The following is a 51,651-nucleotide window of genomic DNA, read 5'->3' on the forward strand; positions in this document are numbered from 1 at the left end:
CCACCTCTCGGGACATCATCCCGTCAAGGTTTAACGGCTGCCTGACATTCGACGTCTGAGCTGTAATTCATATGGATACTCAACTTGCCTCCCCAGCTACTTAGCTGCACGACTATGTGTTCGCCGGAGGCAAGATCGAATTTGGAGTCGACAAGGGACGTTCGCGTCGCCCCAGCCATGAATGTCGCAACTTTGGTAGTCGGGGCGCCATACTTCACTTGAAGATTCCCTACGATCGACGCGAACTCTTCAAACTCCCCGCTCGGGTGTTTTCCAATGGCCGCCACTCTGTTCTCACAGATGAAGAGACGAAGATCCGTCCCCTCGACCATCCATTCGTGCGGAAATGAGAGGGAGGAATGTTTCAGTTCCCAACCGTTTGCAGTCGCATTCCGCTGCGCCTCGACAAATGAACTTCCGAGCTGAAAATCGTGCAGACCATCCAATGTTTGGGCATGGGTTGAGCCAATGGCCAAACTCGCTCCAACCACGGCAAAAACAAAGCTTCGAAATAGGTGCAAGCTATGTGGCACGAGCAGCCGCTCCAATAGAAATCTCCTTCGCGCTCATTAGCAGAAGCTAAAGACCTTGTCCGCTTCGAGCCGAAGCGGACGTAGGCGGCATTTGCAGCGTCAACCTAACCAATCTCCGTCACAGGACCGGCCGGTAATCCTCGGCGCCCCAGTGATGGTTCTGCCGGCATTTAACCGGTGCCGGCGGCGCATAGTGGCGGGCGAGTGCGAGCAGCGCGGTGCGCAGCATGAGTTTGGCCGAGCGGGCCGGCCATTGGCGTTCGCGTTCCACGGCCTCAAGACCCTTCGCAAAGCAGCAGACATCCACCGCGACGCCGGAAAGTTCCGGCCCCATCGCTTCCACCGCCCTCGAGAAGCGGTTGCGGGCCGACATCGCGCTGTCGGCAATGTCGGCCTGGCCGCCGGCGGTGCCCTTGGCGCGGGTGGCGAGCCGCGGCTCCCAGGAAGCGGTGATGCGGGGCTGGAGCTGTCCGCGGGTGAAATCGGCGAGCAGCCGCTCGCCCGCATCCAGGGCTTCGGCCGGCAAAAAGGGCTTTCCGTCACGGTCCTTCATCCGCGCGATCACGCCGAGCGGAGATTCCGCAAGGTTTCGGCGCACCGGCTGGCGGGCGCCGTCGATCTCGACGGATGCCATGACGATCTCGCCATGCTGCTCGACGAACACGTCCTCGCCCGTCACCAGCGCACGGCGCAGGAAGCTGGACGCTGCCGCGCTTGCGGCAATCCTTCCGTCCGCAAGCTGCGCCAGTCCGAGCGAACGGGCCTGCACGATCACCGCTTCGGGATAGGTCCGCTCCTCCGCCCCGATGAGCCTGATCTCCCCCGCCTCACCCGCCCCGATCGCGCAGTCGCCGCGGGCGAGCTGGCGGATCAGCCGCAGGAGGTGCCGCCTGAGGGCCGGGTCCGCGGCCTTGTCCATCACGGGTTTCCGGATTGCCTCAGTCATGAGCCGTTACCTCCGACAGGCCGAAAACGGCGGTGACGATGCGCTCGACGGCGGAGACGAACTCGTCGAAGGCCAGGTCGTCGCGGCGATCCTCGACCACGTGGCAGGCGTGGCCGACGGTGGTGCGGTCCCGGCCGAAAGCCTCGCCGATGTCGCTCATCGAAATCTGGAGCGCCACATGGCAGACATACATGGCGATCTGGCGCACATGGCAGGAAAGCCGGCGCCGGTCGCGGCGCAGCATCACCCTATCGCCGAAAAGCTGGACCAGTTCGCAGACCATCTGGCGGACGATGCGGCAGGCGCTCTTCAGCGGCAAGCTGGCGGGAAGCTTCGGCGAACCGGCCGTATCCAGCAGCACAGTCGGGGAAAACGGCAAGGAGGAAGGCGGGGCGGAGGGCTCGAAATATCGCTCGAAAGGCATGACAACTCCTCAATTAATAGGAATTAATTCATACACCCTAGAGCAAAAGCGGGGACGCTGGAAACCGTCTCCGCGCAATTATCCGCTGATATTGTTGATAATTTCCGCAAGCTCCCGAAAGATAATGGGATTTTTTTCCTCTACACATCCCCGCGATGCCCGCCTAAAAAAGAAAAACCGGGCACTTGATCGGCCCGGTTCTTTATCCGCATCTCTACTTCGATGCCAAGACCAGCCAGCCGCCGCTCTCGCGATCGGTCCTCATCGGGCTGGTCTCAAATCCTCCCTGCCTTGGCGGCGTCGCCCGGATCAGGCCTTGCCGCGCTTGCGGCGCTGGCCGAGACCCATTTCCTTGGCGAGCCTGGAGCGGGCTTCCGCATAAGCGGGAGCCACCATCGGATAGTCGGCCGGCAGGCCCCACTTCTCGCGATACTCTTCCGGAGTCATGTTGTAGTGAGTCATCAGATGGCGTTTCAGCGACTTGAACTTCTGCCCGTCCTCCAGGCAGATGAGATAGTCGTCCTCGATCGATTTCTTGATCGGAACCGGGGGCTTCGGCTTTTCGATGGCCACGACAACGGGTGCAGGCGAAGAGGTGTTGCTCAACGCCGAATGCACGTCCGCGATCAAGTTCGAAAGATCGCTGACCGGCACCACATGGTTGCTCACATAGGCGGCCACAATATCTGCGGTCAGCTCTACCAGCAGATCCGGGCTTTTGCCCAATGCGACGTCTGTCATTTCCTGTCTCCTGTTTAAGTGACTGGCTGGCCCCGCGACCTCCGCGACACCTGCCCGTTCGTAGAGTCTTCCGGAGAAACCTATGCCGCCCCGCCGTCTTGCGACCGAAGCCTACCCCTAAGCTTCATGCGGAAAAGAAAACGGTTAACACCGGATATTGCGTTCGATTGTAACCTTCCCTTGCATGTGAACGGCGTTATCGTTCCTCATTCGAAGAACTTGTCGACTCACCAAAATGACGAGGGAACGCCTAATCTAGAACAACATCTGCACTCTACTTGGAATGAAGTACCACTGCTTCGCTTCTTCTCCAAGTGCGAATTTCGCCGGTTACCAGCCTTTCTGCCACCTATATCGCACCTACATCAGCTTTACTGATGAATAGATGGGCATTTGCTCAACGGCGACAGGGTTATAACTCTGTCCAGAACGGATTATATTCGCTTATCGTAATCCTTCATTTCATCCCGCACGGACTCAGCGCAAAGTGGATAGCCAACCTTGTGCGCTGCCATAGCGAGCAAATGCGCCGAAATCGGCGCCGTTAGCACGAAGAAGAAGAAACCTGCAAGCGCTCTTGCGAAAGTCGGCAGGTCGCCCGCATGGACGCCGACCGCAAGCAACAGGAGCCCGGAGCCGACCGTGCCAGCCTTGGACGCGGCGTGCATGCGGGTATAAAGGTCCGGCAGACGATTGAGGCCTATCGCCGCCACCAACGCGAATCCTGCGCCGCCGAGGATCAGAAGTGCGGTTATCGCGGCCAATAGAATGTCCATCATTTCTTCGCCTTCCTCCGGACGGCCGGCCCGGTGCCGGATGGGCGCCTTGCTACGGATTTGCGCCGCGGTTCGGGCACCGACGCCGTGAACGCCTTCATCCTGTCTTCTTTCGGCACCTCTCTGTTCCCGCGCGACAGGATGAACCGCGCAAAAGCGACGGTCGCGAGGAAGCCGACAAGGCCGAGCGAGATGGCGATATCGATATAGAGCGTGAAGCCGGTGCGGATGGCGATCAGCGCGATGAAGCCGATGACGATGCCGGTCAGCATGTCGAGCGCCACGACCCGGTCGGGGAGCGTCGGCCCCTTGATCACCCGCCAGACGGTGAGCAGGAAGGAGAAACAGAGCACCACGAGCGCCAGCCAGACCGCATAGGCGATGATCATTTCAGCCGTCGTCATCGGAACGCCTCCATGATCTTGCGCTCGAAGCCGCTGGCAATGTCCCGCTTCGTGGCTTCGATGTCGGAACAATCGATCGCGTGGACGAACAGCGTTTTGCGGTCCTCGGAGACGTCGACCGACAGCGTGCCGGGCGTCAACGTAATGAGGTTGGCAAGCAGGGTGATCTCGAAATCGCGGGTCACGGTCAGCGGAAAGGCGAAGATGCCGGGCTTCAGGTCCATGCGCGGGCTCATCACCAGCACCGCCACCTTCCAGGCCGACAGCGCCAGTTCCTTCAGGAACAGCGCCAGTAGCGACAGGATGCGGCCGAGCCGCCGCCAGTAACCGCGGGCGCCCATCTCGTCGCGGACGATCCAGAGCACGAGCGTCGACAGCGCAAAACCGAAGATCAGGTTGTGCAGCGTGGCGCTGCCGGTGACCGCGACCCAGACGACGGCAAAGACCAGTGACAGGATATAGGTGATCATCGCGCTGTCCCTCCCGGGAAGACCGACTGGATATAGGCCGCCGGCTCGCCGAGCCCCTCCGCCGCCCTCTGGGCCAGATCGAGCAGCGGTTCCGGCAGCAGGCCGAAAAGAACGACGAGCGCCGTCAGGCAGCCGAGCGGCAGGGCGACACGCCAGTCGACGGACGTGCCGGCCGGAGCGGCGGCCTCGGGAACAGGGTCGGGCCGCGGGCGCCAAAAGGCAAGCAGGAAGACCCGGGCGAGCGCCAGCGTGATCAGAAAGGCGGAAAGGAGGATCGCCGCGGCCAGCCACCAGGCGCCGATATCGAGCGAGGCTTTCAGGAGCGCCACCTTGGGCCACAGGCCGGAGAGCGGCGGCAGGCCGGACGCGGCGAGGAACAAGAGGAAGCTGGCGCCCGAGAACCACGGCGCCTTCCGGTAAAGCCCGCCGAGGCCGGAGAGCGCCCAGGTGCCGCCGAGCCGACCCGCTTCGCCCGCCACCAGATAAAGCGCGGTCATCGTCACCACCGAATGCAGCGCATAGAGGATCGCGCCGCTGACGGCCGCCGGCGTGCCTATCGCGACGCCCGCCATCATGTTGCCGATGCCGGCGATGACCACGTAACCGACGAGCCGGCGGATATCGTTCTGCGCGAGGGCGCCGAGCGCGCCGACCAGCATGGTGAGCGCCGCCGAGATGGCGACAATCAGGCTCAGCGCCTCGCGCTCGACGGGGAAGAGCATGACCGTGACGCGGATCAGCGAATAGATGCCGACCTTGGTGAGCAGCCCGCCGAACAGCGCCGACACGACCACGCGCGGCGTGTGATAGGAGGCCGGCAGCCAGAAATTCACCGGAAAGGCGGCGGCCTTTATCGCAAACGCCAGGATGAACAGCGCCGTCAGCGTCGTCAGCGGCGCGGCCTCGCGCAGGCCTGCCGCCTTGCGGGCGATATCGGCCATGTTGAGCGTGCCGAAGATCGCATAGAGGTAACCGACCGCGATCAGGAACAGCGTCGTGCCGATCAGGTTGAGGACCGCGTATTTCAGCGCGCCGTCGATCTGCTCCGGCTGCGAGCCGAGGATCAGGAGGCCGAAGGACGAGATCAGCAGCACCTCGAACCAGACATAGAGGTTGAAGATGTCGCCGGTCAGGAACGCGCCCGACACGCCGGCCATCAGCAGCATCAGGAACGGGTAAAAGCCGTAGCGCCGGCCGCTCGCGTCGATATCGGCGAGCGCGAATATGCCGGCGGCAAGTGCGATGATCGCCGCGGCGAGCGCCATGACCGCGCCGAAAAGGTCAGCGGTAAAAGCGATGCCGAAGGGCGGCAGCCAGCGGCCCATCACCATGGTGACCGGGCCATGGACCGAGACGCGCCACAGCAGCGCGGCATCCAGGAGGACGAGCAGCGTCAACCCGGCAATCGCGATGCCGCCATGCAGGCGGACGGACTTGCGCACCATCATCAGAACGGCACCGAGGCCGATCATCAGCGCGACGGGGAGAACGACCAGCCAGTCGGCAGGCGCCGGCGCGGCGAGGATCAGGGCTGCGGAGAGATCGACTGCTGGGGTGGCCATCAGTGGATGTCCCTCCTTGTCCTGCCGGCTCGCGCCTCTGGCCGATCTCCCCCCTTGAGGGGGAGATGCCCGGCAGGGCAGAGGGGGGTGCCGCGGCTTCCGATGCCGGTGGCGGGAAGGAGCGTAACGACCTGCAACACCATGCCCTCAATACCCCATGGGCGGAAGTTGCTCGTTCCGCGGTTCGGCGAGCCGCATCTCGTCGGTATCGTCGGTGCCGAGCTCCTGGTAGGCGCGGTAGGTCAGCACCAGGAGGAAGGCGAAAAAGGAAAACGAGATGACGATCGCCGTCAGGATCAGCGCCTGCGGCAGGGGATTGGCGGCGCCTGGCGACAGCACATCCATGCCGACCGGGATGATCGGCGGCACTTCGCGGGTGAGCCGGCCGGCGGTGAAGAGCAGCAGGTTGACCGCGTTGCCGAGCAGCGCCACGCCCAGGAGGATGCGCACGGTGGATTTCGACAGGATGAGGTAGATTGCGCCCGCAAAGAACAGGCCGATCAGGATCGAAAACAGCGCTTCCATCAGTCCTTCTCCTCCACGTCGGAGCCCGGCTCCTGCTCGAGCGCAAGCGCGATCGAGGTAATCGCCCCGACCACGACCAGATAGACGCCGATATCGAAGGACATCACCGTCGAGAGCGGCAGCTCGACGTCGAAAATTACCGGATAGACCCATAGCCCGGTCATGAACGGTACGCCGAACACGATCGAGAGCGCGCCGGAAAGGGTGGCTAGCAGCAGGCCGAAGCCGGCGATCGCCATCGGATGGAACCGGATCGCGCGGCGTACCGAAGGGACGCCGAAGGCGATGCCGTAGATCGCCAGCGCCGAGGCCGCGATCAGCCCGCCGATGAACCCGCCGCCGGGTTCGTTGTGGCCGCGCAGCAGGACAAAGACGGAAAACAGCAGCATCAACGCGGTAAGAGAGGGCGCGACGGTGCGCAGGATGAGGGTGTTCACGGGGACACCTCCATGGGGCGGCACGCAGGAGGGAAGCCCCCGCAGGACCGTCGAGCAAGGCGCCCCCCTCTGCCCTGCCGGGCATCTCCCCCACGGGTGGGGAGATCAGCTGGGCGCACGAGCATCGCTCTCACCGCAAGGTTTGAGGTGGCCGAAATCTCACCGCGATTCGATCTCCCCCCTTGAGGGGAAGATGCCCGGCAGGGCAGAGAGGGGAGCGCCACGATGACGGGTCTCATCGCCCCTCCCCCGAACCGGCACGACGCCCCGCCCGCACCCGGATCAGCGCCAGGACCGCGAGCCCCGTCACCATCACCACCGCGATCTCGCCCAGCGTATCGGTGCCGCGGAAGTCGACGATGATGACGTTGACGACGTTGGCGCTGTGGGCAACGGTCTTGGAATAGGTGTTGAAGAAATCGGTGAGCAGAGTGTCGAACGGCGCCTCGGTCGATTTCAGGAGCAGCAGCGTGAAGCCGAGGCCGCAGGCGACCGCGACCATCCCGTCGAAGAGAGACTGTCCCAAAGGCCGGTGATCCCGCGGAGTGAGCCGCAGCCGCGTCATCACCAGCGCCAGGATGACGACCGACAGCGTCTCGACCATGAACTGGGTGAAGGACAGGTCCGGCGCGCCGAACAGCAGGAAGATGACGGCGACGGCAAAACCCTGGATGCCGAGCGAAACGATCGCCGTCAGCCGGTCCTTTGCGCGCAGCACGGCGATGAGGCCGATCACCGCGATTGCGAAGAACGCCGCTTCCTGGACCAGCAGATCTTCCGGCCAGGCGGGCATTGCCGGGAGCTCCCCGAACAGGAAGGGGGGCACGAGCAGCGTCACCGCCAGCAGGATGAAGGTGGCGGTGATGTAGATTTCCAGCCGGCCCGGCTGGACGAGACGGGTGACGGCGCCCGAAAGCCGCACCAGGTCGGAAACGAAAAGATCGAAGCCGCGGTCCGGGCCGGGGCCGAGGCTTTCAAGCGCCCGCACCATGAAGGCCCGAAGGTCGGTCAGCCGCCAGAAGGCGAGCATACCGAGCAATACGGTGATCACCGACAGAAGCAGCGGCACGCCGAGATGCGGCACGCTCGAGATGTCGACGGCGATCTTCTGGTCGGTGATCGCGCTTGCCATCGGCGAGGAGATGTAACGATGCGCCACGCCGGAAAAGAGTGCGGCAGCCAAGCCGAGCACCGAGAGAACCACCGGGCCCAGCCAGAGCGTCACCGGGCCTTCGTGGGCATGTTTCGGCGTCTCGACATGGGGACCGAGGAAGGGTTTCAGCGCCACGGCAAAGGCAACCGCGAACATCAGCGCATTGCCTATGACGGCAAGGCCCGTGAAAAACACCGCGCGCGGATTGCCGGCGGCGAGTGCCGCATAGATCTCCTCCTTGGCGAGGAAACCGAAGAACAGCGGCAGGCCGCCCATCGAGAGCGCCGCCAGCAGCGCCGCGCCGAAGGTGATCGGCATCGCCGCGCGCAGGCCGCCGAGCTTCGTCACGTCACGGGTACCGGCCTCGTGATCCACCGTGCCGGCGACCATGAACAGCGCGCCCTTGAACAGCGAATGGGCAACGAGATAGAGCACCGCCGCCTCGACCGCATGGGCCGAGCCGAAGCCGGTCAGCATGACCAGGAGACCGAGCGAGGCCATGGTCGTATAGGCCAGCATCAGCTTCAGGTCCGTCTGGCGGACGGCGAGAAACGTGCCGGCAATGAGGGTTATGCCGCCGAAGAAGGGCAGCAGGATCACCCAGGCGGGCGTGTCCCCCATGACCGGGTTCAGCCGCATCAGCAGATAGACGCCGGCCTTCACCATGGTCGCCGAATGCAGGTACGCCGAAACCGGCGTCGGCGCTTCCATGGCGTTGGGCAGCCAGAAATGGAACGGAAACTGCGCCGACTTGGTGAAGGCGCCGGCAAGCACCAGCAGCAGGGTTGCGAGATAGAACGGGCTCTGGCGCAGCCCGTCGCCCAGGTGCACGAGCAGCGAAAGCTGGGTGACGCCGGTGATGTTCCAGAGGAAGACCAGGCCGGCGAGCAGGCAGAGCCCGCCGCCGCCGGTGACCACCAGCGCCTGAAGTGCGGCGCGCCGCGCCGCCTCCCGCTCGTGATCGAAGCCGATCAGCAGGAAGGAGGTGATCGAGGTCAGCTCCCAATAGACGAACAGCATCAGAAAGCTGTCGGAGACGACGAGGCCGAGCATGGCGCCCATGAAGGCGAGGATGAAGGCCATGAAGTGCCCCTGCCCCTCATGACCCTTCATGTAGCCGCCGGAATAAAGGACGATCAGGGTTCCGATGCCGGTGATGAGAAGCGCGAAGGTCAGCGACAGGCCGTCGAGGAACCAGGAGAAGGAGAGATTGAAGCTCGGCGCCCAGGCATAACCGCCGGTCACCACCTCGCCGGCGGCGATTTCTGGCAGGAAGGTGCAGAAATGCGCAAACGCGAGCGCCGGGGCCAGCGCCAGGACCAAGGCGGCCCTGTCGCCCATAAGGCGGGTGAGGAAGGGGGCCAGAACGGAAGCGACGAAGGGAAGGAAGAGTGCGAAGAACGTCAACGCCGGCGCATTGGCAGCCATGTCATCTCCACGCTTCAGAAGCCCCACACCGCCCGACCGTTCGGAGGCAGGTGTTTTCTATGGGAAACGGGGCCCCGCCTCAAGCAGAACCGGACGAAACACACAGAAACGCGACTTTCCGGGATTTGACGGCAAGGGCTGCCAACGCTTGGGGGCAGCTTCGCGCGATGAGCGGTCATTGCCGGCGTCGCAAACTGCTTATTCCGCGGCCGGTCGAGCTATGTCGGCTCGCGCTCCCGGCTGATGCTTGGCCTATGCTCAAGCAACGGTCCGGCATCATACCTCATGAAAAGGTTTCACGACGAAGCCGAGAACTTCACCGTCACGCCGCGCTGCCTAAAATAGGCCTGCATCAGCTTTCTGCCAGAACGGTTGTTCTGCACGAGCTTAGCCGGATCGAATACGGCCTCTTTCAAACCCGTTCGGGCCATCGCCGCCTTGAGAACCGCGATATGCGCGTCGATATCGGCGTTGTTCGCTTGGAGCGATTCATAAATGCGGCCTGTTGCCTCCGCTACGGTCGGTTCGCTCACGATTTCACTCCTGTTGTTTGAGGCAGGTGATTTCCTATGGGAAACGGGGCCCCGCCTCAAGCAGAACCGGACGAGACACACAGAAACGCGACTTTTCGGGAATTTGAAGGCAAGGGCGACGAACGCTTGGGGGCAGCTTCGGGCCAGAAGCAGGCCCGCCGCCTAAGTTCAAAAGGGGGCAGGTTGTCGCGAGCGTTGCAGCATGTCCACACGCTCCAAGTGTTTCGCGCCAAAATGGTGGAGCGAGTAGACCGCTTGATCCGGCTCTGTATTATCCCTGTCTTCTCAAGGTGACAGGGGTGGTTCATGAAATTTTTGATTGCGGCAGTCGCTGGTTTGTTGCTGTTGACGGGCTGTCAGACATCGGTGCCAGAAAGCGTCGCATCGTCGCAGACACCGCCGACGAATGCCGTGAAGCGGGAGGTGCTCAGAACTGCCCATCGCATGGGGTTCCGTGACAAAGACATCTATGGCGCACAGATTTCAAGCGTCGTCCTGCTCAAGCCGGAGAAGAATATCTACGCCTTCTGCGTTTCCGGCTTTGGACGGCAGTATAATTATCCCGCCCGTTATGGCGTATCCATGCGCGACGGTAAGATTCTGGGCTACACGCTCGACGATCTCCGTTGCCAGGACAGCCGCCTCAAATACTATCCGTTTCCAGAAATCGAGAACCTGGGGCACTAGTCGCCAGCCCGAACCCCGCGCCCCAGCTCGGCGGCCTTGCTGCGCTGACTTGCTTGGCAGCGTGCCGTTTGCGGGACTGGGCCGAAGCAGCCGGCCGGCGGCAAGAACGCCGGCGTAAGCTGAGTTGGCCTCTCAAATCAGTCCCGACCAAAACAGGGATTCTCCTATTCCGGTGAGTCGGGATGGTGAGGCGGGAGATCGGCCCAATCCCGGAGGCCGAAGTGAGCTGTGGGATCGTCGCCGGGCTCTTCGACCAGCAAACGCTCCGCCGCGCCCTTCAACCACTCTTTGACGTTGAGCCAGACGGCAGCGATCCTCGTGCGCGACCGCTTGTTGGCCGGCCGCGTGGAATGTCGGAATGCTCCAGCAAAAATCATCTCGGTTCCCCTCGTTCAGCGCCATCTTGGCTCGACGGGGGCAATGTGGATGAAGGAGGCGATTTGTGTCCCAAAACGGGGCCAAAATCCTCCAAATCGACCAGGGCTGTTCAAGCGCCGTCAGTGCGGCTTCAGTCCGGCAGGCCGGCCTTGCGTACGCCATCGATCATGATTTCGTATCGCTCCGCATAACGCGGACGGTGTCGTTCGAGGTCGTGGAGTCGCATCAGTGGCGCTTTGGCGCGGAGCTTTGCGATCGTCGCCTGCGCTTGCTCGACGCGACCGAGATGGGCGTAGGCCGCCGCCAGGGTCCAATACGACCCGAGCCACTCGTTGTTCACGGCGAGACTCCGCGAGGCCCATTCAACCGCCCGCTCGAATTCCCCTTTGAACAAATGTGCGATTCCGACGCCTACCATGATTTCGTAATTCTCCAGTGCGCCTGGAGCAATGTGCATTGCGCGCAGAAACGTCTCCCTGCCAGTCTCGATGTCCCCTGCCATCACATTGAGAAAGGCAAAGAGCGAGAGGACTGTTGGATTGTTGGGATTGGCGTTTCGGGCATCGCGCAGCATGGCGAGGCTGCGCTGGCGATCGTGGCCGACATTGGTGAACACCAGTGCACAGATGGCGACCACCTGCGGATCGTCATAGCCTGTTTCAAAGGCCGTTTCCGCAAGCTGCAGGCAGCGCTGCCGCTCGGCTTCGCTCAGGCCGGAGCCAAATGTCTCGTTACGCTCGTAGGCCCAGGCGGCGTGAGCAAGACCGGTGGCAAAGCCGGGGTCGAGCTGAACGGCCTGCTCCAGCAGTCGTATTGCTTCGGCGCGAACGGCAGTGGTGGCTCCCCGGAAGTGCGGCAGGGCGCGAAGATAGAGGTCATAAGCGTCGAGACTATCCGGATGCTTCCGTCGCGCCCGTTCGATTTCCGCCTTGCGGACTTCCGGCTCGACAAGCCCGACAACCGCATCCGTGATGCGGTCCTGGAAGTCGAAAAGACTCGACATGTCGCCATCGAACCGATCCACCCAAAGATGCGTATCGGTGTCCGCATCGACCAGTTGAACAGCGACCCGAAGCCGATCGCCATGGCGACGGACGCTGCCCTGGAGAATGTAGCGGACGCCAAGTGAGACTGCGATCTCGCGGATGGGCGCGTTCCGGTCCTTATAGGCGAAAGATGAGTTGCGGGCGACCACTGCAAAGGTTCTGAAGCGCGACAGAGCGACGATGATGTCCTCGACCATACCGTCGGCGAAATATTGGTATGCGCCATCGCTTGAGAGGTTCCCGAACGGCAGCACGGCCATGGTCGGGCGCACCGCCCGCGGCGGAGGCTCCGGTGAATGCGTGTGCGGCAGCCGATAGCCAATTCGAGGTACCGTCGCGATCCATTCGAGTCCGTTCGGTGCCTTGCCAAGCGCCTTGCGCAAGGTCGCGATTTGTACCGTGAGATTTGCTTCTTCGACGATCAGCCCCGGCCAGGCTCGGGCCAGCAGATCGTCCTTGCTTACGGCCTGTCCGTCTGCGCTCAAGAGGGCCTCGAGAAGGGCGATGCCACGCTGGCCAAGCCCAATCGCCTCGCCGTCCCGTCGTACCAGCCCGGCGGCGCGATCGAGCACGAATGGACCGAAAGCATCTCGAGGTTGAGTCATGATGCCAAAAAAAATACCAGCAACAGGCAGACGCAGCAACAGAGAGCGCAACATCCGCTTTGGCCCCGAAACAGCCATCCCGGCGTCCGCTCTCCAATCGCGGACTTTTCCTTCGCCGCCTCGATGCCTATCTATGGGGAAAACGAAAGGAACCTTGCGATGTCCGATGTGATCACCCCGAAAGTCCAGAAGACCGATGCGGAATGGCGGGAGCTCTTGACGCCCGAACAGTACCGCATCCTGCGGCAGGCCGGCACCGAACGCGCCTTTACCGGCCCGTTCTGGAACAGCCATGAAAAAGGCCTCTACAGTTGCGCCGCCTGCCACGAGCCGCTGTTCGTCTCCGACACCAAGTTCGATTCCGGCTGCGGCTGGCCGAGCTATTTCGAGGCGGTGAATCCTGAGGCGATCACCGAAATCCGCGACACCTCGCACGGCATGGTGCGCACCGAAGTCCGCTGCAGCAATTGCGGCGGCCATCTCGGCCACGTCTTCCCCGATGGCCCGCCGCCGACCGGCCTGCGCTACTGCATCAATGGCCACGCGATGGATTTCGAGGCGATGAAGTAAAGAACACCCGAAGCGCCGGCGATCCGCCGGCGCTTTTTTAGTTCTCAATAATCGTCGCTGATCTCGAGCCAGTAGCCGTCCGGGTCCTGCAGGTAGATCGAGCGCACGCCATCCGCACGGGTGTAGATCCTGCCCTCGTTTCTCGCCAGATCGCCGTATGTGGTGCCGGTTGAGGCGATATGGGCGACCGTGGCGTCGAGGTCGGTCACGGCGATGCAGAGATGGGTCGACATGGTGACGTAGGTTTGGCCGAAATCGCCTTCGATCAGGTGGATCGACTGGTCGTCACCGATGCCGAACCAGCGGATGTTCGGCTTGCGGGCCTTGCACTCGATTTCCGGCAGGCGCAGGACCCGGTGATAGAAGTCGGCGCTGCGGGTGAGATCCCGGACCATGATGGACAGATGGTTTATGCGAAGCGACGCGGCCATGGTCTCCCCCCAATCAGCTCCCGCGGGACCGCCTAACCACGTCGGGTTCTTGTCGTAGACGACGATCCCCCGCGGCAGCTGCATCCAGGAATGCCTGTGGGATTCATAAACCGAATGCGGGGCGGCGGGAAGCCGGGATGGCTCCGCGCGCTATGCCGGCAATTCCACCGTGAAGGCGAAGCGGGCCTTTTCGCCCGGTTGAAGAACCACGCCGTAGGGACGCTTGGCGATATCGTCCGAACCGCCGAGTTCGGCCGCCGTGCCGTGCCAGGGTTCGATGCAGATGAAGGGCGCGCCGGGTTTCTGCCAGAGCGCCAGGTTCGGCAGGTTCTCGAAGGAGAACTTCAGGGCGGGACCGCCCTCGGCGGCATAGGCCAGCCCCTCGCCCGCGCCCTCCGGAAAGATCATCGCATCCGCCTCGAACATCGCATGGTCGAGGGTCAGGCGCCCGGCCTTGAAGGGCGACGGCAGCTTTTCCGGCTTGACCAGCCCGCCTTCCAGCCGCGTCAAAGCCGGCTCGGCGCCGTTGTCGAGGGTGATTGTGTGGGCCTTGCCCACCGCGCCGGGAATCGGCCAGACGAAAGCCGGGTGGAAACCGAGGCCGAAGGGCATCGGCCGTGTGTCGCGGTTTTCGACCTCGGCCGCGACCGTCAGCGTCCGGCCATCGAGCGAATGCTCCACCCCCAGCAGGAATTCGAACGGATAGACGGCGCGTGTCGCATCGGATGCGACGAGCTCGTAGCGGCACATGGTCCCGCTCGACGAGGCGAGCTCAAACTCGCTGCGGCGGGCAAAACCGTGCTGGCCCATCTCGTAAGGCTTGCCGTCGACGCTGATCCGGTTTTCCGGCGCCTTGCCGACCAAGGGGAAGAGAACCGGCGAGCGGCCGTTCCAGAAGGCGGCATCGCCATTCCAAAGAAACGAGCGGCCATCCGTCGCTGTCAGCGCCTGCATCTCGGAGCCGAGCGAGGAGATGTCGACGGTCAGGTACTGGTTGGAGATGCGGGTGACGTCTGACATGGCGGCTCCTTCAGGTTCCGGTTCGGAATCATGCCCTCATCTTTGCGCGCCAGACGTTTCGGTTCAATGACGCGTGAAACCTTTTCGAGCCTCGAACGACGCCGAGCCGGTTCGGCTCAGTCTCTCGCGACCTCGCCTGCATATTCATCGTCCGTCACCGCCCCCAGCCATTCCGCCGTGCTGCCGTTCAGCGCTTCCTGGATGGCGATATGGGTCATGGCGGTGGTCGGGGATGCGCCGTGCCAGTGTTTTTCGCCGGGTGGGAACCAGATCACGTCGCCGGGCCGGATCGCCCGGACCGGCTCGCCCCAGACCTGGGCGAGGCCGGCGCCGGCCGTGACGAGCAGGGTCTGGCCAAGCGGGTGGGTGTGCCAGTCGGTGCGCGCACCCGGCTCGAAGGTGACCGAAAGGGCGCGGACCCGGGCCGGCTCCGGCGCCTCGACGATCGGATCGAGCCGGACGGTGCCGGTGAAATATTGTGGCGGTGCCTTCGAAGGCTGCGATCCGCTGCGCTTGATATCCATGGTTCGATCCTCGCTGAACGACTGGTTTCGCTTCATATAGGTCAGGACGGCATATAGGTCACAACGGGCGCGGCGCGACGTCCAAAAATTCTTGACTTCGATTTTCGCACGTTTATGCCTTTCCGTCGAAGAGCGTCGGCCTTTGAGGTTCAGTTTGCCTAAGTAATTCCCGGTCTCGACAGGTTCACCCTCCCATGTGTGGAAGAGCGATGACGCTTGCCCGCGTGGGAACACTGTTCATCGGGGTGGCGGCTTGAGACCGGTTTGGCATTGATCGTGCCAGTGCGGCCTCCGCTGCCCTGAACCGTCCGACTAAGACCCCCGACGCTTGGCCTCCCACAGTCCGGACCTTCGCCACACCGTGCGCGCCCCAAGAGGGCTTCTTGAGTGCCGTTTCCCGCATGAACTTCCTGACCGGAAGATCAAAACGGCATGTGCGACATCCTCCATCTCGAATGGACTGCAACTCCCAAAACCCCACCCCGGCCGATCCTTGCGTGCAGCAGCTGCGACGCCATGAGACCTTTCCTCTCCAGCGGCCGCATCCGCCTCAACGCCAATGGCAAAAGGCTGGATGCCTGGCTCATCTACAGATGCATCGCCTGCGACCGCACTTGGAACAGGCCGATCTTCGAGCGGCAGACCATCCGGGCGATCGACCCTGCCTTGCTCGAAGCGATGCAGGCGAGCACGCCGGACTTCGTGGCCCGCATCGAATTCGACGCGCAGGCGCTGAAGGCCAAGGCCGGACGGAAGCGACGACATAGACATGCGCAAGGCGGTGCTGCGCCACGATGCGGGCTGGCGGCGGATCGCGATCACGCTCGCCCTGCCCTACCCGACCGGCCTGCGGCTCGACCGGCTGCTGGCGGCGGAACTGCCGCTGTCGCGCAGCCGGCTGCAGTTGCTTTACGACACCGGCGAAATCCGGATCGGGCCGGAGCGGAAGGACGCGCTGAAACGCGGCATCCGCGACGGCACCCTGATCACGCTCGACCTGCGCGACGAGGCCGAGCGGCTAATGGTCGGAATGGCGGCGCTCGGGAGAGCGGCGATGGGCGGCTGATCAGCGATACCCGGTGGCGTCGGCCGGCTTGCCGGGCTCCTGCACCTCTTTCAGGTAGCGCCAGCAATCCGGCCGCGAGCCGTCGACATCGTTGAACTCATAGACCCTCGCAAGGCCGCCGCTCGACAGCGACTGGCCGTTCCAGCGTGCCCGGTCCGGATCGGCGGCAAGCGCTGCCACCGCCCGGCCGATGAAGCGCGGGGTTTCGGAAATGCAGAAATGCGGCTGAGCGACAAGCGCATCCCGCCAGTTCTCCTCGGTCACCTTGTAGATATCGAGCATCATCTCGGAGCGCAGCCAGCCCGGCGTGATCGAGACCGAGGTGCTGCCCACCTTCTCGAGATCCTTGCCATGCGCCCAGGCCATGCGCGTCACCGCGGTTTTGGCGAGGTCGTAGAAGGGCGAGAGCCGGTAATGCTCGGCATTGTATTCCGCCGTGCCGTCGGTGACCTCGACCAGAAGGCCACCCGGCCTCTCGATCATCAGCTTCAGCGCATGATGGGCGGTGATCAGGTGGGTGTCGATGGCCAGCCGCAGCATGCGCAGGCCGTTTTCGAGGTCGTGCTCCCAGACCGGCTTGTCCCATTCGGCGAGCAGTTCGCCGCCCCAGATGTCGTTGACGAGGATATCCAGCCGGCCCTGCTCCCGGCGGATGCGCTCGATGAGCGCTGCGACATCCTCCGGGACGAGGTGATCGAGCGGGACCGCAATCCCCGTGCCGCCGGATTGCGTTACCAGCTCGGCAGTCTCCTCGATCGTCTCCGGCCGCCGGTATTCCGACTGTTTTTCCCGAGTCGTCCGTCCGGTCACATAAACCGTGGCGCCGGCCGCCCCGAGCTCGACCGCGATACCCCGCCCGGCACCCCGCGTGGCGCCTGCCACCAGCGCGATTTTTCCCTCCAGCGGCTTTTTGTACACGTGCGACATGACTGCTCCTTCCCTTCCGGTTCCGTATGGTTAGAACTGGCTTTCCAAATCAGGGCAATATATAAACGTTTATTCGTTTATAATTCGAGAGGCAAGATGGCACGACCGAAAACCATGCCGGACAGGGACGTATTGGCGGCGGCACTGAAGGTGATGCACGAAAAAGGCCCGGAGGCGCTGACTTTCGCCTCGCTCGCCACAGCCTGCGGCCTTTCCGGCTCGACGCTGGTGCAGCGCTTCAGGAACAAGGAAGAACTTGCCCGCGCCGCGCTGCTGTTTGCCTGGGACGATCTGGATGCCAAGACGGAAACGGCGATCGCCGCCGCGCCGAAAACGCCTCAAGGTGCGGTGGACATCCTCGTTGCGCTTTCCGGTGACTATGGCGGCATCGAAGCCTATGCCGAAGGCCTGCTGATGCTGCGCGAGGATTTTCGCGATCCGCGCCTGCGCGCCCGCGGCAGCGCCTGGGGCGGGGTCATCTCCGCTGCGATCACCGCCTGTTTTGCATCCACTCCCGGTACGCCGGACAATATCGGCATGCTGATGGCCTCGCAGTGGCAGGGCTGCCTTCTCTGGTGGGGGTTCGATCCCAAGGGACCGATCGAAGCGCATGTGCGCAGAAGCCTGGAAGCGTTCGTGGCAGCTGTGCTGCCCGGAGAATAGAAAAGGCCCGGATTGCCGGGCCTTTCGTCAACCTTCCGGCTCGGCCTCCCGGTTCAGGCGACCCTGCCGCTGCGCCGCGGCCGAAGGACAGCGGCCAGCCTGCGGCAGGCCATCAACAGAACTTCCGTCTTCAGCGACACGATCGCGACACCGGCAAGCACGATCGCGGTGGCGATGATCTCTCTCACGCTGACGGGTTCGCCCAGCAGGACAAAACCGAGGATAATCGTCCAGGGCGGCAGGAAATAGCCGTTCATCGAACCGATCGTCGGACCCGCCTTCTTGAGGATGTTCATGTAGAGAACGATCGGCAGGGCGGTTCCGAACACGCCGAGGACGAGAAGCAGCGGCAGGTTGTCGAGTGCCGGAGAGAAGGCCGAAAGACCGCCGAGATAGATCATCACCGCGAAGGTCGGCAGGCCGGAAAACAGCTGCTGTCCCAGCGCCAGCCGGACCGGTTGAGCACCTGGAATGCCGCGAACATAAAGATTGCCGAGCGCATAGCTGACCGCGACGACAGCCACGGCGCCGACGCCGCGAAGGCTGACGTTGTCGGCGCCGAGCGCTGCCGGGCCGATCAACAGGACCATGCCGCCGAAGCCGGTTGCAAGCCCGAGCGCCACTTTCGGCGTCAGCCGCTCGCTCGCAAACAGCGCCTGCGCCAGAACCGCGACGACGAGCGGCGTGGAGGCCTGGATCATCGATGTCAGGCCCGCCGAGATTTCCGTCAGCGCATAGGCCGTCAGGCTGTTCGGCACGACGCCTTGCAGGAAACCGAGGACGACCCAGTCGCGCAATTCCCGCCCGCGCGGGAGAATGTTGTGGCCGGAGACGACCATCCAGATGGCGATCAGGCTGCCGCCCATCAACCCTCTCACCGCCGTCAGGGCGAGCGGAGAGAGCGCGGTGCCCGCCAGCTTCAGCAGGATGAAGGCGGCTCCCCACAGGAAGGAACAGGCAAGCATCTGCACGATCAGCGGGATTTCGAAGGGCTTCCTTGCGGCGATCGAAGGCATGGTCGGTTCCTCACCTATTTATCTTCATGTGAAGATATTTGCTCCCAATTTATCTTCATGTCAAGATAGTTTTATCGAGACGGAGAATCGGAATGGCGCGAGAGCGAAGAACGCAGGATCACATCGACCGGGCGCGGGCCCAGTGGGCCAAACAATTGCCGGATCTCGACACGGGACCGATGGACATTCTCGGCCGCATCTACCGCCTGTCGCGGCTGGTCACGCCGTCGATCGAGGCGACATTCGCGTCGTTCCAGCTGGATCGCGGGGAATTCGATGTGGTCGGGACCCTGCTGCGCTCCGGGCCGCCCCATCGGCTGACGCCGACGGAACTCTACCGGTCGCTGATGATCGCCTCCGGCAGCCTCACCCACCGGCTGGGCCGGCTGGAAAAGGCCGGACTGATCAAGCGCGTCCCGTCCGACCGCGACGGTCGCAGCCTTGCGGTGCAGCTGACGGACGAAGGCATCGGCAGAGCAGAGGCCGCGTTCCGGCAGGACATGGCGAGCGAGGCTGAAGCGATCGCGGGCTTCGATCCGGAGAAGAAGGCACAGCTTGCCGACCTGCTGCGGGAACTGAGCCTCGCCGTCGAGGCTCATCTTTCACGACAGGGACCGCCGGAGCCGACGCAGGATTGACGGGAGGCGGGATTACACGGACGCCAGTTTCCTCCGCGTCGGCAAGGTCATGGCGGCAACACCCGCGACGACGCAGACGAGGCCGGCCCATGCGCCGGGATGCAGGCTTTCGCCGAGAAAAACGACGCCGATCGCCACCCCGACAGGCACCCGCAGATAGGCCTGCGACGTCGCGCCCACCGAGCCGAGCGTCTGCATCAGCCGGAAATAGATGACGAAGGCGAGTGCCGTGGAGAAGACCGAGAGCGCCACCAGCGCGAGGATCGATTCCAGCGAAGGGGCAAGCGTCCAGGGCTTGTCGAGGATCAGGCTTGCCGGAACCAGCAGCGCGGCGCCGCAGACGAGCGAGCCCGCCGCCGGCATGATCGGATCGAGGCCCTTGAAGTTCCTGCCGAAGATCGCAGCACCCGCATAACACACCGTCGCCAGCACGATCGCCAGCTGCGGCACCAGTCTCTCTCCGAGTCCCGACAGCGCTTCGACGCCAATCACCATGCAGATGCCGACAAGTCCCGCGCCGACGCCGAACAGTTTTCGCACCGTCACCGGCTCGTGGCGGGTGATCAATGCCGTGATCAGGAAGGCGAAGATCGGCGTTGTGGAGTTGAGGATCGCCGCAAGCCCGGCATCGGTCGCCTGTTCCGCCCAGGCGATCAGCGTGAAGGGAACGGCGCTGTTCAGGCAGGCCTGGAACAGGAAGCGGGCCCAGGTGCCGCCATCGCGCGGGAGTTTCAGGCCGCGCCAGCGGATGACGGCGAGCAGCACCGTTCCGGCGATCAGCGTCCGCAGCGCGATCAGGGTCACCGGCGGAATGGTCCCGACGCCGATCTTGATGAACGTGTAGGAGGCGCCCCAGAGCGTGGAGAGCACCAGGAGCAGCGCCAGTTCCCTGGTCAGGTTCGGTGTGTTGGGCATGCTGTCGGCCTGGCTGTTGGCGTTTCGATGCGGGTGTTCTAGGTCAAGGCGGAAGGCGAATGCTTCGGTGCCGATCGAAGTGTTCCGGACTTCAGTGCTCCAGAGGTTGTGCTGAGCGCACTTGCGGGCGGGCACCGCCTGTTGCAATGATGCAGGTTCATTCAAGGAACAAGATATGCCCTCCACCGAGCTGTTTCTCGCCTTCCTCGCCACCACTGCGGTGTTTGCCTATATCCCTGGCCCGGCCATGCTTTATGCCGCGGCCCAGACGCTGGCGCGCGGGCGGTGGTCGGGGCTGATGGCCTCGCTCGGCATCCATATCGGCGGTTATGCGCATGTGTTTGCCGCTGCTGCCGGACTTTCGGTGCTGTTCCATGCGGTGCCGATGCTCTACCTGGCGGTGAAGCTGGCGGGTGCGGCCTATCTCGTCTGGCTCGGCATCTCGCTGTTTCGAGCCAAGGCGGCGGGCGATGCCGAACTTCCGGAGATCACCCAGAAATCCGGCCGGCGGGCGTTTTTCGAAAGCATCACGGTGGAAGTGCTGAACCCGAAGACGGCGATCTTCTTCCTCGCCTTCCTGCCGCAGTTCATCGATGCCTCGGCCGCCTTCCCCATCTGGCTGCAGTTCGTCATCCTCGGCACGATCGTCAACCTGATGTTCTCCTCGGCCGATATCGTCTGCGTGTTCCTCGCCGGCGCGGTGATCAGCCGGCTGAAGCGTTCGAGCGGGGCGCAAAGGCTGATGCAGCGGGCGGGCGGAGCGCTGCTGGTCGGGCTCGGCGCGCATCTCGCGCTGCAGCGGAGTTAGTCAGTCCATTTCCGACCGGGCCGTTCGTGCCGCATTCTTCCGACGCTCCTGCCCAGCCGCATAGCGGTTCATGTCGGCCAATGCTTCCAGGAAAGCCAACCTGATTTCAGACTGGCTGAACCCTTGATCCCAAAATTCGGTCATTAAAGTGTTGACGACATTGCCCAGAGCCGCTTCCGAGACGGAGACGTTCATTTCCCGCAGTTGATGGCATCTTAGCGCGAGGGCAGCGGCGAGATCGTGCGCGCCGAACAGTGCCCGCTCCTCGTCAGTTAGGTCATCTTGCGCCTCAGTCGTCATGTTCCGCCTCAGGCGCCGCGCGTTCAGGGTGCTGAACTTAGAGGCGGCCAGCGGGTCAGGCAAGCCAGAACAATGCTCCGACCATCTCACCCCGTAACCTTCAGCTCCATGCAGGTCAGATCCAGCCAGCGGCCGAACTTGGTGCCCACTTCGGAAAACGTGCCGGCGGTGCGGAAGCCGAGCCTCTCGTGAAGGCCGATCGAAGCAGTATTTCCAGCCTCGATGCAGGCGACCATGACGTGGATACCGTTGGAGGCGGCGCGGGTAATCAGCTCCTGCATCAGCAGCCGGCCGATGCCGCGGCCGCGGAAATCGCGGTGCACGTAGACGGAGTGCTCGACCGTGTGGCGGAAACCGTCGAAGGCGCGCCAGTCGCCGTAGGAGGCGTAGCCGGCGACCTTGCCGTCGACATCCGCCACGAGGACGGGAAAGCCTCGTGCCTTGCGGGCGGCGAACCATTCCTTGCGGTTCTGCAGGTCGACGAGGACCTCGTTCCAGATCGCCGTCGTGTTGGCGACCGCGTCGTTGTAGATCTCCATGATGACGGGGAGATCGGCTTCGGTGGCATCGCGCACGAGCGGCTGGGTCATCTTGTTTTGTCCATCATGGTGCAATTTCGTCCACTATAGCAGACGCGCGAGCGGCGAGTCCAGAATTGTTGGCGTCCGGCTCTTCTGATAGCTTTATCGGCATTCATGCGGGAGGGTGGAATGCGGTATTTCCTGATAGCTCTGGCATGGCTGATCGCCGTACCCGCGGCTTCCGCCGCCGAATGGCAGACCTACATCAATGCCCGCTTCGGCTACCGTGTCGAGGTGCCGCCCGGGTTCAAGACGGCACGGGCGCCCGACAATGATGATGGCCGAACGTTTACCGGTCCCAATGGCGACCGCATTCTCGTCTTCGGCACCAACCTTCTCGACACCGCCTTCGAGGGCGAGGCCTCGAACCGCATCGCACAGGCAATGGACGACGGCTGGCAGATTTCCTATTCGCGGGTCGAGGCGGATTGGGCGAGCTATTCGGGCGCCAAAGGCGGCCGCATTCTCTATGTGCGCGGCGTGCGGCTCTGCGACGAAGCGGCGGCGTTCGTGATGCTCGAATATCGCGGCCGAGACCTCAAGGCTTATGACGCGATCGTCAAGCGGATGGTCGCGAGCCTGAAACCGGTCGGCTGCGCCCGCTAGGCTCCGAGTGGCCCGCGACGGTCAGAAGCCGCCGGAAAGGCTGAAGCAGGTGATGACCGCGCCGTAATGGACGGCGGCGGCCGCGACCACGAAACCGTGCCAGATGGCGTTTTGGAAACGCAGCCGCTCCCAGACGTGGAAGATCACGCCCAGCGAATAGATGAAGCCGCCGATGAGGATCAGCCAGATGGTGACGGCGGGCAGATATTGCGAGATCGATCCGGCCACCATCACGCCGCTCCAGCCCATGGCGAGATAAAGCAGGATCGTCAGCTTGTCGTAACGGCCGGGAAACAGGCATTTCAGCGTGATGCCGAAAATGGCGGTCGCCCAGATCGCCAGAAGCATGCCGAAAATCCAGGGATCATGCGCGCCGCGCTGCAGGAAGGGCGTATAGGTCGCCGCGATCAGGATGAAGATCGCCGAATGGTCGAGCCGCCGCAACACCCATTTGGTGCGCGAATGCGGCCAGATATTGTAGGTGAAGGAAATCGACAGGCAGATGATCAGGCCGAGGCCGTAGATCCAGGCCGCGGCGATCTCGCCGTAGCTCGACCAGACGGTGGCGTAGAAGATCAGTGCGGTGGCGCCGACCAGCGCGAACACGATACCGATGCCGTGGATGATGCCATCCGCGACGATCTCGTGAAAATCGTATTTCCGCCCGAAGTTGAAGAACTCGCTCATCCGACCTTTCCGTTTCCCCTACGAAGAATGAGCATGACAAGGGCGGAAGGCAAGAGTGAGGGGATTCACATTCCGTTTCCCGCGTTAAACTTCGCCGGCCACCTCGCCGGCGCAGGTCTGGCAAAGCGGCGTGTGCGGCACGGTATCCAGGCGTTTTTCGGCGATCGGCTGGCCGCATCGGGTGCAGATGCCGAACGTGCCGGCGGCGATGCGGCCCAGTGCCGCATCGATCGCCGCAAGCTCCCGTTCGCCGGTTTCGCCGAGTTCTTCCAGCACCTCGTCATTGTTGCGTTCGACGGCGCGGTCGTCGTCGTCCGGATTGCGGGGCGTGACGAAATCCTGTTCGATGCGGTTCAGGCGGTTTTCCAGTTCCGCCTTCCTCGCCCTCAGGACACTGTTATATCTTGCGGTATCCATGGTTCCGTTCCTTTTCAGCGGTCGACGAGGACCGAACAGGTGGCGTGGCGCACGATACGGTCGGCGGTAGCGCCGATCAGATAGTTCGACAGGTCCGGGATATGCGAGGCGACGATGATCAGATCGGCGCCCTGCTCTTCCGAAGCGGCCAGGATTTCGCGCGCCGGCGCGCCCTGGCGGATTTCAATATCGGCCTCGATTCCGACCTTTTGGCGAAGTTCGATGAGTTGCGTTTCAGCATCCTTACGGGCAGCCACGATCAGATCGACGGCCAGGTCGGAGACGAGATAACCGGGCATGTCCTCGACAACGTTGACGACGAGGATCGTGCCGTCGCCATCCAGCAGGTTCGATGCGGTGCGCAGGATGCGCTCGCCCTTCTCCAGAGCGGAAACGTCTACCGCGACGATGATCTTCTTGTACATGCGATCTCCTTTTATGCTGTTCGCCTGTCGTAGATTCGCATGTTTCGAGCTGCCTTGACCAAGGTCAAGCACCCCTCGATTGTCTACAATTTGGAGACGATCAATCGCCATTTTGCGCCCTATCGTGAACGATGAGCATGGACCATATAGATTGCAACAGGGCGTTTCGATCCGCCCGACGCCCGAAAGGAATTCGATATGTCCGATGTCACGCAGCCCTTCGCCCTTACCCGTCCAGCCCATGTCCGCGGCGCGCATCTTGTCGTTAGCGACCTGCCGCTGGTGTCCGGCTTCTACCAGAACATTATCGGCCTCAAGGTTGTCGAAAAGAACCCGAGCGGCGAAGTGCTGGGCGTCAACGGCCAGCCGCTCTTGACGCTGACGACCGGCAACAATGTCGCCCGCGCGCCGCGCAATGCCGCCGGCCTGTTCCACACCGCCTTCCTGGTGCCGAACCGGCAGGAGCTGGCCCGCTGGCTGGCGCATGCCGCCCACAACGATATCCGGCTCGACGGCGCGTCCGACCACCTGGTCAGCGAAGCGATCTATCTCGCCGATCCGGAGGGCAACGGCATCGAGATCTATCGTGACCGCACGCCGCAGGAATGGACCTACCAGCCGGACGGCACGGTCGCCATGGCCACCGAACGCCTGAACCTCCAGGAACTCTACAACAGCGCTCCGAAGGAAGCCTTCGGTGGAATGGCGGACGGCACGGCCGTCGGGCACATCCACCTGCAGGTCGGCGATATCCCGCAGGCCGACGCCTTCTATCGCGACGTGCTGGGCCTGAAGATCATGGCGCGCTATCCGGGCGCCAGCTTCTTTGCGACCGGCGACTACCACCACCATATCGCCGCTAATATCTGGAACAGCCGCGGCGCGAAGGCCCGCGAAGGCCACATGACCGGGCTTTCGGATTACACGGTGCGCTTCAACGACAAGGCGGCGCTGGACAAGGCGCTGACGGCGCTCGATACCCAGGAGATCGCCACGACGCGGACAGCCGAAGGCTGGTCGCTCAAGGATCCCTGGGGTATCGGCCTGACGCTCGCTGCCTGAGCCTGATCCACCCCGTTTTGCCGACAAGCGGCGCCCCGGAACCGGAGCGCCGCTTTTGCGTTAAGAGGCATCACGGGGACCTCTGGACATATGGCGATCATGAGCGCGCGCAACGGCAGCAAGCCGAAAAGACATCCGATCGGCCTGGCCGCGCAACCCCGAGGGGAAACGGCCTTGCGTCCCGAAGACATCGAATCGACCGAGAACCTGCCGCTTGGACGCGAAGCGCTCGACGTGGCGATGGCCTGGGCGGTGATCGGCATTTTCGCGATCGTGTTCCTGTCGCTGGTCCATTACATGTCGCTGATCCTGATCCCGGTCACACTCGCGGTCGTCGTCGGACTGATCCTCGGCCTCGTCGCGGATCGGCTGAGCCAGGCCGGCGTGCCGCGCTTCGGCATCGCTCTCATCCTGTCGACGCTCGTCTTCGCGGTCCTGTTCCTGATCGCCAATTCGCTCGCCGAGCCGGTCGCGACGCTGCTGCGGGAAGGTCCGAGTTTCATCGAGCGGACCATCAACCGCATCAAGCCCTTCCTCGAAAGCCAGCAGTGGATCAACGTCTCGCCCGCGACCTTCGAGACCGGGCCGATGTCGATGCAGTCGCTGATCGAAAATTCCGGCAATATTCTCGGCATCGTCACCGCCAACCTGACGCCGGCGATCATCCAGGGGATGATCTTCTTTGCGGCCCTGCTGCTGTTTCTCTACGGCCGGGTGCGGCTGCGGCGCACGATCATCCTCGCCTTTCCGACACGCCGGCAGAGGCTGATGGCAATCCGGGTGCTCAATTCGATCGACGAGGTGCTCGGCTATTATTTCGCGACGGCCAGCCTCCTCTATCTGGGGCTCGGCGTGGTGATGACGCTGATTGCCTATTTCGGCGGGCTTTCCATGCCAGTGCTCTGGGGTATGTTCGCCTTCGTCTCGAGCTTCATTCCCTTCCTCGGCATCACGCTGATGACGATCTCGGTGGCGATTGCCGGCATTCTCACCCATGACGCCCTGCTGATCGGCCTCATTCCGGCGATCATCTTCTTCACCGTGCATCTTGCCATGGAAAACCTGCTCTTCCCGGCGATCATGGGCCGTCAGTGGGAAATCAATCCCTTCATCGTGTTCATCGCCATCCTGTTCTGGACCTGGATGTGGGGAGCGGTGGGCGCCATGCTCGCCCTGCCCCTTTCGCTGATCATGATGACCGTGCTCAACGAGCTCTTCCCGGACCGCAAGACCGTGCCCAACCTGCCGGGATGACGGCAGCGCATCGGGTTATTTCAGTCTCGGCGATACGACCGAAGGGCCGAACGGAGCGCTCACTCGTAGAGGTAATACTTGTCCCACTCTTCCCTCGGGACCTTCGAGCCGATCTTGTAGTCGAAGGACATGACTTTCAGCCCTTCGTCGCCGGTCTCGCACCTGTATTTGAGCCGATACCAGTCGCCGGCGCTGCGGAATACAGCTCCCGGCGCCCGAATGGCATTGCCGGCCTCGATCGGATCGCCGAACGTATAGGCAATCACCTTGTCCGGTTTGAACTCGCCCTTGTTGTCCTGCTTGATGCGATCCATCGCCTCGATATCGCAGCGCTGCTCGCGCCGTTCATCCGGGGCGAGCGCGTCGAGCTGCCTCACGATTCGGGCATCCAGCGCATGGGCCGGCAGGGCGGAAACAAGGGCGAGCGCTGCGAGCGACCAGGTTTTCATCATGTCATTTCCCATCCAATATGGCTCGGAACGCGGGAAACTATGAGAAGGTTACGCGATTGACCACCTACCAGAACGGGAAATAGGATGATGTGATCGGGTGGGTAATGGGGCAGAGAGGTGAGCAAGCGTCTGGAACAAATGCGCGCCAACCCGCGAGCGGACTGGCGAATTGAAGAGATTGCGGCAGTCTGCGAGGAGTTCGGTATTTCCTGTGCATCGCCGCGATCCGGAAGCTCTCACTACAAGGTTAGCCATCCTATGATGCGCGAAATCCTGACCGTGCCTTTCAAACGACCGATCAAGCCAGTATACATTCGAAAGCTTGTGCAATTTATCGACGCTGTGAGGGCTTTCTCATGAGTCCATTACGATATCCCGTTCTGGTCTCTCCGCTTTCTGCCGAAGATGGCGGCGGTTTCCTGGCGACCGTGCCGGATCTTCCAGGCTGCATGAGCGATGGCGAGACGCCGCAAGAAGCCCTTTCCAACGTGCAGGATGCGATCGAAAGCTGGATCGAGGCGGCGCGGGACATGGGGCGCGACATTCCCCAACCTTCATTGCAGGCCGCCATCAGCTAAGCATTCCGGAAGCAACCCGCTTGCCTCGCGCGCAAGCGCCCCCTATCTCTGGCACTCCTCGCATCACAACCGGAGTGCTTCCTTGGCCACCTCCCGCCCATCGCCTTTCGCCAATCTTCCCGCCGCCCCCGTTGCGGCCAGGAAGCCGGTTTCCGATACCCGCCACGGCATTACCCGCACCGACGACTATGCCTGGTTCCGGGCCGACAACTGGCAGGCGATGTTCAAGGATCCGTCGATCCTCGACCCCGAGATCCGCAAGCATCTGGAGGCCGAGAACGCCTATATGGAAGCGGCCATGGGCGACACGGCCGAGCTGCAGAAGGTGCTGTTTGCCGAGATGCGCGGTCGCATCAAGGAAGATGACAGCTCTGTGCCGATGAAGGACGGACCGTTCGCCTACGGCACGCTGTTCGTGACCGGTGGCGAGCAGCCGCATTATTTCCGCACCCCGCGCGACGGCGGGGATAAACAACTCCTGCTCGACGGCGACAAGGAAGCCGTCGGCAAGGACTATTTCCGGCTTTCCGGCATCGACCACACGAGCGACCATTCCCGCGGCATCTGGGGTTACGACGACAAGGGTTCGGAATATTTCACGCTGCGCATCCGCGACCTTGCGACCGGCAAGGATCTGGCCGACGTGGTCGAGAATACCGGCGGCGGCGGGGTCTGGGCGCCTGACGGCAAGAGCTTCTTCTATACGCTGCAGGACGAGAACCACCGGCCCTCGAAAGTCTTCCACCACATCGTCGGCCAGCCGCAGTCGGAAGACCGGCTGGTCTACGAGGAAGAAGATCCGGGTTTCTTCATGGGCGTCGGCGGCTCGCTGCTCGACGACTTCATCTATATCGACATCCACGACCACGAGACGTCCGAATACCGGCTGCTCTCGACCAGGGACCTGACGGCCGAGCCGGCTCTCGTCGCCGAGCGCGAGGAAGGGATCGAATATTCGATGACGGAGGGCGGCGACGTCTTCTACATCCTCACCAATGACGGCGACGCCAAGGATTTCAAGATCATGCAGGCTCCGGTGACGGCGCCGGGCAAAGAGAACTGGACCGAGGTCGTTCCGCACGAACCCGGCCGGCTGATCATCAGCCACATGGCGTTCGCCCGATACCTGCTCTGGCTGCAGCGCAAGGACGGCCTGCCGCAGATCATCATCCGCGACCGGACGACCGGCGAGGAACATGCGATCGCCTTTGCCGAAGAGGCCTATTCGCTGGGGCTCCAGGGTGCCGCCGAATACGACAGCGACGTGATCCGCTTTTCCTATTCGTCGATGACGACGCCCAGCCAGCTTTACGACTACGACATGACGACCCGCGAGCGGGTTCTCCTGAAGACCCAGGAAGTGCCCTCGGGCCACAATCCCGACGATTACGTCACCCGCCGGGTGATGGCGCCGGCGCATGACGGCGAACTGGTGCCGGTCTCGCTGCTCTACGGCAAGGATGTGGCCCTCGACGGTTCGGCGCCCTGCTTGCTCTATGGCTACGGCGCCTACGGGATCACCATTCCGGCCGGGTTCTCGACCAACAACCTATCGCTGGCCGATCGTGGCTTCGTTTATGCCATCGCCCATATCCGCGGCGGCAAGGACAAGGGATTTGCCTGGTACGAAAACGGCAAGATGGAACACAAGGAAAACACCTTCAAGGACTTCATCGCCGCCGCCGACCATCTGGTGGCCCAGGGCTTCACCTCCTACGAGAACATCATCGCCGAGGGCGGTTCAGCCGGTGGGATGCTGATGGGCGGCATCGCCAATATGGCGCCGGAAAAATTCGCCGGCATCATCGCCGCCGTCCCCTTCGTCGATGTGCTCAACACCATGCTCGACGACACGCTGCCACTCACCCCGCCGGAATGGCCGGAATGGGGCAACCCGATCGACAGCCTCGAAGAATACCAGTGGATCGCCGCCTACTCGCCTTACGACAATGTCGCGGCGAAACCCTATCCGCCGATTCTGGCCATTTCCGGCCTCACCGACCCGCGCGTCACCTACTGGGAACCGACCAAATGGGTCGCCAAGGTCCGCGAATTCTCGACGGGCACCGCGCCGATCCTCTTGAAGACCAACATGGCCGCCGGCCATGGCGGCAAATCGGGACGCTTCCAGCGGCTGGAGGAGATCGCGTTCGAATATGCGTTTGCGATCAAGGTAGCGGGGAAGGCGTAAGGGGCTGCCAAGGAGGGCGTGCCGTCCTTTGAAGCACGCCCGGCAACACCGGAACATAAGATGGGCTGGCCTTTGGGAGATAAGGAATGACCGTCTACATTGCCCTGCTTCGCGCAGTGAACGTCGCCGGCACGGCGCTTCAGATGACCGAACTCAAGTCCATCTGCGAAGGGCTCGGCTTCACGGACGTGAAGACCTACATCCAGAGCGGCAACGTGCTGTTCCGGTCTGACGAGGCGGAGGCCAAGGTTGCCGGTAAGCTGGACGAGGCGCTGGGCCAAAAATTCGGCAAGAAGCCGGGCGTGATGGTGCGCTCGACGGAAGAGCTGGAGGCGATTGCCGAAAACTCGCCCTTCCCCGAGGCGAAGCCGAATTTCCTGCTCGTGCATTTCCTGCCCGAAAAGGCTCCGAACGCTGCGCTCGACAAGATGGTGGCGCCGGATGGCGAGGAGGCGGTCGTCGCCGGGCGCGAGATCTATGTCCATTATCCGATCGGCTCGGGCAAATCGAAGCTGAAGCTGCCGGCGCTGAAACCCGGCACGTCGCGCAATCTCAACACCGTGCGCAAGCTCGCCGAAATGGCCCGCGCCATGGAAGGCTAGAGGGCCGATGGCGGGCATCATCATTCCGATCGTCTGCTACGCCGTGATCATCTCTGTCCTCGGCGCGGCCGGCTGGTCCGTCTGGCGGCAGCGCAAGGTCAAGCAGCCCGGCTGGCCGCCCTACCCTTTAATCAACGCCACCGAGGAGGAGATGGACCGGCGGCGGGCGGAGGTGCGCGACAGGCTCTCGCACAAGGCGCTCGGGGCCGAGCGGATGCGCCGGGTGTGGGAAAAGCTGCAGCAGGCCGGGATCGGCGAAGGGCTGATCCACGAATTCCACCGCGACTTCTGCGGCCACGGCCTGATCCGCACCGAGACGGGCGTCACTCTCTGCGACATCCAGGACGGCTTTCATCCGGGACCGGCCATCGCCACCTGGGCAAGCGAAGAAGAGTTCGTCGCCTTCTTCTCCCGCCAGAGCGACTTTACCTTAAGCGGCTGGGACCCCGCCGAACCGGTCTTCTACACGCAGGACACCTGGTACCGCCAGAACCAGCGGCTTACCCAGGCGATATTCGACGCGTTTCTCCGCAGTCGGAACGGATAAGGAACGCGCCGAACAGCCGTTCATTGTCATTTTTTTGTCAAGCCCCTGTCGTCAATCGGCAATCCCGGACGCAAGCCTCGCGCAAGGTTCAGGCGTTAACCATTTGTTAACCATTCTGAACACGGGCGTTTCGCCATGAAGATCGATAGCGGCCTCAACGGCTATTATTACCCCAACCGGGCACAAGAGATGGACCGGAAAGTCGAAGAAGCGCCTCAGCGCGAGACTGTCGCTGCGCAGCGTTCGGCGAATGCCTTGACGGGAAGCAGCACGCTGCTGTCGTCTTCGCTTGCCAATGCGCTCTGGGTCATGGAAATCGACGATGCGGGCTCCGCAAACGTCGACATGCAGGTCCGAGGCATTCGGAAGGACTGGGTCGAAGGCCGCTACCAGGAATTCGCCGAGTTCTAATCCGGCTACGCCGTTCCAGCCGGCGTGACTTCCACCGTCACATGCGACAGATCCCGGATGCCCCGGAGCTTATCCTTGTAGAAGGACGGAGCCTGGGGTTTTGGCGTGACCAGCGCGACGATCGCCGCATGGTGCCCCGGCCCCACCTGCCAGACGTGCAGGTCGGAAATCCTGTCCTCCTCCGTCTCGACGCTCCGGCGGATTCTGCCCGCCAGTTCCGCGTCATCCGGCTGCGCGTCCAGAAGCACCGTTGCTGTCACCCGGATCAGCCCCCAGGACCAGCGGGCGATCACCAGGCCGCCGACCACGCCCATGACCGGATCCAGCCAGACCCAGCCGTAGGACCGGCCGAGAATCAGCGCCGCGATTGCCAGAACCGAGGTCAGCGCATCGGCGAGGACATGCAGATAGGCGGCGCGCAGATTATGGTCCTTGGCGGCGGATTGATGCGCATGGGCGCCGTGGTGCCCGTGATGATGGCCGCCGTCATAGGCATGACTTCCGTGATGGGCATGGCCGCCACCATGAGAATGGTGGTGATCCTCCCGGAGCAGCCAGGCGCTGAGCAGGTTGACGGCCAGCCCGACCACCGCCACGAGGACCGCCTGATCGAAATCGATCGCCACCGGGTTGGCGAGGCGGACAAAACTCTCCCAGGCAATCAACAGCGCGATCAATGCCAGCACGATGGCGCTCGCGAAGCCGGCGAGATCACCGAGCTTGCCGGTGCCGAACGTGTAGCGCGGATTGCGGGCCTGGCGACGGGCATAAAGATAGGCGAGCGCCGCAATCAGCATGGCGCCGGCATGGGTGGACATGTGCCAGCCGTCGGCGGTCAGCGCCATCGAACCGAAGACCGAGCCGGCGACGATTTCCGCCACCATCATCGTCGCGGTCAGTGCGATCACCAGCCAGACCTTGCGCTCGTTGCGCTCATGGTCGGCGCCCAGAAACACATGCTCGTGCTTCAGTTCCTCGATGGAATGGGGCATGGCCTTCTCCTTCATCTCAATCAGCGGATATAGGTGCGGAGCGCGTCGGCGAATTCGTCGACCGCCTGTGCCCGCTGTTTCTCGTCATCGGCATGAAGGATATGCTCGCGCAGATGATCCTCCATGACTTCACCGGTCAGCCCGGAAAGCGCGCCACGGATCGAGGCGAGCAATTGCAGCACCTCGCCGCAGGGCGCCTCGGCTTCCAGCGCACGCTCGACCGCCTCCATCTGCCCCTTCAGCCGGCGCACCCGCGCCAGAAGCTTTGCCTTTTCTCGAATGGTATGCGCCACGAGCGTCTCCATGTAATATAGGGGGGTACCCTATATTCTTATACGCTGCCGACACAAGTCAAAATCCGAAAGCTCGGCGCAGGTTTCGGGACCTAAGCCGCTGGTGGTCTCACACGAGGAGAGTCGCGATGACGACAATTGGCAGCACCAACCCATATTACGCATCTCTTTATGGTATCCTTGGCAAGAACGGCGGCGACAAGAATGCTTCGGGCGGCAACGACTATGCGGCGCCGCGGCAATCCGTATCGGGCGGCATGACCGGCAGCGATACGGTGTTCGGCGCAAAGCTGGCAGATAGCCTCTGGACGATGGAAAGCCAGGGCGTCGAAGTCGATCAGGATGCCGGCGACACTTGGCTTGGCGAGGCGCCTTCGACGCGATACGAGGACGAGTTCATGGATCTCGCCAAGAAGACGTTCGCCGAGCGCATCCGCGAACAGTATCTGAAGGACAAGGATCTCACCGAAGACGATCTCAAGACCATGTCCACGGAAGACCGCGAGGCGATCGAGGCGGATATCCGCAAGGCGATCCTCGAAGCCATGGGCGTCAACGGCCAGAAACAGGAAGCGGCAATGGACATGGGCGGCAACCCGGCGGCCCTGGCACAGGGCAACGCGCAGAAACAGCAGCAGAACGGCACCGAAGACGATCCGCTGCTCTCCATGTAATCTTATATATGCCTTCAGCGGCTGCAGCCTTGCCAGGGGCTGCAGCCGTTTTACGTTGGGCGATCGGCGCCATTGTCGGCGGCGATCATCGCGGACAGCTCTTCGTTTGCGGGCTGTTCGCGGTCCCATTGCGGCCGCGACCGCCGTAACATCTCCATCGCCAGTATCAGCCACATGCCGGCCACCGTGGCGACGAGCGCCCAGAAGAACCGGCCGATATCCCTCAAGAACCCGTCGAGCCTCGCGTGGCAATGGCTGCAGCATCCGTTCATGTCGTCACCTTCTGATTGCTCTCTGGTTGGTCCGGCCGACTTGTCGTCGCACCGATGACCGACTAGATAATTCCTCCAGTGACTAGAGCTTCAAGAGGAATTTTCAGCGATGCTGTCGATCGGCGATCTTTCGAAACGCACCGGCGTCAAGGTGCCGACCATCCGCTATTACGAGCAGATGGGTCTGATCGAAGCGGCCGAACGTTCGGAAGGCAACCAGCGGCGGTATGAGCGAAACGATCTCGAACGGCTCGCCTTCATCCGCCATGCCCGCGACCTCGGCCTCGACATCCCGGCGATCCGCGAACTGATCGCGCTCAGCCAGCACCCCGACCAACCCTGCGCCAACGCCGACAGGATCGCCGCCGATCATCTGGTCGCCGTTCGCGAAAAGATCGAGAAGCTGAAGAAGCTGGAGCACGAGCTCGAACGGATCATCTCACACTGCGACGGCCATTCGATCGAGGATTGTTATGTGATCCGGGCGCTTTCGGATCACGGGCTGTGCGAGGGGGAGCATTGAGGGCGGCAGCAGGTTTGCATCAGGCTGCGGTTTCTATGTCGAATTCGAAGTGGATTCTGTCATAGGGAGCCATCCTCTCACATCAGCGGTGGAATCGGTCAAAAGCTGGTCGATATCTTTGAAAAAATATGCCGTTTCCAATGCACCGAAATGCCTGTGATCGCCTTTGCCGGCCTCGGTGTCATATCGCAACACGCACTCGCCTTGAGCCACCAGCGCCATCCTCTACTTGAACTAGTGAGCGCTTCCGCGTAGCGAAGCCGGCACACGCCAGACCACGATTTCAACGAACACGCCTTCACGCAGATAGCTACGCGTCTTCCGAACCAGGGTCGCTTTCGCCATCGGGGGCCCCGTGATGCCTGATGTAATATACCCCATCACGAGCAATCGGCAAAACTCAAGCCGCTTGTCGGACCCGTGCATTTGAACAGGCGAGGTGAAGACACAAATAAGGGAATGCAGATGACGGAAAACGCAGTAGCCGCACCGACCGCCCTCTTCCCAACCCTCACCCCCTATGAGACCGGCTTCCTCGAGAGGCCCGACGGCAACCGGATCTTCTTTGCCCTTTCCGGCAACCCCAACGGCAAACCGGTGCTGTTGCTGCATGGCGGGCCGGGGTCGGGCATGTCGGATAGCGCCAGACGGCATTTCGATCCCGCGGTGTGGCGCATCATCCAGTTCGACCAGCGCGGTTGCGGGAAAAGCACGCCGAACGCAGGCGATTTCGGCGTTGATCTTGCCGACAATACGGCGCAGCATCTGATCGGCGACATAAAGGCTTTGCGGGAGCGGCTACAGGTGGAAAGCTGGCTGGTGTTCGGCTCCTCCTGGGGCGCGACGCTGGCGCTGGCCTATGCGCAGGCTTTTCCAGAACACGTCCGCGCGATCATCCTTGCCGGTGTCACCACGACGCGCTGGGCCGAAATCGACTGGCTTTACAACGGTCTGTCTATCTTCCTGCCGGAAGCCTGGGAAAAGTTCGTCGCGGCCATTCCGGAGCCCTTGCGCGACCGCCATCCCGTTGCCGCCTATCATGCGCTTCTCAATGACCCGGACCCGGCCATCCGCCAGAAAGCCACTTTCGACTGGCATCATTGGGAGGCGGGCTCGATCTCGGCGGAACCGCAGGCCGGGCTGCCGCACCGCTGGCAGGATCCGGCTTTCGTGCTCGCCCGGGCGCGGCTCTGCGTCCATTATTTCGAAAACCGCGCCTGGTTGGAGGATGGTCAGCTTTTGCGCCAGGCCAACCGGCTTTCCGGGATACCGGGCGTGCTGATCCAGGGTCGGCTCGACCTGCAGGGGCCGCCGGCAACGGCATTTGCACTGGCAAAAACCTGGCCGGGGAGCGAACTGGTGATGATCGAGAATGCCGGCCATTCGACCGCCGACCAGGGCATGGCGGAGGCGATCATGACGGCTGCCAATCGTTTTGCAGATCACTCTTGACAAGATTTGAGATCGGGAGCATCAAAGCGCCATGATCAACACGCGCACGACCACCGCCTGCTCGTATTTTTGGGCCTTCCTTTAAAGGGCGGCTCGACAGATCATCATGTCAAAAAGCCGCCGTCAGGCGGCTTTGTTGTTTCAAAAGGCACCTGACGGCAAGAAGACCGAACAAGGATGCCGGAAATGACCGAAGATACCGATATCACCCTGCCCCGCCCGCCGGTCGTGACGATCCGCAACGCGAAATCGCGCGACCTGCCGGAACTCAACGAGATGATCGCGCTGCTCGCGGCACATCACAACGATCCCGCCGCCATCACCCCTGAAAAACTCGAGCGCGACCTGTTCGGCGAGATGCCGTGGATCAGCGCGCTTGTCGCCGATACCGGCTCGGATCTGATCGGCTACGCCATCCTCGTACCGGTCTACCGGGCGCAGGAAGGCACGCGCGGCATGGACCTGCACCATCTCTTCGTGCGCGACGGCCATCGCGGCCACGGCATCGGCCAGCACCTGGTATCGCGCGCCCGCGAGATCGCCAGGAGCGCCGGCTGCGGCTATCTTTCGGTCAGCGCCGCCACCGGCAATTTCGCCGCCCACCGCTTCTACGAGCAGATGGATTTCAAGCCGCGCCCGGTCACCGGCATGCGCTACACGCAGGCGCTCGCGTAAGTCCTGCGGCCGAGGCCTATCCGGCGGCCTTGGCCAGGATTTCGAGATAATCGTCGACCGCCTCGCGGAAGGCGGTCTCAGCTTCCGCGAGAGTATCGGCATGGAAGCCGATGAGATCGGCTATGTCAGCTACATGGCCGACGAAGATTTCGTCTTCGGCATCGAATTCGATGACCGCGGAATGGCCCTTGTATTCCCCTAGGTTCATGGCTCGCCCCCAGATCCACCTACCGCGCCGGCACCGCCTTCAGATAGGCCGCAATCGCCTCAAGATCGCTTTTCGGCAGATGCGCGATGTTCTGCTGCACCTCAACCATGGAGCCGCCGGCGGTGTCGAAATCCGGTGTGAAACCGGTTTCGAGGTAACCGGCGATGTCACTCTCGCTCCACGAGCCGATATCCTTCGAGCCCGGCGTGATGTTGGGGATGGTTCCCTTGCCCTCCGGGTTCGGGCCGCCGGCGAGCCAGCGGTCGGGGAGAAAACCGCCCGTCGCGTCGCGCGGCGTATGACATTCGCCGCAATGGCCGGGACCTTCGACCAGGAACTGGCCGCGCTTGACCTTGTCGTCGGCGGAGGCAAGCTGCACCCGCGGCTGGTCGTTGAAATAGAGGAATTTCCAGCCGCCGACCGCCAGCCGGATATTAAAGGGGAACGGCAGTTCGTGCGGCGGCGCGACATTGGTGCTCGCCGGCAGGGTCTTCAGGTACCCGAAGAGATCGTTGATATCCTTGGCCGAGAGCCTCGAATAGGAACCGTAGGGGAAGGACGGGAAGAGGTGTTCGCCGTCCGGCCCCACACCGCGGGTCGTGGCATTGCCGAACTGCGCCAGGGTCCAGTTGCCGACGCCGGCATTCGGATCGGGCGAGATGTTGGGAATATGGAAGGTGCCGAACGGGCTCGGCAGCGCCCTGCCCCCGGACAGAACCTTCAGGGCATCGCCGGTGGCGCCCGTCGCGGCATGACAGCTCGAACAGCCGCCGGCCCAGAAGAGCTGCTCGCCCTTGGCGAGATCCGGCGCGCCGAGGCCCGCCCAATGGGAATCGGGATGGGGATCGGGCTTGGTCAGCGTCCAGGCCGTGGCGGCACCCGCCGCGATCACCACGACGCCCGCCGCCAGGATTTTGGACCATATCGATGCCATCGCCTTCCTCCTCCGGCGTCACTCTGCAATGCAAGGACGGCCGCAGCAAGCTGCAGCCGTCCTCAGGTTCCAAAACTGGCCCGCACTCACTTCAGGCGGAAGTTCTGATGGCAGGTATTGCAGTTGCCACCGAGTGTCTGCAGGGCCTTGCCGACGGCGGCCTGGTCTGCCGGCATGGAAGCCAGAAGCGCCTCCGCATCGGACCCGAGCTTCTGGGCATTCGCCCGGAATTCCGCGTTCTTTTCCCAGATGGCCGGTGCGGCCTTGGTCTTTTCGCCGGTCTCGGAGCCTGCCGGGAACTGATCCGGGAAGGCCTTGATATTGGTGCTGATCGTGGTCAGCGCCGTGCGCACGGCAGCCTGGTCATAGGGCTTCTCGCCCTTGGCGATCCCACCCAGAGCGCCGGCTGCACCGCCGATACCCTTCATCAGCGCCTGGCGCTTGGCGATCGGCGTTTCCTGCGCGGTCACGGCCGTGAAGCCAAGACAGAGCACGGCCGCGGCGGCGGCAATCAGTTTAAACTTCATCCATTCCTCTCCTCATAGACCGGTCATGCCGGCGCATTTTAGCGAGCTCATGATTGCCGGCTTATGCGTTTGAAAAAAGTAACTTTTCTGTCATGAGGCCGCGAGCGCTCCGCCTGTTGCCGGGCTGGCACGGAATGTGAAGGACATGTGTCTGCCGAGAACTGCTCAAGCCGTCCGTCAGGCCCTCAGCCCTTCCCAGAGCGTCAGCATGGAAACGGCAAGCAGCAGCAGGCCGGCGATCCGCCCGACCCAGATCGTCGCGCTGCGATTGCCGACCAGGAATTTTCGCGCGTGGCCGGCGGCGGCGGCGAGGCCACCATAGATCGCAAATTGGGTCGCGGCCGTCATCGCTGCCATGATTGTCGCCTGCGGGGCAAGCGGCCCGAAATCCGGCCGCAGGAACTGCGGATACACGGCGAGCATGAACAGGTAGGCCTTGGGATTGATGAGGCAGGTCACCGCGCCGCGCCGGAACGCTTCCCAGTTCGACCGCGTGTCCGCCGGGCCGACATGATCGACGGTGATCGAACTGCGGATCAGGCTCACGCCGATCCAGGCCATGTAAAGCGCGCCGGCGATCAGCAGCGGCTTGAACAGCACCGGCATCAGGCTTGCGAGCAGGCCGACGCCGACCGCCCCATAAAGCGAGTGCACCAGCCCACCGGCGATGATGCCGGCCGTGGCGGCAAGCCCCGCCGTGCGGCCCCGGGTCAGAGAATTGGCGAGCACGAAGATCATGTCCATGCCCGGCACGACGATGATTCCGAAGAGGAGGGTGAAGAAGAGCCAGAGGTTTTCGGTGTAAGTCATGTCAGTTTCCTGAGCCTCGCATAATCGGCTTCGGATGCCGAAGCCTTGTTTTCCAACCGGATATGCGGTCCTATACGGCAGCCCAACTGACAGCGTATTGTCAGTAGCGATCGTCTCGCCACAAGGAAGACCGGCATGCGCAAGGCCTCGCGCCTGTTCGAGATCATCCAGATCCTCCGGCTCGCCAAAAAGCCGGTGACGGGGGCGGAGATCGCCCTGCAGCTGGAAGTGACGGTGCGTTCGATCTACCGCGATATCGCGGCGCTTCAGGCGATGCGGGTGCCGATCGAAGGCGGGCGGGGCATCGGTTATATCCTGCGCCCCGGCTTCACGCTGCCGCCGCTGATGCTGTCGATCGAGGAGACGGAGGCGATCGTGCTCGCCCTGGCACTGCTGGAACGGACAGGCGACACGGAGCTGCGGCAGGCGGCCAAGCAGGTCAACCGCAAGATTGCCGCCGTGGTGCCGGCACCGCTTGCCGGCACGTTTTCCGCCAATGCGCTGCATGCCTGGGGCTCGGTGGCACCCGTGCCGGACGCTCTCGACCTTGCGATGGTGCGCCGGGCGATCCGCGACGAGCAGAAGCTGGCGCTCGACTACCGCGACGAACAGGCCCGCGCCACGGAACGGACGATCCGGCCGGTGGCGCTGATCTACTATTCGCAGACCGCCAATATCGTCGCCTGGTGCGAACTCAGGCAGGCAATCCGCAATTTCCGCGCCGACCGGGTGGAGCACTGCGAACTGGCGGATGACTTCTTTCGCGGCGAAGGCGAAAAACTGCGGTCGCTCTGGGTTCAGGGCTGGACCAATCCGCCTATGTGACCGCGCCCGTGTCCCGCGACCTTCGCCCTCCCCTGACAGCCGGCGGCTTTGTCCCTATGGTGCGCCCGCTTCGTCAGGAATCATCAGGGCTTGGAGACATCGAATGCGCAAGGCAATCATCGTCTGGGGCGGATTGAATATCCATGAGCCGGAGCAATGCGCCGGCGTTGTCGGCGAGATCCTTCGGGAGGACGGGTTTTCGGTCGAGGTTACGGGCGATCTCGGAATCTTCGGCTCCCAGACCATCGCCGATGCCGACCTGCTGGTGCCGATCATTACCGGTGAAAAGCTGGAAAGGGTGGATGCCAATGCGCTTGTCGGAGCGGTGCGCGGCGGGCTCGGTCTTGGCGGCCATCACGGGGCGCTTGCGACTTCCTTCAAGGAGAGTGCTGCTTTCCGTTATCTTGCCGGGGTCACCTGGGTGGCGCATCCGGGCAATATCATCGACTACCGCGTCAACGTCACTCGCCCCGACGACCCGGTGATGCAGGGCATTGCGGATTTCGACTACCGGTCGGAGCAGTATTACCTGCATTACGACCCCTCGGTCGAAATCCTCGCGACGACCACCTTTTCAGGCGAATATGACGAGGCGGTGCGCAATGTGACAATGCCCGTCGTCTTCAAGCGCCATTTTGGCAAGGGACGGATCTTCTATTCGGCGCTCGGCCATGTGGCGGCCGAATTCGAGCATCCGCATATGCGCAGCATCCTGCGGCGCGGGCTTTCCTGGGCCGCGCGCGGCTGAGCCAGTCCGGCCTTAAAGAGCGAGAGTGCGGCTTTCCTCACGGCCGTGGCCGATGATCTCGATGCGGTCGGCGAAAATCTCGACGACGGCAAAGGTGTTTTCCGTCTGTGTATCGACCATGCCCTTGAAGTTGACGTACCACGTGTTTCCGGCGCAGCCGAGATTGCCCACGTGGTTGTGGCCGTTCAGATAGGCGATGACATTGCCGGAGCGGGCGAAGAGATCGGTGAGCCGCTCGCAACCCCAGAGATTGTGCTCGTTTTCGGGGTAGAGCGGATAGTGGCCCATGACCACGACCTTCTCGTCCGCCGCGTTGGCCCGCTCGAGCACCGCTTCCAGCCAGTCGAACTGCTCGTCGCCGATGCCGCCGTTCCACTCCTTGGCGTCGATCGCGCCTTCGGCCAGCAATGTTTCCAGCCGCCGCTGCGCCAAAGTGTGGCGCGGATGGCCTTCAGGGGTCGAAAACAGGCTGATCTCGTTGCCGTCAATCACCACGAAGCGGAAACCGCCGCGGGAAAAATCGTGCCAGGCGGACGGCATGCCGAGCCGCGCATGGACATCGTCGAGCTGCGCCGGCGCGACGAAGAAATCGTGATTGCCCGGCATCAGAAAGCTCTCGTGGCGCAGGCCCTGATAGACGGCAAGCACCGGATCATAGCTTTCCCAACCCCGGTCGATGAGATCGCCGAGCGTCACCACGAAGGAAAGATCCTCACCGTTCAGCACGCCGATCGCCTCGCCCAGCTTGTCGAGGCTGTTGGCGTAATAACGGTCCATCTCCAGCCATGGCGGCAGGTCGGCATATTGCGGATCGGCGATCACGCCGAAGCGGAGGAGCGGTTTTTCGTGGGGCATTTCGCGGAGGTAGTCGGTGGTTGTGACAGGCGTGTGACATGGCCGGAGCGGCGGCAGCCGACCTGCATTTGAAACGTCAGAGCAACAATTCGTCGGGTGACTTCACCGCCACCCCGAACAGGAGGAAGTGCTTGAGGTTACGGGTGATGATCGTCAGCCCGCGAAGGCTCGCGGCTCCGGCGATCATGGCATCCGCCATGCCGGGACTATGGCCGGCTGACATGACCCGGGCTTCCAACCTGCCGGCTTCCCGCGCCGTCTCGGCATCGATCGGCAGGATGCGATCACCATATCCTGCAATCAGTCCCTGCAGAAAAAGCTCGATGAGTGTCGCCTTCGAGGTCGCGCCCTTGCCTTCCAACAATCGAATGCCTTTTTCGATCTCGTGGATGGTCATCGCAGACAGGTAGATCGTCTCTTGCTTTTCCTGCGCCTCGACCCAACCGGCAAATTCCGAAGAGGTGCCGGCCTTCGAGGGTGAGAACATCGAAACGGCATTGGTATCGAGAAGATAGCCCGTCACAGGTCGACCTCACGGCTCGGCGCGGGATTTCGGGCGAAGACATCATCATCGAGGTCGATATCGGCGGGGAAATTCCGCAGGTACCTGACGAGGCTGGGGCGATCCTTTCGCAGCGCCTTCCTTGCGGCCTCCGCGGCCTCAACGCTGACGATCACGGCTGCCGGCTTGCCGTGCCGGGTGATCGTCACGAATTCGCCTGCGGCCGCCTGATCGACGAAGCCGGAAAAGCCGGCCTTGACATCCTTCAAACTGACTTCCGACAATTTCAGCCTCCAAAATGGTCACTTATGACTATTTTGGATCATTGTGCGGGAAACAAGCGAGCCGTGAAAACCCGTCCTTTAAGCAATCACCGTTCCCTGATGAAAGACGATCTTCCAGCCGGTCGCAGTTCTCCTCCAGAACGTGGACCGCCGGCTGAGGCGGTCGGGCTCCTCCAGAATATAGGACAGATGGTAAAGGTCGTCCGCGAGGCGGTTGATTGTGAAATCCCGGCAGGGCCAGTTATGCTGTTCGTGTTCGCGGTATCGCACAAGGAGATTGGCGATGACAACATCCCGGCCGTAGACCCGGCCGCTTGCGCCGATCTCCCAGAACGTCTCTTCGGTCATCGCCTCCAGAGCTTCCCGGCTGGTGCCGAATTTGCGGTCATCGAAGATCGGCTCGCGGGCGGCGAGCTCTGCTAGGACTGCCTCGATCGAAGGTTCGGTCATGCTGCTTCCTTTGAAAGTTGGGGGCTTCGCGAATGCCAAAACAGAAACACCCGGCGCCTTGTGACACCGGGTGTTCTCAAAAGACCGACGATTAAGCCGTTCGATTACTTCGTGGCGGCTTCGTAGCGCTCGAGGACGTAGTCCCAGTTGATCAGGCTGTCGACGAAGGCTTCGAGGTATTTCGGGCGGGCGTTGCGGTAGTCGATGTAATAGGAATGTTCCCAGACGTCGACGCCGAGGATCGGCTCGGCACCGTGAACCAGCGGGTTCTCGCCGTTCGGGGTCTTGGAGATGACGAGCTTGCCGTCCTTCACCGAAACCCAGGCCCAGCCGGAGCCGAACTGCGTCGTGCCGGCAGCGATGAAATCGGCCTTGAACTTGTCGAAGCCGCCGAGATCGGAGGCGACCGCAGCTTCGAGCTTGCCCGGCAGCTTGGTGCCGCCGCCGCCCTTCTTCATCCATTTCCAGAAATGGACGTGGTTGTAGTGCTGGGCAGCGTTGTTGAAGAGGCCCTGGTTGGTGCCGAAGGACTTCTTGACGACTTCCTCGAGCGACAGATCGGCCATGCCGGCTTCGGCAGCGAGCTTGTTGCCGTTGTCGACATAAGCCTTGTGGTGCTTGTCGTGGTGGAATTCGAGCGTCTCTTTCGACATGAAGGGCGAAAGAGCTTCGTAGTCGTAGGGGAGTTCGGGAAGTTCGAAGGCCATTGGTCTACTCCTTGTTCGATAGCTACCTGGGTTCGGCAGATACCTGGGTATAGCGTCGTGCGGGAACATAGGAGCGGAGGGGCCAAGAGGCAACGGTGAACTTGCCAAAAATCAAGCCGATCGGATGAAGAACCTGCTGAAATTTCCGGATACAAGAAACGGGCCAGATCACGATTCGGAGCCCGTTCGATGAAGACCACTTCTGCTCTCGCCGCCGCCCTCCTCGCATCCAGCGTCACCGTCGCGCATGCCTCCTCGGACGACGCCTGGTCAGGTTTCCAGGCCGAGGTCGCCAAGGCTTGCGTGACCGCCGCCAAGGGGCTGATCGAGAACGGCAAGGCACTCGTCGACCCCTTCGGCAGCCAGAGCTACGGGCTTGCCGTCGTCTCCGGCAAGGCGGTCGGCGCCAAGGTGACGATCAGCACAATCTGCGCCTTCGACAAGAAGACCCGCAAGGCCGAGATCGGCGGAGAAATCTCCGCCGACAAGCTGACGGTGAAGGCGGGGAAATAACCCGCCGGATCAGGCGGCGCTGGTTAAGCGACCGGACGGCGGGCCAGGGATGGAAAAACCTCAGGCCTCGTCGCCGGGGGAGCGGGCCCAGTCCATGTAGAGTTCCAGCGCCTTGCGGGCGACCGGGCCTTCCTGGAGCTGGCGTTCCTCGAAACGGTTGACCGGCACGATCTTGGAATAGTTGCCGGAGGTGAAGATCTCGTCGGCATCCATGAAATCGTCCACGGTCAGCGTCGTCTCGCGCACGTCGAAACCGCCGCGGCGCAGGAGGCCGATGACGCGCGAGCGGGTGATGCCGGCAAGGAACGTGCCGTTGGCGATCGGCGTCATGATCACCCCGTCCTTGACCATGAAGATGTTCGAGGAGGCCGTCTCGGCGACATTGCCGTTCATGTCGCGGGCCAGCGCATTGTCGAAGCCGCGGTTGCGGGCTTCCATGATCATGCGGCCGCTGTTGGGATAAAGGCTGCCCGTCTTGGCGCCGGTGATCGCCACTTCCGGGTTCGGGCGGCGAAAGGGCGAGACGGTCAGCGACGAGGGCTTGGCGGTCTGCATCGGCGCCTCGAACAGGCAGAGCGCGAAACGGGTCGAGTCCGGGTCGGCGGTGACGACGCTGTAAGGCATGCCGTGCTCCGACCAGTACATCGGCTTGATGTAGATCGCCGTCTTGCCGTCGAACTTCCTGACGCCTTCCCAGGCGAGCGCCTCGATCTCTTCGGCCTGCATCACCGGCTTCATGCCCATGTTCGTGGCCGAGCGGTTGACGCGCTGGCAATGCAGGTCGATGTCCGGCGCGATGCCGTCGAACCAGCGGGCGCCGTCGAACACGGTCGAGCCGAGCCACATGGCATGCGAGGTGGGGCCGATCAGCTTCGGATTGCCCTCCAGCCATTCGCCATCCACGAACGTCCAGGTGGTGGTGCGGGGGGCGGTGTTGACGGACATGGCGATCTCCTTAGCGCTTCAAAATTGCGGGGTGAGTGAAGTCCGGCCCCGCCGCCGAGGTCAAGCGATAATATGAAATGGATCATCACAAAAATTGATATTTTTGCCCATGGAGACCGGGGCACCGGAGTGCCATGTTCCATCGAAACGAACACGTGAGGAAGACGCTCATGGAATGGTCGGCAGAGCAATATGTGAAATTCGAGGACGAGCGGACGCGGCCGGCGCGCGATCTTCTGGCGCAGGTGCCGCTCGGCTCGGCAGTCCGTGCCTACGACCTCGGCTGCGGGCCCGGCAATTCGACGGAGCTGATCGCGGAGCGTTTCGGGGTTGCCAATGTCGCCGGCCTCGACAGCGACGACAACATGCTGGCGGCCGCCCGCAAGCGACTGCCCGGCACGCAATTCACCAAGGCCGATCTGAATACCTGGGTGCCGGAAGAGCCGGCCGACCTGCTTTACGCCAATGCGGTCTTCCAGTGGGTGCCGGACCATATCTCGGTGCTCGCCCGGCTCATGGATCACCTGCGTCCCGGAGGCGTGCTCGCGGTGCAGATGCCGGACAACCTCTCCGAACCCAGCCATGTGCTGATGGAGGAAACCGGCGCGGCCGGCCCGTGGAAGGCGGCCTTTGAAGGCGGCCGGGTGCGCCGCGCGGTGCTGCCGCCGCCTGCCGCCTATTTCGACCGGCTGATGCCGAAATCCGCCCGGATCGACGTCTGGCACACAATCTATTACCACCCGCTCGCCAATGCGCCCGCGATCGTCGAATGGGTCAGGGCGACCGGGCTGCGGCCCTATCTCGACGCCGCCGGCCCTACCCATACGCAAGCCTTTGTGGCCGACTACACCGCCCGCATCGCCAAGGCCTATCCGCCGATGGCCGACGGGCGGGTGCTGTTGCGCTTCCCGCGGTTCTTCATCATCGCGGTCAAAGCCTGAAGGGACGGCTTCATGGCGTGCCCGGCGGCGGGGCCAGCGGGTTTTGCGGCTGAGGCTGTGTGACCTCGATCCGGCCCAGACCGGCGTCGTTCAACCAGATGATGCTCAGCACACAACCGACAAGGATCACCAGAACCGCGATAAAAAGCCAACGCATCAGTTCAGAAACTCCACTCTTCAAGTCATCGAGAAAGTTTCCAGCCGGAAACAATCCGTGATCCCTTGGAGCAAAACATCTGGGCGTCGATGCGGCAACGCAGCAAATCGGCGGTTTGAGGGCAGCAAAACGGAGAATGAGCCCCCCGGAATGGCGGGCAAATGGCCGGGAAACAGGTTGACTCGGCTCCGATGCGCTTGCACTCTTTCTGCTTGTCATTTTCGTCCCGTTGCCCAAAAAATCGTTTAAGGCCATGCCGAAACCATCCACATTGTCGCTGACGCAGGACCTGGTCGATCTCTGTTTTCGCGAGGAGGTGGACCCCGGCCCGCCGGCCACATGGGAGCCGCTGGCCGACGACGACTACATCCAGATCGCCGACCGGCTGGCCGCGGAAATCGGCGAGGATCCGCTCTGGGTGTTCGCCTATGGCTCGCTGATCTGGAAGCCGGGCTTCGATTCCATCGCCTGTCAGCGGGCGGCGGCCTACGGCTGGCATCGTTCCTTTTCGCTCCGGATCGAGCGCGGCCGCGGCTCGCCGGAACAGCCGGGCCTGATGATGATGCTGTCACGCGGCGGCCGCTGCGACGGGGTGATCTACCGGGTCGCCGACGACGACAAGCGCGTCCAGATCGAAAAAGCACTGCGCCGCGAGGTCAGCAATCGCGACAGCCTCACCTCGTTCCGCTGGCTGCCGGTCCGGACCCAGGCCGGCGAGACCGTGCGGGCGCTGACCTTCTGGGTCGGCGGCAACAGCAAGCGCATCGTCCGCCCGCTGCTGCCGCTCGACGAGGTCGCAAAGGTTCTGGCGCGCGCCTGCGGGCATCGCGGCTCGTGTGCCGAATATCTCTACAATACCGTCGTGCATCTCGCCGAATTCGGCATCCACGACCGCAATCTGTGGCGGCTGCAGGAGATGGTGGCGAAGGAGATCCGGGCGATGCATATGCGGGAGGCGGTCGGCGTGGAGGGCGTCGCCCTGGAAGCCTGAGCCGAGACGTTGTGCCTGCCGGCCCCCTCTGCCCTGCCGGGCGCCACAGGAAAGATCTCGCGCCCGACGCCACAAAACCGATTGCAAAAAGCAATCAGCTAAGTTATTCATAAACCAGTTTCACTTCGCAATCGGTTTGGGAGGCCGTCATGCGCCCGGTTCTGTATTCGCATCCATTCTCGTCCTACTGCCAGAAGGTACTGACCGCGCTCTACGAGAACGGCACCGAGTTCGACACCCGCATGCTCGGGCCGGAGGATCCTTCGGCCTACGAAGACCTCTGCAGCATGTGGCCGGTGAAGCGGTTTCCGATCCTGCTCGACGGGGGGAAACGGGTCTTCGAGGCGTCGGTCGTCATCGAATATCTGGGCCTGCATTATCCCGGCCCGGTGAAGCTGATCCCGGACGATGCGGATGCGGCGCTCGATGTGCGGATGATGGACCGCTTCTTCGACAACTACATTTCCACGCCGCAGCAGAAGGTGGTGTTCAATGCCATCCGGCCGGAAGAGCACCGCGATCCATACGGCGTGCAGGAAGCGCGCGGCATGCTGGATGCCGCCTATGGCTGGCTTAACGAGCGGATGTCGAGCCGGGAATGGGCGGCGGCCGATGCGTTCAGCCTGGCCGATTGCGCCGCGGCGCCTGCCCTCTTCTACGCGGACTGGACGCACCCGATCGGCGAGCAATTCGCCCATGTGCGGGCCTATCGCAGCCGGCTGCTTGCCCGGCCGTCCTTTGCGCGCGCGGTGGACGAGGCCCGGCCCTATCGCGCGTTCTTCCCGCTCGGCGCGCCGGACAGGGACTGACGGCCGGCGGCGCGTCTATCCGGAGTACCGCCCCGGCCCAGCATGCCCCGCAACGGTCAGAACGTGCTCTCGGTCGCCAGGACGTGGCCGTTCAGGGCAGCCCAGATCATCCGTACCTCTCGGCGAAGCACGGCGCTGGGGCGAACGCCGCCGTTGCCATAGTTCTTATATTTATCGCGGTAAGCTGCGATAAAGACTTCGACGGCTTCTACGACTTCCGCGTGCTGTTCCACGCGGCGGCGCAGCGCTTCCTTCTCCGCATGAAGGATTTCGAAGCTCTGGACGATGAGCCGCAGGTCTTCCAGCGGCACGTTCACGTGTGGGTACTCCGCCGAATCGGCGGTTACCTCCGCCCGCAGACGGGCGATGATGTCGTTCAGTTGGTCACTCATGCCGGGATTCTCCTGAACCCAGGATTTGGGTAGGGAAATCGGCTAAAGCAAGGCGAATCTGTGGCATGGAAGACACTTTTCACGATCAACACGATCGGGATTAAGGTCTTTGTTCGACTTATGGTTACCCCGTGACGCTGCGTCCTTTGCGCGATATGCGTCAAAGCCGCGCTGCGAGGAAATCTATATAGGTGCGGATGCGGAGGGCGAGGTGCTCATGGCCGGCATAGACGGCATGGATTTCCTCGATGTCCTCAGGGTTGAAATCCTCCAGAACCGGTACCAACCGGCCGGCCTCGATATCCGGCTCCACATGGAAACGCCCGACGCGGCCGATGCCGAGGTGATCCAGGCAGAACTGCCGGATGATCGAGCCGTTGCTCGCCTTCAGGTTTCCGGAAACCGGCAACAGCTCCCGGCTGCCGGTTTGCGGATCACGAAAAGGCCAGCCCTCGACCGCGCGGCGGAAATTGAAATTGATGCAGTTGTGATGGATGAGCTCGGCCGGCGTGCTGGGAACGCCGTGACGTTCCAGATAACCCGGCGATGCGATCACCACCTGGCGGCTCTCGCCGAGCTTTCGCGCCATCAGGGACGAGTTGCGCATCGGCCCATGGCGGATGGCGATATCGACCCGCTCGCGGATCAAATCGACGATGTCGTCGGTCAGCGTGATATCGAGCTGCACATCCGGGAAAAGCTGCTGGAATTCGCAGGTGAGCGGCAGGACATAACGTTCACCGAAGCCGACCGAAGCGTTGATCGACAGCGGACCGCGCGGCAGCGTCCGGCCGCCGCCGGAGACCATCTCTTCCGTGTCGGCGATCTCGGCCAGGATGCGCTGCGCCCGCCCCAGATAGGTCTCCCCCTCCGGCGTCAGCTGCAGCATGCGGGTGGAGCGGACCACGAGGCGGGTGCCGAGCCGGTCCTCCAGCCGGGTCACGAGCTTGCTGACGGCGGACGGCGAGAGCTTGAGTTTTCGTCCGGCCGCCGAGAAGCTTTTGAGTTCTGCGGCAAGGGCAAAGACTTCCATTTCACCGGCGCGGTTGTCCATTGTCTGTTCCCTGCCTTGTAATTCCCGATCGTGAGCGTTGTGCCGCGAACTTGCTCGACGGATCTCACCTGTGACTTCAATTCACAAATGATTATCCGCTTATGCGGCTACACAGGCAAGTCTCGGGCGCCGATATTGCGGTGCATCAACCTTCCATTCCTTCCTCCCAAGGACAAGGATCCAAGCCAATGCCTCTCGCTCTCTACGCGCTGACGGCCGGTGCCTTCGGCATCGGGGTCACCGAATTCGTCATCATGGGCCTGCTGATCGACGTCAGCAAAGATCTCGGTGTGTCGATCTCGGCCGCCGGCCTGCTGATCTCCGGTTACGCACTCGGCGTCGTCGCTGGCGCCCCCGTTCTCGGCATGCTGACCGGCAAATGGTCGCGCAAGACCCTGCTGATGAGCCTGATGGTGGTGTTCACCGTCGGCAACCTCGCCTGTGCGCTGGCGCCAGACTACTGGACGCTGATGGCCGCCCGGGTGCTGACCGCATTCGCGCATGCCTCGTTCTTCGGCGTCGGCTCGGTGGTCGCCACCAGCCTCGTCGCCCCGAACAGACACGCCTCGGCCATCGCCATCATGTTCACCGGCCTGACGGTCGCCAACATTCTCGGCGTGCCCTTCGGCACATGGCTCGGCCAGGCCTTTGGCTGGCGCTCGACCTTCTTTGCGGTCACCCTGATCGGCCTCGTGGCGCTCGCCGTCATCGCGCTGTTCGTTCCGAAGGACAAGGCAGCGGACAGTCAGGAGGAAAGCTCGCAGGGCGCGCTTGCCGTGCTCGGCCGCCGCCCGGTTCTGCTCGGGCTCTTGATCACCGTGCTGAGCTGGGTCGGCGTGTTTGCGGGCTTCACCTATATCGCCCCGATCCTCACCGAGATCACCGGCTTTTCGGAAGCCGCCGTCTCGCCGATCCTGCTCGTCTTCGGCGGCGGCCTGGTGATCGGCAACCTCGCCGGCGGCTGGCTCGCCGACCGCCATCTGGTGCCGACCATCGTCGCCAGCCTGATCGCGCTGTCGGTCGTGCTGCTGGCATTGACCGCCGCGATCCACCAGCCGGTGCTGGCCGTGATCGCCATCGGCCTGTTTGGCGCAGCAGCCTTTGCCACCGTCTCGCCGCTGCAGATGTGGGTGCTGCAGAAGGCCGAGGGTGCCGGCCAGGGCCTTGCCTCGTCGTTCAACATCGCCGCCTTCAACCTCGGCAATGCGATCGGCGCCTGGCTTGGCGGCGCGGTTATCGACCACGGCCCGGGTCTCGGCTCGGTCACGCTGATCGCCGGCCTGGTGCCGCTCGCAGCGCTTGCCGTCGCCCTCTTCGCCATCCGGCTGGACAGGCGCGAGACCGCCATCGGCGGCGCACCCGCCCTCTCCTGCCCGGCCGAATAACCGACACACCGAAGGATCACCACCATGGAATACCGCAATCTCGGACAATCCGGCCTCAGAGTGCCGGTCCTAAGCTTCGGAGCCGGCACGTTCGGCGGCTCCGGCCCGCTGTTCAGCCACTGGGGCACGACGGATGTGGAAGAGGCCCGCCGCCTTGTCGATATCTGCCTGGAAGCCGGCGTCAATCTGTTCGATACCGCCGACGTCTATTCGGCCGGCGCTTCGGAAGAGGTGCTCGGCCAGGCGATCAAGGGGCGGCGCGAGGACGTGCTGATCTCCACCAAGGCCAGCCTGCCGACCGGCGACGGGCCGAACGACTGGGGCTCTTCTCGCTCCCGCCTGATCCGCGCGGTGGATGCTGCGCTGAAGCGGCTCGGCACCGACCATATCGATATCTTCCAGCTGCATGCCTTCGATGCCTCGACGCCTGTCGAAGAGGTGGTCTCGACGCTCGACCAGCTCGTGAAGGACGGCAAGCTGCGGTATATCGGCGTTTCCAACTTCTCCGGCTGGCAGATCATGAAGTCGCTGGCGGCGGCCGACAAGCATGGGCAGACCCGCTATGTGGCGAACCAGGTCTATTATTCGCTGGTCGGCCGCGACTACGAATGGGACCTGATGCCATTGGGACAGGACCAGGGGCTTGGCGCGCTGGTATGGAGCCCGCTCGGCTGGGGACGCCTCACCGGCAAGATCAGCCGCGGCAAGCCGCTTCCCGCAGGCAGCCGTCTGCATGAGACGGCCGATTTCGGCCCGCCTGTCGAAGACGAGCTGCTCTACCGTGTGGTCGATGCGCTGCAGGCGGTGGCGGACGAGACGGGCAAGACGGTGCCGCAGGTGGCGATCAACTGGCTGACCAGCCGGCCGACCGTCTCCTCGGTCATCATCGGCGCCCGCAACGAGGAGCAGCTTCGCCAGAATCTCGGGGCCGTCGGGTGGTCGCTGACACCGGAGCAGATCGGCAGGCTCGATGCGGCAAGTGCCGTGACCGCTCCCTATCCGCATTTCCCCTATCGGCGGCAGGAGGGCTTTGCCCGCCTTAACCCGCCCATCGCCGGCTGACGCTACCCGAGAATCGAGGTGGTTGATCCGTTAGAGAATCGGTCCATGTAATACGGGCCTCATTTGGCCCGGCCGTTTGCCGGGCTTCCCCATAGGAGTTCAAGATGTTCACAGTCAGCGCCAACGGCGCCAATATTCCCGCCCTCGGCTTCGGCACGTTCCGCATGCCCGACGAAGACGTCGCCCGCGTGCTGCCGGAGGCGTTGAAGCTCGGTTTCCGCCATGTCGATACCGCACAGATCTACAAGAACGAGGCAGCCGTCGGCGAGGCGCTGTCCAAGTCCGGCATCCCGCGCGCCGACATCTTCCTCACCACCAAGGTCTGGGTCGAC

The 51,651-nt window shown here is 63.0% G+C and carries 69 protein-coding genes and 1 pseudogene (1 of these 70 only partly in view); 28 read left to right on the forward strand and 42 right to left on the reverse strand.

All coding sequences use genetic code 11. The features are described 5' to 3' along the window. Window positions 1-23: 23 nt before the first annotated feature. The 12 genes from GQ59_RS18805 to GQ59_RS18860 all read right to left on the reverse strand — a co-directional run bounded on the left by GQ59_RS18805 (window position 24) and on the right by GQ59_RS18860 (window position 9,935). Entirely contained in the window at window positions 24-548 is a 525-nt protein-coding gene (locus GQ59_RS18805) for a hypothetical protein (protein ID WP_051904066.1), read from the reverse strand. A 103-nt stretch (window positions 549-651) separates the two neighbouring features. Further along, on the reverse strand, window positions 652-1,479 hold the full coding sequence (locus tag GQ59_RS18810; protein ID WP_037083987.1) for a DUF6456 domain-containing protein: 828 nt from the start codon (window positions 1,477-1,479) through the stop codon (window positions 652-654). After that, window positions 1,472-1,903 carry a helix-turn-helix domain-containing protein gene (locus GQ59_RS18815; RefSeq protein ID WP_037083989.1) on the reverse strand — a complete coding sequence of 144 codons (432 nt, stop codon included), beginning with the start codon at window positions 1,901-1,903 and terminating at the stop codon, window positions 1,472-1,474. Before GQ59_RS18815 ends, GQ59_RS18810 begins: the two co-directional genes overlap by 8 nt. A gap of 309 nt (window positions 1,904-2,212) precedes the next feature. After that, window positions 2,213-2,644, reverse strand: a complete 432-nt coding sequence (locus GQ59_RS18820; RefSeq protein WP_037083991.1) for a Ros/MucR family transcriptional regulator — start codon at window positions 2,642-2,644, stop codon at window positions 2,213-2,215. 434 nt (window positions 2,645-3,078) lie between these two features. After that, window positions 3,079-3,423, reverse strand: coding sequence for a monovalent cation/H(+) antiporter subunit G (mnhG, locus tag GQ59_RS18825; RefSeq protein ID WP_037083993.1), 345 nt, complete (start codon window positions 3,421-3,423; stop codon window positions 3,079-3,081). After that, a complete protein-coding gene (locus GQ59_RS18830; RefSeq protein WP_037083995.1) occupies window positions 3,420-3,824 on the reverse strand; it encodes a cation:proton antiporter in 405 nt (134 codons plus the stop codon). The genes mnhG and GQ59_RS18830 overlap by 4 nt, the downstream gene beginning before the upstream one ends. Further along, window positions 3,821-4,294 carry a Na+/H+ antiporter subunit E gene (locus GQ59_RS18835; protein ID WP_037083996.1) on the reverse strand — a complete coding sequence of 158 codons (474 nt, stop codon included), beginning with the start codon at window positions 4,292-4,294 and terminating at the stop codon, window positions 3,821-3,823. Before GQ59_RS18835 ends, GQ59_RS18830 begins: the two co-directional genes overlap by 4 nt. Further along, complete coding sequence (locus GQ59_RS18840; RefSeq protein WP_037083997.1) at window positions 4,291-5,856, reverse strand: Na+/H+ antiporter subunit D; 1,566 nt, start codon at window positions 5,854-5,856, stop codon at window positions 4,291-4,293. Before GQ59_RS18840 ends, GQ59_RS18835 begins: the two co-directional genes overlap by 4 nt. Window positions 5,857-6,003: 147 nt before the next feature. Further along, window positions 6,004-6,381, reverse strand: a complete 378-nt coding sequence (locus tag GQ59_RS18845; protein ID WP_037083998.1) for a Na+/H+ antiporter subunit C — start codon at window positions 6,379-6,381, stop codon at window positions 6,004-6,006. Beyond that, entirely contained in the window at window positions 6,381-6,818 is a 438-nt protein-coding gene (locus GQ59_RS18850; RefSeq protein ID WP_037083999.1) for a Na+/H+ antiporter subunit B, read from the reverse strand. Before GQ59_RS18850 ends, GQ59_RS18845 begins: the two co-directional genes overlap by 1 nt. A 235-nt stretch (window positions 6,819-7,053) precedes the next feature. Continuing rightward, window positions 7,054-9,399 carry a putative monovalent cation/H+ antiporter subunit A gene (locus tag GQ59_RS18855; protein WP_037084000.1) on the reverse strand — a complete coding sequence of 782 codons (2,346 nt, stop codon included), beginning with the start codon at window positions 9,397-9,399 and terminating at the stop codon, window positions 7,054-7,056. A gap of 296 nt (window positions 9,400-9,695) precedes the next feature. After that, window positions 9,696-9,935: a hypothetical protein gene (locus GQ59_RS18860; protein ID WP_037084377.1), complete on the reverse strand. Its 240-nt coding sequence runs from the start codon at window positions 9,933-9,935 to the stop codon at window positions 9,696-9,698. 303 nt (window positions 9,936-10,238) lie between these two features. Between GQ59_RS18860 and GQ59_RS31995 the strand changes: the two genes are divergently transcribed. Then, window positions 10,239-10,619: a hypothetical protein gene (locus tag GQ59_RS31995; protein WP_037084001.1), complete on the forward strand. Its 381-nt coding sequence runs from the start codon at window positions 10,239-10,241 to the stop codon at window positions 10,617-10,619. Between the two features lie 508 nt (window positions 10,620-11,127). Here the strand turns inward: GQ59_RS31995 and GQ59_RS18875 are convergent. After that, window positions 11,128-12,726 (reverse strand): winged helix-turn-helix domain-containing tetratricopeptide repeat protein, encoded by a 1,599-nt coding sequence (locus GQ59_RS18875; protein WP_084683223.1) that lies wholly within the window; start codon window positions 12,724-12,726, stop codon window positions 11,128-11,130. 81 nt (window positions 12,727-12,807) lie between these two features. Between GQ59_RS18875 and msrB the strand changes: the two genes are divergently transcribed. Then, on the forward strand, window positions 12,808-13,218 hold the full coding sequence (msrB, locus tag GQ59_RS18880; protein WP_037084003.1) for a peptide-methionine (R)-S-oxide reductase MsrB: 411 nt from the start codon (window positions 12,808-12,810) through the stop codon (window positions 13,216-13,218). A 44-nt stretch (window positions 13,219-13,262) separates the two neighbouring features. Here the strand turns inward: msrB and GQ59_RS18885 are convergent, their stop codons facing one another. From GQ59_RS18885 to GQ59_RS18895, 3 genes are all read right to left on the reverse strand, one after another. Beyond that, window positions 13,263-13,649 carry a VOC family protein gene (locus GQ59_RS18885; protein ID WP_037084004.1) on the reverse strand — a complete coding sequence of 129 codons (387 nt, stop codon included), beginning with the start codon at window positions 13,647-13,649 and terminating at the stop codon, window positions 13,263-13,265. Window positions 13,650-13,799: 150 nt separating this feature from the next. Beyond that, window positions 13,800-14,669 carry an aldose 1-epimerase family protein gene (locus GQ59_RS18890; protein ID WP_037084005.1) on the reverse strand — a complete coding sequence of 290 codons (870 nt, stop codon included), beginning with the start codon at window positions 14,667-14,669 and terminating at the stop codon, window positions 13,800-13,802. 116 nt (window positions 14,670-14,785) lie between these two features. Then, entirely contained in the window at window positions 14,786-15,193 is a 408-nt protein-coding gene (locus GQ59_RS18895; protein ID WP_037084007.1) for a (R)-mandelonitrile lyase, read from the reverse strand. A gap of 516 nt (window positions 15,194-15,709) precedes the next feature. On the opposite strand from GQ59_RS18895, the pseudogene GQ59_RS33445 reads away from it, so the two are divergent. Then, a pseudogene (locus tag GQ59_RS33445) lies at window positions 15,710-15,877 on the forward strand (DUF1062 domain-containing protein); the annotation flags it as partial. 85 nt (window positions 15,878-15,962) lie between these two features. Then, on the forward strand, window positions 15,963-16,259 hold the full coding sequence (locus tag GQ59_RS33450; protein ID WP_341872397.1) for a DUF1062 domain-containing protein: 297 nt from the start codon (window positions 15,963-15,965) through the stop codon (window positions 16,257-16,259). Here GQ59_RS33450 and GQ59_RS18905 read toward each other — a convergent pair whose 3' ends face one another. Further along, window positions 16,260-17,186, reverse strand: coding sequence for an SDR family oxidoreductase (locus GQ59_RS18905; RefSeq protein ID WP_037084009.1), 927 nt, complete (start codon window positions 17,184-17,186; stop codon window positions 16,260-16,262). It lies immediately after the preceding gene. A 96-nt stretch (window positions 17,187-17,282) separates the two neighbouring features. Here GQ59_RS18905 and GQ59_RS18910 point away from each other — a divergent pair, with 96 nt between their 5' ends. Continuing rightward, window positions 17,283-17,849: a TetR/AcrR family transcriptional regulator gene (locus GQ59_RS18910; protein WP_037084010.1), complete on the forward strand. Its 567-nt coding sequence runs from the start codon at window positions 17,283-17,285 to the stop codon at window positions 17,847-17,849. Between the two features lie 53 nt (window positions 17,850-17,902). Here the strand turns inward: GQ59_RS18910 and GQ59_RS18915 are convergent, their stop codons facing one another. Beyond that, complete coding sequence (locus GQ59_RS18915) at window positions 17,903-18,865, reverse strand: DMT family transporter (RefSeq protein ID WP_037084012.1); 963 nt, start codon at window positions 18,863-18,865, stop codon at window positions 17,903-17,905. 92 nt (window positions 18,866-18,957) lie between these two features. On the opposite strand from GQ59_RS18915, the gene GQ59_RS18920 reads away from it, so the two are divergent. Then, window positions 18,958-19,503, forward strand: a complete 546-nt coding sequence (locus tag GQ59_RS18920; protein ID WP_037084013.1) for a MarR family winged helix-turn-helix transcriptional regulator — start codon at window positions 18,958-18,960, stop codon at window positions 19,501-19,503. Between the two features lie 12 nt (window positions 19,504-19,515). Here GQ59_RS18920 and GQ59_RS18925 read toward each other — a convergent pair whose 3' ends face one another. After that, window positions 19,516-20,418, reverse strand: a complete 903-nt coding sequence (locus GQ59_RS18925; RefSeq protein ID WP_037084379.1) for a DMT family transporter — start codon at window positions 20,416-20,418, stop codon at window positions 19,516-19,518. Between the two features lie 175 nt (window positions 20,419-20,593). Between GQ59_RS18925 and GQ59_RS18930 the strand changes: the two genes are divergently transcribed. After that, window positions 20,594-21,226: a LysE family translocator gene (locus tag GQ59_RS18930; RefSeq protein ID WP_037084015.1), complete on the forward strand. Its 633-nt coding sequence runs from the start codon at window positions 20,594-20,596 to the stop codon at window positions 21,224-21,226. Here GQ59_RS18930 and GQ59_RS18935 read toward each other — a convergent pair whose 3' ends face one another. After that, window positions 21,227-21,589 carry a hypothetical protein gene (locus GQ59_RS18935; RefSeq protein WP_037084016.1) on the reverse strand — a complete coding sequence of 121 codons (363 nt, stop codon included), beginning with the start codon at window positions 21,587-21,589 and terminating at the stop codon, window positions 21,227-21,229. It lies immediately after the preceding gene. Between the two features lie 23 nt (window positions 21,590-21,612). Then, complete coding sequence (locus GQ59_RS18940) at window positions 21,613-22,116, reverse strand: GNAT family N-acetyltransferase (protein WP_037084019.1); 504 nt, start codon at window positions 22,114-22,116, stop codon at window positions 21,613-21,615. 120 nt (window positions 22,117-22,236) lie between these two features. Here GQ59_RS18940 and GQ59_RS18945 point away from each other — a divergent pair, with 120 nt between their 5' ends. Then, window positions 22,237-22,713, forward strand: a complete 477-nt coding sequence (locus GQ59_RS18945; RefSeq protein WP_037084020.1) for a hypothetical protein — start codon at window positions 22,237-22,239, stop codon at window positions 22,711-22,713. 21 nt (window positions 22,714-22,734) lie between these two features. Here GQ59_RS18945 and trhA read toward each other — a convergent pair whose 3' ends face one another. The 3 genes from trhA to GQ59_RS18960 form a co-directional block, all read right to left on the reverse strand. Continuing rightward, window positions 22,735-23,400 (reverse strand): PAQR family membrane homeostasis protein TrhA, encoded by a 666-nt coding sequence (trhA, locus tag GQ59_RS18950; RefSeq protein WP_037084023.1) that lies wholly within the window; start codon window positions 23,398-23,400, stop codon window positions 22,735-22,737. 84 nt (window positions 23,401-23,484) lie between these two features. Next, entirely contained in the window at window positions 23,485-23,817 is a 333-nt protein-coding gene (locus GQ59_RS18955) for a TraR/DksA family transcriptional regulator (RefSeq protein ID WP_037084024.1), read from the reverse strand. A gap of 14 nt (window positions 23,818-23,831) precedes the next feature. After that, window positions 23,832-24,242: a universal stress protein gene (locus tag GQ59_RS18960; RefSeq protein WP_037084027.1), complete on the reverse strand. Its 411-nt coding sequence runs from the start codon at window positions 24,240-24,242 to the stop codon at window positions 23,832-23,834. 198 nt (window positions 24,243-24,440) lie between these two features. Between GQ59_RS18960 and GQ59_RS18965 the strand changes: the two genes are divergently transcribed. Together GQ59_RS18965 and GQ59_RS18970 are read left to right on the forward strand one after the other, a co-directional pair. After that, on the forward strand, window positions 24,441-25,304 hold the full coding sequence (locus GQ59_RS18965; protein WP_037084029.1) for a VOC family protein: 864 nt from the start codon (window positions 24,441-24,443) through the stop codon (window positions 25,302-25,304). Window positions 25,305-25,403: 99 nt separating this feature from the next. Further along, entirely contained in the window at window positions 25,404-26,558 is a 1,155-nt protein-coding gene (locus tag GQ59_RS18970) for an AI-2E family transporter (RefSeq protein WP_432762594.1), read from the forward strand. A gap of 59 nt (window positions 26,559-26,617) precedes the next feature. Here GQ59_RS18970 and GQ59_RS18975 read toward each other — a convergent pair whose 3' ends face one another. Then, window positions 26,618-27,010 carry a DUF930 domain-containing protein gene (locus tag GQ59_RS18975; RefSeq protein WP_152564390.1) on the reverse strand — a complete coding sequence of 131 codons (393 nt, stop codon included), beginning with the start codon at window positions 27,008-27,010 and terminating at the stop codon, window positions 26,618-26,620. A gap of 356 nt (window positions 27,011-27,366) precedes the next feature. Here GQ59_RS18975 and GQ59_RS18980 point away from each other — a divergent pair, with 356 nt between their 5' ends. From GQ59_RS18980 to GQ59_RS19000, 5 genes are all read left to right on the forward strand, one after another. After that, complete coding sequence (locus tag GQ59_RS18980; protein ID WP_037084033.1) at window positions 27,367-27,588, forward strand: type II toxin-antitoxin system HicB family antitoxin; 222 nt, start codon at window positions 27,367-27,369, stop codon at window positions 27,586-27,588. A gap of 82 nt (window positions 27,589-27,670) precedes the next feature. After that, on the forward strand, window positions 27,671-29,779 hold the full coding sequence (locus GQ59_RS18985; protein ID WP_037084036.1) for a S9 family peptidase: 2,109 nt from the start codon (window positions 27,671-27,673) through the stop codon (window positions 29,777-29,779). 86 nt (window positions 29,780-29,865) lie between these two features. Then, window positions 29,866-30,381 (forward strand): DUF1697 domain-containing protein, encoded by a 516-nt coding sequence (locus tag GQ59_RS18990; protein ID WP_037084039.1) that lies wholly within the window; start codon window positions 29,866-29,868, stop codon window positions 30,379-30,381. A 7-nt stretch (window positions 30,382-30,388) separates the two neighbouring features. Beyond that, window positions 30,389-30,928 carry a hypothetical protein gene (locus tag GQ59_RS18995; protein ID WP_037084042.1) on the forward strand — a complete coding sequence of 180 codons (540 nt, stop codon included), beginning with the start codon at window positions 30,389-30,391 and terminating at the stop codon, window positions 30,926-30,928. 135 nt (window positions 30,929-31,063) lie between these two features. Beyond that, entirely contained in the window at window positions 31,064-31,339 is a 276-nt protein-coding gene (locus GQ59_RS19000) for a hypothetical protein (protein WP_037084044.1), read from the forward strand. A 5-nt stretch (window positions 31,340-31,344) separates the two neighbouring features. Here GQ59_RS19000 and dmeF read toward each other — a convergent pair whose 3' ends face one another. Both dmeF and dmeR read right to left on the reverse strand, forming a co-directional pair. After that, complete coding sequence (dmeF, locus tag GQ59_RS19005; protein WP_037084047.1) at window positions 31,345-32,331, reverse strand: CDF family Co(II)/Ni(II) efflux transporter DmeF; 987 nt, start codon at window positions 32,329-32,331, stop codon at window positions 31,345-31,347. Window positions 32,332-32,351: 20 nt separating this feature from the next. Beyond that, window positions 32,352-32,636, reverse strand: coding sequence for a Ni(II)/Co(II)-sensing transcriptional repressor DmeR (gene dmeR / locus GQ59_RS19010; RefSeq protein WP_432762595.1), 285 nt, complete (start codon window positions 32,634-32,636; stop codon window positions 32,352-32,354). A gap of 116 nt (window positions 32,637-32,752) precedes the next feature. Here dmeR and GQ59_RS19015 point away from each other — a divergent pair, with 116 nt between their 5' ends. After that, the gene (locus GQ59_RS19015; RefSeq protein WP_037084049.1) at window positions 32,753-33,298 is read left to right on the forward strand and encodes a hypothetical protein; all 546 of its coding nucleotides are present in this window, start codon (window positions 32,753-32,755) and stop codon (window positions 33,296-33,298) included. Window positions 33,299-33,348: 50 nt separating this feature from the next. Here the strand turns inward: GQ59_RS19015 and GQ59_RS32000 are convergent, their stop codons facing one another. Further along, window positions 33,349-33,570 (reverse strand): hypothetical protein, encoded by a 222-nt coding sequence (locus GQ59_RS32000; RefSeq protein WP_152564391.1) that lies wholly within the window; start codon window positions 33,568-33,570, stop codon window positions 33,349-33,351. A 109-nt stretch (window positions 33,571-33,679) separates the two neighbouring features. On the opposite strand from GQ59_RS32000, the gene GQ59_RS19020 reads away from it, so the two are divergent. Next, a complete protein-coding gene (locus tag GQ59_RS19020; protein ID WP_037084050.1) occupies window positions 33,680-34,093 on the forward strand; it encodes a MerR family transcriptional regulator in 414 nt (137 codons plus the stop codon). Between the two features lie 33 nt (window positions 34,094-34,126). On the opposite strand, the gene GQ59_RS33455 is transcribed toward GQ59_RS19020, so the two are convergent. Then, the gene (locus GQ59_RS33455) at window positions 34,127-34,315 is read right to left on the reverse strand and encodes a toxin-antitoxin system TumE family protein (RefSeq protein WP_341872398.1); all 189 of its coding nucleotides are present in this window, start codon (window positions 34,313-34,315) and stop codon (window positions 34,127-34,129) included. A gap of 243 nt (window positions 34,316-34,558) precedes the next feature. On the opposite strand from GQ59_RS33455, the gene pip reads away from it, so the two are divergent. Further along, entirely contained in the window at window positions 34,559-35,545 is a 987-nt protein-coding gene (pip, locus tag GQ59_RS19030; RefSeq protein WP_037084383.1) for a prolyl aminopeptidase, read from the forward strand. 186 nt (window positions 35,546-35,731) lie between these two features. After that, window positions 35,732-36,220, forward strand: a complete 489-nt coding sequence (locus GQ59_RS19035; RefSeq protein WP_432762596.1) for a GNAT family N-acetyltransferase — start codon at window positions 35,732-35,734, stop codon at window positions 36,218-36,220. Between the two features lie 16 nt (window positions 36,221-36,236). On the opposite strand, the gene GQ59_RS19040 is transcribed toward GQ59_RS19035, so the two are convergent. The 4 genes from GQ59_RS19040 to GQ59_RS19055 all read right to left on the reverse strand — a co-directional run bounded on the left by GQ59_RS19040 (window position 36,237) and on the right by GQ59_RS19055 (window position 38,699). Continuing rightward, entirely contained in the window at window positions 36,237-36,428 is a 192-nt protein-coding gene (locus tag GQ59_RS19040; protein WP_051904069.1) for a hypothetical protein, read from the reverse strand. 19 nt (window positions 36,429-36,447) lie between these two features. Then, window positions 36,448-37,362, reverse strand: a complete 915-nt coding sequence (locus tag GQ59_RS19045) for a cytochrome c (RefSeq protein WP_037084053.1) — start codon at window positions 37,360-37,362, stop codon at window positions 36,448-36,450. 86 nt (window positions 37,363-37,448) lie between these two features. After that, entirely contained in the window at window positions 37,449-37,889 is a 441-nt protein-coding gene (locus tag GQ59_RS19050; RefSeq protein ID WP_037084054.1) for a c-type cytochrome, read from the reverse strand. A 177-nt stretch (window positions 37,890-38,066) separates the two neighbouring features. Further along, the gene (locus GQ59_RS19055; protein ID WP_037084056.1) at window positions 38,067-38,699 is read right to left on the reverse strand and encodes a LysE family translocator; all 633 of its coding nucleotides are present in this window, start codon (window positions 38,697-38,699) and stop codon (window positions 38,067-38,069) included. Between the two features lie 135 nt (window positions 38,700-38,834). Here GQ59_RS19055 and GQ59_RS19060 point away from each other — a divergent pair, with 135 nt between their 5' ends. Both GQ59_RS19060 and GQ59_RS19065 read left to right on the forward strand, forming a co-directional pair. Beyond that, window positions 38,835-39,524, forward strand: a complete 690-nt coding sequence (locus GQ59_RS19060) for a helix-turn-helix transcriptional regulator (RefSeq protein ID WP_037084057.1) — start codon at window positions 38,835-38,837, stop codon at window positions 39,522-39,524. A 103-nt stretch (window positions 39,525-39,627) separates the two neighbouring features. After that, window positions 39,628-40,272, forward strand: coding sequence for a ThuA domain-containing protein (locus tag GQ59_RS19065; RefSeq protein WP_037084059.1), 645 nt, complete (start codon window positions 39,628-39,630; stop codon window positions 40,270-40,272). A 12-nt stretch (window positions 40,273-40,284) separates the two neighbouring features. On the opposite strand, the gene GQ59_RS19070 is transcribed toward GQ59_RS19065, so the two are convergent. From GQ59_RS19070 to GQ59_RS19090, 5 genes are all read right to left on the reverse strand, one after another. Beyond that, on the reverse strand, window positions 40,285-41,127 hold the full coding sequence (locus GQ59_RS19070; RefSeq protein WP_037084060.1) for a metallophosphoesterase: 843 nt from the start codon (window positions 41,125-41,127) through the stop codon (window positions 40,285-40,287). Between the two features lie 76 nt (window positions 41,128-41,203). Continuing rightward, window positions 41,204-41,650: a type II toxin-antitoxin system VapC family toxin gene (locus GQ59_RS19075; protein ID WP_037084062.1), complete on the reverse strand. Its 447-nt coding sequence runs from the start codon at window positions 41,648-41,650 to the stop codon at window positions 41,204-41,206. Beyond that, on the reverse strand, window positions 41,647-41,913 hold the full coding sequence (locus GQ59_RS19080; protein WP_037084063.1) for a type II toxin-antitoxin system Phd/YefM family antitoxin: 267 nt from the start codon (window positions 41,911-41,913) through the stop codon (window positions 41,647-41,649). Before GQ59_RS19080 ends, GQ59_RS19075 begins: the two co-directional genes overlap by 4 nt. 78 nt (window positions 41,914-41,991) lie before the next feature. Further along, window positions 41,992-42,363, reverse strand: coding sequence for a nuclear transport factor 2 family protein (locus tag GQ59_RS19085; protein ID WP_037084065.1), 372 nt, complete (start codon window positions 42,361-42,363; stop codon window positions 41,992-41,994). A gap of 104 nt (window positions 42,364-42,467) precedes the next feature. Then, window positions 42,468-43,070 (reverse strand): superoxide dismutase, encoded by a 603-nt coding sequence (locus GQ59_RS19090; protein ID WP_037084067.1) that lies wholly within the window; start codon window positions 43,068-43,070, stop codon window positions 42,468-42,470. A 189-nt stretch (window positions 43,071-43,259) separates the two neighbouring features. Between GQ59_RS19090 and GQ59_RS19095 the strand changes: the two genes are divergently transcribed. Further along, the gene (locus tag GQ59_RS19095) at window positions 43,260-43,583 is read left to right on the forward strand and encodes a hypothetical protein (protein WP_037084070.1); all 324 of its coding nucleotides are present in this window, start codon (window positions 43,260-43,262) and stop codon (window positions 43,581-43,583) included. A 60-nt stretch (window positions 43,584-43,643) separates the two neighbouring features. Here the strand turns inward: GQ59_RS19095 and GQ59_RS19100 are convergent, their stop codons facing one another. Next, window positions 43,644-44,528, reverse strand: coding sequence for a branched-chain amino acid aminotransferase (locus GQ59_RS19100; protein WP_037084072.1), 885 nt, complete (start codon window positions 44,526-44,528; stop codon window positions 43,644-43,646). Between the two features lie 170 nt (window positions 44,529-44,698). On the opposite strand from GQ59_RS19100, the gene tam reads away from it, so the two are divergent. Next, a complete protein-coding gene (tam, locus tag GQ59_RS19105) occupies window positions 44,699-45,469 on the forward strand; it encodes a trans-aconitate 2-methyltransferase (RefSeq protein ID WP_037084074.1) in 771 nt (256 codons plus the stop codon). A 10-nt stretch (window positions 45,470-45,479) separates the two neighbouring features. Here tam and GQ59_RS32005 read toward each other — a convergent pair whose 3' ends face one another. Then, entirely contained in the window at window positions 45,480-45,881 is a 402-nt protein-coding gene (locus tag GQ59_RS32005; protein WP_152564393.1) for a hypothetical protein, read from the reverse strand. On the opposite strand from GQ59_RS32005, the gene GQ59_RS19110 reads away from it, so the two are divergent. Next, complete coding sequence (locus GQ59_RS19110; protein WP_037084075.1) at window positions 45,880-46,617, forward strand: gamma-glutamylcyclotransferase; 738 nt, start codon at window positions 45,880-45,882, stop codon at window positions 46,615-46,617. The genes GQ59_RS32005 and GQ59_RS19110 overlap by 2 nt on opposite strands. A 149-nt stretch (window positions 46,618-46,766) precedes the next feature. Then, a complete protein-coding gene (locus GQ59_RS19115) occupies window positions 46,767-47,426 on the forward strand; it encodes a glutathione S-transferase family protein (protein ID WP_037084076.1) in 660 nt (219 codons plus the stop codon). Between the two features lie 56 nt (window positions 47,427-47,482). Here GQ59_RS19115 and GQ59_RS19120 read toward each other — a convergent pair whose 3' ends face one another. Together GQ59_RS19120 and GQ59_RS19125 are read right to left on the reverse strand one after the other, a co-directional pair. Continuing rightward, on the reverse strand, window positions 47,483-47,818 hold the full coding sequence (locus GQ59_RS19120) for a hypothetical protein (protein WP_037084078.1): 336 nt from the start codon (window positions 47,816-47,818) through the stop codon (window positions 47,483-47,485). 160 nt (window positions 47,819-47,978) lie between these two features. Next, window positions 47,979-48,872 (reverse strand): LysR family transcriptional regulator, encoded by an 894-nt coding sequence (locus GQ59_RS19125; RefSeq protein ID WP_037084080.1) that lies wholly within the window; start codon window positions 48,870-48,872, stop codon window positions 47,979-47,981. A gap of 188 nt (window positions 48,873-49,060) precedes the next feature. Between GQ59_RS19125 and GQ59_RS19130 the strand changes: the two genes are divergently transcribed. The 3 genes from GQ59_RS19130 to GQ59_RS19140 all read left to right on the forward strand — a co-directional run. Then, complete coding sequence (locus GQ59_RS19130; protein ID WP_037084081.1) at window positions 49,061-50,257, forward strand: MFS transporter; 1,197 nt, start codon at window positions 49,061-49,063, stop codon at window positions 50,255-50,257. Between the two features lie 24 nt (window positions 50,258-50,281). Further along, window positions 50,282-51,319 carry an aldo/keto reductase gene (locus GQ59_RS19135; RefSeq protein WP_037084082.1) on the forward strand — a complete coding sequence of 346 codons (1,038 nt, stop codon included), beginning with the start codon at window positions 50,282-50,284 and terminating at the stop codon, window positions 51,317-51,319. 104 nt (window positions 51,320-51,423) lie between these two features. Continuing rightward, window positions 51,424-51,651 carry the beginning of an aldo/keto reductase gene (locus GQ59_RS19140; protein ID WP_037084083.1) on the forward strand. 600 nt of this gene lie beyond the right edge of the window, so the window shows 228 of its 828 coding nt (coding positions 1-228); its start codon is at window positions 51,424-51,426; the stop codon falls past the right edge of the window.

The organism is Neorhizobium vignae (assembly GCF_000732195.1).
GTDB lineage: Bacteria > Pseudomonadota > Alphaproteobacteria > Rhizobiales > Rhizobiaceae > Neorhizobium > Neorhizobium vignae.

Bases quoted from the DNA above. Each gene is read 5' to 3' on its own strand.
- GQ59_RS18810 (WP_037083987.1), bottom strand. From the start codon at position 1,479: ATGACTGAGGCAATCCGGAAACCCGTGATGGACAAGGCCGCGGACCCG.
- GQ59_RS18815 (WP_037083989.1), bottom strand. From the start codon at position 1,903: ATGCCTTTCGAGCGATATTTCGAGCCCTCCGCCCCGCCTTCCTCCTTG.
- GQ59_RS18820 (WP_037083991.1), bottom strand. From the start codon at position 2,644: ATGACAGACGTCGCATTGGGCAAAAGCCCGGATCTGCTGGTAGAGCTG.
- mnhG (WP_037083993.1), bottom strand. From the start codon at position 3,423: ATGATGGACATTCTATTGGCCGCGATAACCGCACTTCTGATCCTCGGC.
- GQ59_RS18830 (WP_037083995.1), bottom strand. From the start codon at position 3,824: ATGACGACGGCTGAAATGATCATCGCCTATGCGGTCTGGCTGGCGCTC.
- GQ59_RS18835 (WP_037083996.1), bottom strand. From the start codon at position 4,294: ATGATCACCTATATCCTGTCACTGGTCTTTGCCGTCGTCTGGGTCGCG.
- GQ59_RS18840 (WP_037083997.1), bottom strand. From the start codon at position 5,856: ATGGCCACCCCAGCAGTCGATCTCTCCGCAGCCCTGATCCTCGCCGCG.
- GQ59_RS18845 (WP_037083998.1), bottom strand. From the start codon at position 6,381: ATGGAAGCGCTGTTTTCGATCCTGATCGGCCTGTTCTTTGCGGGCGCA.
- GQ59_RS18855 (WP_037084000.1), bottom strand. From the start codon at position 9,399: ATGGCTGCCAATGCGCCGGCGTTGACGTTCTTCGCACTCTTCCTTCCC.
- GQ59_RS31995 (WP_037084001.1), top strand. From the start codon at position 10,239: ATGAAATTTTTGATTGCGGCAGTCGCTGGTTTGTTGCTGTTGACGGGC.
- GQ59_RS18875 (WP_084683223.1), bottom strand. From the start codon at position 12,726: ATGGCTGTTTCGGGGCCAAAGCGGATGTTGCGCTCTCTGTTGCTGCGT.
- msrB (WP_037084003.1), top strand. From the start codon at position 12,808: ATGTCCGATGTGATCACCCCGAAAGTCCAGAAGACCGATGCGGAATGG.
- GQ59_RS18885 (WP_037084004.1), bottom strand. From the start codon at position 13,649: ATGGCCGCGTCGCTTCGCATAAACCATCTGTCCATCATGGTCCGGGAT.
- GQ59_RS18890 (WP_037084005.1), bottom strand. From the start codon at position 14,669: ATGTCAGACGTCACCCGCATCTCCAACCAGTACCTGACCGTCGACATC.
- GQ59_RS18895 (WP_037084007.1), bottom strand. From the start codon at position 15,193: ATGGATATCAAGCGCAGCGGATCGCAGCCTTCGAAGGCACCGCCACAA.
- GQ59_RS33450 (WP_341872397.1), top strand. From the start codon at position 15,963: ATGCGCAAGGCGGTGCTGCGCCACGATGCGGGCTGGCGGCGGATCGCG.
- GQ59_RS18905 (WP_037084009.1), bottom strand. From the start codon at position 17,186: ATGTCGCACGTGTACAAAAAGCCGCTGGAGGGAAAAATCGCGCTGGTG.
- GQ59_RS18910 (WP_037084010.1), top strand. From the start codon at position 17,283: ATGGCACGACCGAAAACCATGCCGGACAGGGACGTATTGGCGGCGGCA.
- GQ59_RS18915 (WP_037084012.1), bottom strand. From the start codon at position 18,865: ATGCCTTCGATCGCCGCAAGGAAGCCCTTCGAAATCCCGCTGATCGTG.
- GQ59_RS18920 (WP_037084013.1), top strand. From the start codon at position 18,958: ATGGCGCGAGAGCGAAGAACGCAGGATCACATCGACCGGGCGCGGGCC.
- GQ59_RS18925 (WP_037084379.1), bottom strand. From the start codon at position 20,418: ATGCCCAACACACCGAACCTGACCAGGGAACTGGCGCTGCTCCTGGTG.
- GQ59_RS18930 (WP_037084015.1), top strand. From the start codon at position 20,594: ATGCCCTCCACCGAGCTGTTTCTCGCCTTCCTCGCCACCACTGCGGTG.
- GQ59_RS18940 (WP_037084019.1), bottom strand. From the start codon at position 22,116: ATGACCCAGCCGCTCGTGCGCGATGCCACCGAAGCCGATCTCCCCGTC.
- GQ59_RS18945 (WP_037084020.1), top strand. From the start codon at position 22,237: ATGCGGTATTTCCTGATAGCTCTGGCATGGCTGATCGCCGTACCCGCG.
- trhA (WP_037084023.1), bottom strand. From the start codon at position 23,400: ATGAGCGAGTTCTTCAACTTCGGGCGGAAATACGATTTTCACGAGATC.
- GQ59_RS18955 (WP_037084024.1), bottom strand. From the start codon at position 23,817: ATGGATACCGCAAGATATAACAGTGTCCTGAGGGCGAGGAAGGCGGAA.
- GQ59_RS18960 (WP_037084027.1), bottom strand. From the start codon at position 24,242: ATGTACAAGAAGATCATCGTCGCGGTAGACGTTTCCGCTCTGGAGAAG.
- GQ59_RS18965 (WP_037084029.1), top strand. From the start codon at position 24,441: ATGTCCGATGTCACGCAGCCCTTCGCCCTTACCCGTCCAGCCCATGTC.
- GQ59_RS18970 (WP_432762594.1), top strand. From the start codon at position 25,404: ATGAGCGCGCGCAACGGCAGCAAGCCGAAAAGACATCCGATCGGCCTG.
- GQ59_RS18975 (WP_152564390.1), bottom strand. From the start codon at position 27,010: ATGATGAAAACCTGGTCGCTCGCAGCGCTCGCCCTTGTTTCCGCCCTG.
- GQ59_RS18980 (WP_037084033.1), top strand. From the start codon at position 27,367: ATGAGTCCATTACGATATCCCGTTCTGGTCTCTCCGCTTTCTGCCGAA.
- GQ59_RS18990 (WP_037084039.1), top strand. From the start codon at position 29,866: ATGACCGTCTACATTGCCCTGCTTCGCGCAGTGAACGTCGCCGGCACG.
- GQ59_RS18995 (WP_037084042.1), top strand. From the start codon at position 30,389: ATGGCGGGCATCATCATTCCGATCGTCTGCTACGCCGTGATCATCTCT.
- GQ59_RS19000 (WP_037084044.1), top strand. From the start codon at position 31,064: ATGAAGATCGATAGCGGCCTCAACGGCTATTATTACCCCAACCGGGCA.
- dmeF (WP_037084047.1), bottom strand. From the start codon at position 32,331: ATGCCCCATTCCATCGAGGAACTGAAGCACGAGCATGTGTTTCTGGGC.
- dmeR (WP_432762595.1), bottom strand. From the start codon at position 32,636: ATGGAGACGCTCGTGGCGCATACCATTCGAGAAAAGGCAAAGCTTCTG.
- GQ59_RS19015 (WP_037084049.1), top strand. From the start codon at position 32,753: ATGACGACAATTGGCAGCACCAACCCATATTACGCATCTCTTTATGGT.
- GQ59_RS32000 (WP_152564391.1), bottom strand. From the start codon at position 33,570: ATGAACGGATGCTGCAGCCATTGCCACGCGAGGCTCGACGGGTTCTTG.
- GQ59_RS19020 (WP_037084050.1), top strand. From the start codon at position 33,680: ATGCTGTCGATCGGCGATCTTTCGAAACGCACCGGCGTCAAGGTGCCG.
- GQ59_RS33455 (WP_341872398.1), bottom strand. From the start codon at position 34,315: ATGGCGCTGGTGGCTCAAGGCGAGTGCGTGTTGCGATATGACACCGAG.
- pip (WP_037084383.1), top strand. From the start codon at position 34,559: ATGACGGAAAACGCAGTAGCCGCACCGACCGCCCTCTTCCCAACCCTC.
- GQ59_RS19035 (WP_432762596.1), top strand. From the start codon at position 35,732: ATGACCGAAGATACCGATATCACCCTGCCCCGCCCGCCGGTCGTGACG.
- GQ59_RS19040 (WP_051904069.1), bottom strand. From the start codon at position 36,428: ATGAACCTAGGGGAATACAAGGGCCATTCCGCGGTCATCGAATTCGAT.
- GQ59_RS19045 (WP_037084053.1), bottom strand. From the start codon at position 37,362: ATGGCATCGATATGGTCCAAAATCCTGGCGGCGGGCGTCGTGGTGATC.
- GQ59_RS19050 (WP_037084054.1), bottom strand. From the start codon at position 37,889: ATGAAGTTTAAACTGATTGCCGCCGCCGCGGCCGTGCTCTGTCTTGGC.
- GQ59_RS19055 (WP_037084056.1), bottom strand. From the start codon at position 38,699: ATGACTTACACCGAAAACCTCTGGCTCTTCTTCACCCTCCTCTTCGGA.
- GQ59_RS19060 (WP_037084057.1), top strand. From the start codon at position 38,835: ATGCGCAAGGCCTCGCGCCTGTTCGAGATCATCCAGATCCTCCGGCTC.
- GQ59_RS19065 (WP_037084059.1), top strand. From the start codon at position 39,628: ATGCGCAAGGCAATCATCGTCTGGGGCGGATTGAATATCCATGAGCCG.
- GQ59_RS19070 (WP_037084060.1), bottom strand. From the start codon at position 41,127: ATGCCCCACGAAAAACCGCTCCTCCGCTTCGGCGTGATCGCCGATCCG.
- GQ59_RS19085 (WP_037084065.1), bottom strand. From the start codon at position 42,363: ATGACCGAACCTTCGATCGAGGCAGTCCTAGCAGAGCTCGCCGCCCGC.
- GQ59_RS19090 (WP_037084067.1), bottom strand. From the start codon at position 43,070: ATGGCCTTCGAACTTCCCGAACTCCCCTACGACTACGAAGCTCTTTCG.
- GQ59_RS19095 (WP_037084070.1), top strand. From the start codon at position 43,260: ATGAAGACCACTTCTGCTCTCGCCGCCGCCCTCCTCGCATCCAGCGTC.
- GQ59_RS19100 (WP_037084072.1), bottom strand. From the start codon at position 44,528: ATGTCCGTCAACACCGCCCCCCGCACCACCACCTGGACGTTCGTGGAT.
- tam (WP_037084074.1), top strand. From the start codon at position 44,699: ATGGAATGGTCGGCAGAGCAATATGTGAAATTCGAGGACGAGCGGACG.
- GQ59_RS19110 (WP_037084075.1), top strand. From the start codon at position 45,880: ATGCCGAAACCATCCACATTGTCGCTGACGCAGGACCTGGTCGATCTC.
- GQ59_RS32005 (WP_152564393.1), bottom strand. From the start codon at position 45,881: ATGGCCTTAAACGATTTTTTGGGCAACGGGACGAAAATGACAAGCAGA.
- GQ59_RS19115 (WP_037084076.1), top strand. From the start codon at position 46,767: ATGCGCCCGGTTCTGTATTCGCATCCATTCTCGTCCTACTGCCAGAAG.
- GQ59_RS19120 (WP_037084078.1), bottom strand. From the start codon at position 47,818: ATGAGTGACCAACTGAACGACATCATCGCCCGTCTGCGGGCGGAGGTA.
- GQ59_RS19125 (WP_037084080.1), bottom strand. From the start codon at position 48,872: ATGGACAACCGCGCCGGTGAAATGGAAGTCTTTGCCCTTGCCGCAGAA.
- GQ59_RS19130 (WP_037084081.1), top strand. From the start codon at position 49,061: ATGCCTCTCGCTCTCTACGCGCTGACGGCCGGTGCCTTCGGCATCGGG.
- GQ59_RS19135 (WP_037084082.1), top strand. From the start codon at position 50,282: ATGGAATACCGCAATCTCGGACAATCCGGCCTCAGAGTGCCGGTCCTA.